This window comes from Streptomyces sp. NPDC111606 (assembly GCF_055656945.1).
The window spans coordinates 1,184,918-1,241,857 of record NZ_JBVKBY010000001.1 but is presented as its reverse complement, the minus strand read 5'-3'; the positions used below and the strand labels follow the sequence as shown (position 1 = coordinate 1,241,857).

47 protein-coding genes and 1 pseudogene (2 of these 48 only partly in view) are annotated in these 56,940 nt (G+C 71.1%); 19 read left to right on the top strand and 29 right to left on the bottom strand.

The window, feature by feature from the left end:
- Window positions 1-487, bottom strand: the start of a protein-coding gene (locus tag ACZ7M7_RS05645) for a mechanosensitive ion channel family protein (RefSeq protein WP_383624836.1). The gene continues 608 nt to the left of window position 1, outside the view; only the first 487 of its 1,095 coding nucleotides appear in the window; its start codon is at window positions 485-487; its stop codon lies off the left edge, out of view.
- A gap of 317 nt (window positions 488-804) precedes the next feature.
- On the opposite strand from ACZ7M7_RS05645, the gene ACZ7M7_RS05640 reads away from it, so the two are divergent.
- Window positions 805-1,341 (top strand): HNH endonuclease, encoded by a 537-nt coding sequence (locus ACZ7M7_RS05640; RefSeq protein WP_031476758.1) that lies wholly within the window; start codon window positions 805-807, stop codon window positions 1,339-1,341.
- A 102-nt stretch (window positions 1,342-1,443) separates the two neighbouring features.
- Here the strand turns inward: ACZ7M7_RS05640 and ACZ7M7_RS05635 are convergent, their stop codons facing one another.
- From ACZ7M7_RS05635 to ACZ7M7_RS05625, 3 genes are read right to left on the bottom strand one after another with little or no spacing between them, the layout of a single operon-like run.
- A complete protein-coding gene (locus ACZ7M7_RS05635) occupies window positions 1,444-2,802 on the bottom strand; it encodes an FtsX-like permease family protein (RefSeq protein WP_472113070.1) in 1,359 nt (452 codons plus the stop codon).
- Window positions 2,799-3,497, bottom strand: coding sequence for an ABC transporter ATP-binding protein (locus ACZ7M7_RS05630; protein WP_472113067.1), 699 nt, complete (start codon window positions 3,495-3,497; stop codon window positions 2,799-2,801). The genes ACZ7M7_RS05635 and ACZ7M7_RS05630 overlap by 4 nt, the downstream gene beginning before the upstream one ends.
- A complete protein-coding gene (locus tag ACZ7M7_RS05625) occupies window positions 3,494-4,027 on the bottom strand; it encodes a PadR family transcriptional regulator (RefSeq protein WP_427840967.1) in 534 nt (177 codons plus the stop codon). Before ACZ7M7_RS05625 ends, ACZ7M7_RS05630 begins: the two co-directional genes overlap by 4 nt.
- 248 nt (window positions 4,028-4,275) lie before the next feature.
- Here ACZ7M7_RS05625 and ACZ7M7_RS05620 point away from each other — a divergent pair, with 248 nt between their 5' ends.
- The 3 genes from ACZ7M7_RS05620 (at window position 4,276) to ACZ7M7_RS05610 (ending at window position 7,002) form a co-directional block, all read left to right on the top strand.
- Complete coding sequence (locus tag ACZ7M7_RS05620) at window positions 4,276-4,503, top strand: hypothetical protein (protein ID WP_383614355.1); 228 nt, start codon at window positions 4,276-4,278, stop codon at window positions 4,501-4,503.
- Complete coding sequence (gene malQ, locus ACZ7M7_RS05615) at window positions 4,504-6,639, top strand: 4-alpha-glucanotransferase (RefSeq protein ID WP_472113064.1); 2,136 nt, start codon at window positions 4,504-4,506, stop codon at window positions 6,637-6,639.
- A 105-nt stretch (window positions 6,640-6,744) separates the two neighbouring features.
- A complete protein-coding gene (locus ACZ7M7_RS05610; protein WP_031476771.1) occupies window positions 6,745-7,002 on the top strand; it encodes a hypothetical protein in 258 nt (85 codons plus the stop codon).
- Window positions 7,003-7,142: 140 nt separating this feature from the next.
- On the opposite strand, the gene ACZ7M7_RS05605 is transcribed toward ACZ7M7_RS05610, so the two are convergent.
- On the bottom strand, window positions 7,143-7,730 hold the full coding sequence (locus tag ACZ7M7_RS05605; protein ID WP_472113061.1) for a TetR/AcrR family transcriptional regulator: 588 nt from the start codon (window positions 7,728-7,730) through the stop codon (window positions 7,143-7,145).
- A 127-nt stretch (window positions 7,731-7,857) separates the two neighbouring features.
- Between ACZ7M7_RS05605 and ACZ7M7_RS05600 the strand changes: the two genes are divergently transcribed.
- The 3 genes from ACZ7M7_RS05600 to ACZ7M7_RS05590 all read left to right on the top strand — a co-directional run bounded on the left by ACZ7M7_RS05600 (window position 7,858) and on the right by ACZ7M7_RS05590 (window position 11,302).
- Window positions 7,858-9,327: an FAD-dependent monooxygenase gene (locus ACZ7M7_RS05600; RefSeq protein ID WP_472113058.1), complete on the top strand. Its 1,470-nt coding sequence runs from the start codon at window positions 7,858-7,860 to the stop codon at window positions 9,325-9,327.
- A gap of 125 nt (window positions 9,328-9,452) precedes the next feature.
- A complete protein-coding gene (locus ACZ7M7_RS05595; protein ID WP_472113055.1) occupies window positions 9,453-10,385 on the top strand; it encodes a DMT family transporter in 933 nt (310 codons plus the stop codon).
- A gap of 14 nt (window positions 10,386-10,399) precedes the next feature.
- Window positions 10,400-11,302: a LysR family transcriptional regulator gene (locus ACZ7M7_RS05590; RefSeq protein WP_472113052.1), complete on the top strand. Its 903-nt coding sequence runs from the start codon at window positions 10,400-10,402 to the stop codon at window positions 11,300-11,302.
- A gap of 67 nt (window positions 11,303-11,369) precedes the next feature.
- Here the strand turns inward: ACZ7M7_RS05590 and pepN (ACZ7M7_RS05585) are convergent, their stop codons facing one another.
- Window positions 11,370-13,946 (bottom strand): aminopeptidase N, encoded by a 2,577-nt coding sequence (pepN, locus tag ACZ7M7_RS05585; RefSeq protein ID WP_383614156.1) that lies wholly within the window; start codon window positions 13,944-13,946, stop codon window positions 11,370-11,372.
- A 112-nt stretch (window positions 13,947-14,058) separates the two neighbouring features.
- Between pepN (ACZ7M7_RS05585) and ACZ7M7_RS05580 the strand changes: the two genes are divergently transcribed.
- Complete coding sequence (locus tag ACZ7M7_RS05580) at window positions 14,059-14,532, top strand: DUF1203 domain-containing protein (RefSeq protein ID WP_472113048.1); 474 nt, start codon at window positions 14,059-14,061, stop codon at window positions 14,530-14,532.
- 74 nt (window positions 14,533-14,606) lie between these two features.
- Here the strand turns inward: ACZ7M7_RS05580 and ACZ7M7_RS05575 are convergent, their stop codons facing one another.
- The gene (locus tag ACZ7M7_RS05575; RefSeq protein ID WP_383614150.1) at window positions 14,607-15,623 is read right to left on the bottom strand and encodes an aspartate-semialdehyde dehydrogenase; all 1,017 of its coding nucleotides are present in this window, start codon (window positions 15,621-15,623) and stop codon (window positions 14,607-14,609) included.
- 341 nt (window positions 15,624-15,964) lie between these two features.
- On the opposite strand from ACZ7M7_RS05575, the gene ACZ7M7_RS05570 reads away from it, so the two are divergent.
- Both ACZ7M7_RS05570 and ACZ7M7_RS05565 read left to right on the top strand, forming a co-directional pair.
- Window positions 15,965-16,513 (top strand): RNA polymerase sigma factor, encoded by a 549-nt coding sequence (locus tag ACZ7M7_RS05570; RefSeq protein ID WP_383624813.1) that lies wholly within the window; start codon window positions 15,965-15,967, stop codon window positions 16,511-16,513.
- A 1-nt stretch (window position 16,514) separates the two neighbouring features.
- On the top strand, window positions 16,515-17,291 hold the full coding sequence (locus ACZ7M7_RS05565; protein WP_472113044.1) for a hypothetical protein: 777 nt from the start codon (window positions 16,515-16,517) through the stop codon (window positions 17,289-17,291).
- Window positions 17,292-17,358: 67 nt separating this feature from the next.
- Here ACZ7M7_RS05565 and ACZ7M7_RS05560 read toward each other — a convergent pair whose 3' ends face one another.
- Window positions 17,359-20,640, bottom strand: a complete 3,282-nt coding sequence (locus ACZ7M7_RS05560) for a S8 family serine peptidase (protein ID WP_472113042.1) — start codon at window positions 20,638-20,640, stop codon at window positions 17,359-17,361.
- A gap of 244 nt (window positions 20,641-20,884) precedes the next feature.
- On the opposite strand from ACZ7M7_RS05560, the pseudogene ACZ7M7_RS05555 reads away from it, so the two are divergent.
- The 3 genes and pseudogenes from ACZ7M7_RS05555 to ACZ7M7_RS05545 form a co-directional block, all read left to right on the top strand.
- Window positions 20,885-21,180 (top strand): annotated as a pseudogene (locus tag ACZ7M7_RS05555) (NUDIX domain-containing protein); the annotation flags it as partial.
- A 260-nt stretch (window positions 21,181-21,440) separates the two neighbouring features.
- Window positions 21,441-23,231 (top strand): TIGR03767 family metallophosphoesterase, encoded by a 1,791-nt coding sequence (locus tag ACZ7M7_RS05550; protein ID WP_472113039.1) that lies wholly within the window; start codon window positions 21,441-21,443, stop codon window positions 23,229-23,231.
- A gap of 136 nt (window positions 23,232-23,367) precedes the next feature.
- A complete protein-coding gene (locus ACZ7M7_RS05545; protein WP_472113035.1) occupies window positions 23,368-24,573 on the top strand; it encodes a serine hydrolase domain-containing protein in 1,206 nt (401 codons plus the stop codon).
- Window positions 24,574-24,653: 80 nt separating this feature from the next.
- Here the strand turns inward: ACZ7M7_RS05545 and ACZ7M7_RS05540 are convergent, their stop codons facing one another.
- Both ACZ7M7_RS05540 and pepN (ACZ7M7_RS05535) read right to left on the bottom strand, forming a co-directional pair.
- Window positions 24,654-25,712, bottom strand: a complete 1,059-nt coding sequence (locus ACZ7M7_RS05540) for a hypothetical protein (RefSeq protein ID WP_472113032.1) — start codon at window positions 25,710-25,712, stop codon at window positions 24,654-24,656.
- A gap of 207 nt (window positions 25,713-25,919) precedes the next feature.
- Window positions 25,920-28,520, bottom strand: a complete 2,601-nt coding sequence (pepN, locus tag ACZ7M7_RS05535) for an aminopeptidase N (RefSeq protein WP_472113029.1) — start codon at window positions 28,518-28,520, stop codon at window positions 25,920-25,922.
- A gap of 147 nt (window positions 28,521-28,667) precedes the next feature.
- On the opposite strand from pepN (ACZ7M7_RS05535), the gene ACZ7M7_RS05530 reads away from it, so the two are divergent.
- Complete coding sequence (locus tag ACZ7M7_RS05530) at window positions 28,668-29,306, top strand: mycothiol-dependent nitroreductase Rv2466c family protein (protein ID WP_472113026.1); 639 nt, start codon at window positions 28,668-28,670, stop codon at window positions 29,304-29,306.
- 13 nt (window positions 29,307-29,319) lie between these two features.
- Here ACZ7M7_RS05530 and ACZ7M7_RS05525 read toward each other — a convergent pair whose 3' ends face one another.
- The 10 genes from ACZ7M7_RS05525 to ACZ7M7_RS05480 form a co-directional block, all read right to left on the bottom strand.
- A complete protein-coding gene (locus tag ACZ7M7_RS05525; protein WP_383613340.1) occupies window positions 29,320-29,547 on the bottom strand; it encodes a hypothetical protein in 228 nt (75 codons plus the stop codon).
- The gene (locus ACZ7M7_RS05520; RefSeq protein ID WP_472113022.1) at window positions 29,547-30,602 is read right to left on the bottom strand and encodes a glycerophosphodiester phosphodiesterase family protein; all 1,056 of its coding nucleotides are present in this window, start codon (window positions 30,600-30,602) and stop codon (window positions 29,547-29,549) included. The genes ACZ7M7_RS05525 and ACZ7M7_RS05520 overlap by 1 nt, the downstream gene beginning before the upstream one ends.
- A gap of 26 nt (window positions 30,603-30,628) precedes the next feature.
- Window positions 30,629-32,056, bottom strand: coding sequence for an FGGY family carbohydrate kinase (locus ACZ7M7_RS05515; RefSeq protein ID WP_472113019.1), 1,428 nt, complete (start codon window positions 32,054-32,056; stop codon window positions 30,629-30,631).
- A 163-nt stretch (window positions 32,057-32,219) separates the two neighbouring features.
- Entirely contained in the window at window positions 32,220-33,248 is a 1,029-nt protein-coding gene (locus tag ACZ7M7_RS05510; protein ID WP_472113015.1) for a 2-hydroxyacid dehydrogenase, read from the bottom strand.
- Entirely contained in the window at window positions 33,245-34,327 is a 1,083-nt protein-coding gene (locus ACZ7M7_RS05505; protein WP_472113012.1) for an ABC transporter ATP-binding protein, read from the bottom strand. Before ACZ7M7_RS05505 ends, ACZ7M7_RS05510 begins: the two co-directional genes overlap by 4 nt.
- Window positions 34,305-35,078 (bottom strand): DeoR/GlpR family DNA-binding transcription regulator, encoded by a 774-nt coding sequence (locus tag ACZ7M7_RS05500; protein WP_472113946.1) that lies wholly within the window; start codon window positions 35,076-35,078, stop codon window positions 34,305-34,307. Before ACZ7M7_RS05500 ends, ACZ7M7_RS05505 begins: the two co-directional genes overlap by 23 nt.
- Before the next feature lie 50 nt (window positions 35,079-35,128).
- On the bottom strand, window positions 35,129-36,214 hold the full coding sequence (locus ACZ7M7_RS05495; protein ID WP_472113009.1) for an ABC transporter ATP-binding protein: 1,086 nt from the start codon (window positions 36,212-36,214) through the stop codon (window positions 35,129-35,131).
- Window positions 36,211-37,041 (bottom strand): carbohydrate ABC transporter permease, encoded by an 831-nt coding sequence (locus tag ACZ7M7_RS05490; protein ID WP_472113006.1) that lies wholly within the window; start codon window positions 37,039-37,041, stop codon window positions 36,211-36,213. The genes ACZ7M7_RS05495 and ACZ7M7_RS05490 overlap by 4 nt, the downstream gene beginning before the upstream one ends.
- Window positions 37,038-37,919, bottom strand: coding sequence for a carbohydrate ABC transporter permease (locus ACZ7M7_RS05485; protein WP_383613317.1), 882 nt, complete (start codon window positions 37,917-37,919; stop codon window positions 37,038-37,040). Before ACZ7M7_RS05485 ends, ACZ7M7_RS05490 begins: the two co-directional genes overlap by 4 nt.
- A gap of 3 nt (window positions 37,920-37,922) precedes the next feature.
- Window positions 37,923-39,344 (bottom strand): ABC transporter substrate-binding protein, encoded by a 1,422-nt coding sequence (locus tag ACZ7M7_RS05480; protein ID WP_472113003.1) that lies wholly within the window; start codon window positions 39,342-39,344, stop codon window positions 37,923-37,925.
- Between the two features lie 168 nt (window positions 39,345-39,512).
- Here ACZ7M7_RS05480 and ACZ7M7_RS05475 point away from each other — a divergent pair, with 168 nt between their 5' ends.
- The 3 genes from ACZ7M7_RS05475 to ACZ7M7_RS05465 all read left to right on the top strand — a co-directional run bounded on the left by ACZ7M7_RS05475 (window position 39,513) and on the right by ACZ7M7_RS05465 (window position 42,481).
- Window positions 39,513-40,997, top strand: coding sequence for an FGGY-family carbohydrate kinase (locus ACZ7M7_RS05475; RefSeq protein WP_472113000.1), 1,485 nt, complete (start codon window positions 39,513-39,515; stop codon window positions 40,995-40,997).
- A 68-nt stretch (window positions 40,998-41,065) separates the two neighbouring features.
- Window positions 41,066-41,689 carry a histidine phosphatase family protein gene (locus ACZ7M7_RS05470; RefSeq protein ID WP_472112997.1) on the top strand — a complete coding sequence of 208 codons (624 nt, stop codon included), beginning with the start codon at window positions 41,066-41,068 and terminating at the stop codon, window positions 41,687-41,689.
- A gap of 12 nt (window positions 41,690-41,701) precedes the next feature.
- On the top strand, window positions 41,702-42,481 hold the full coding sequence (locus ACZ7M7_RS05465) for an SAM-dependent methyltransferase (protein ID WP_472112994.1): 780 nt from the start codon (window positions 41,702-41,704) through the stop codon (window positions 42,479-42,481).
- A gap of 205 nt (window positions 42,482-42,686) precedes the next feature.
- Here the strand turns inward: ACZ7M7_RS05465 and ACZ7M7_RS05460 are convergent, their stop codons facing one another.
- From ACZ7M7_RS05460 to ACZ7M7_RS05430, 7 genes are all read right to left on the bottom strand, one after another.
- Entirely contained in the window at window positions 42,687-44,081 is a 1,395-nt protein-coding gene (locus tag ACZ7M7_RS05460) for an amino acid permease (protein ID WP_472112991.1), read from the bottom strand.
- A gap of 121 nt (window positions 44,082-44,202) precedes the next feature.
- The gene (locus ACZ7M7_RS05455) at window positions 44,203-45,096 is read right to left on the bottom strand and encodes a TauD/TfdA dioxygenase family protein (protein WP_472112988.1); all 894 of its coding nucleotides are present in this window, start codon (window positions 45,094-45,096) and stop codon (window positions 44,203-44,205) included.
- 11 nt (window positions 45,097-45,107) lie between these two features.
- The gene (locus ACZ7M7_RS05450) at window positions 45,108-46,460 is read right to left on the bottom strand and encodes an LLM class flavin-dependent oxidoreductase (RefSeq protein ID WP_472112985.1); all 1,353 of its coding nucleotides are present in this window, start codon (window positions 46,458-46,460) and stop codon (window positions 45,108-45,110) included.
- A 159-nt stretch (window positions 46,461-46,619) separates the two neighbouring features.
- The gene (locus ACZ7M7_RS05445; RefSeq protein ID WP_472112983.1) at window positions 46,620-47,351 is read right to left on the bottom strand and encodes an ABC transporter ATP-binding protein; all 732 of its coding nucleotides are present in this window, start codon (window positions 47,349-47,351) and stop codon (window positions 46,620-46,622) included.
- A complete protein-coding gene (locus tag ACZ7M7_RS05440) occupies window positions 47,327-48,169 on the bottom strand; it encodes an ABC transporter permease (RefSeq protein ID WP_381649086.1) in 843 nt (280 codons plus the stop codon). The genes ACZ7M7_RS05445 and ACZ7M7_RS05440 overlap by 25 nt, the downstream gene beginning before the upstream one ends.
- A 5-nt stretch (window positions 48,170-48,174) precedes the next feature.
- Entirely contained in the window at window positions 48,175-49,242 is a 1,068-nt protein-coding gene (locus ACZ7M7_RS05435; RefSeq protein WP_472112981.1) for an ABC transporter substrate-binding protein, read from the bottom strand.
- Window positions 49,243-49,452: 210 nt separating this feature from the next.
- On the bottom strand, window positions 49,453-50,697 hold the full coding sequence (locus ACZ7M7_RS05430; protein ID WP_472112978.1) for an ROK family protein: 1,245 nt from the start codon (window positions 50,695-50,697) through the stop codon (window positions 49,453-49,455).
- A gap of 408 nt (window positions 50,698-51,105) precedes the next feature.
- Here ACZ7M7_RS05430 and ACZ7M7_RS05425 point away from each other — a divergent pair, with 408 nt between their 5' ends.
- Window positions 51,106-51,687 carry a biotin transporter BioY gene (locus tag ACZ7M7_RS05425; RefSeq protein WP_383624761.1) on the top strand — a complete coding sequence of 194 codons (582 nt, stop codon included), beginning with the start codon at window positions 51,106-51,108 and terminating at the stop codon, window positions 51,685-51,687.
- Window positions 51,688-51,824: 137 nt separating this feature from the next.
- On the opposite strand, the gene ACZ7M7_RS05420 is transcribed toward ACZ7M7_RS05425, so the two are convergent.
- A complete protein-coding gene (locus ACZ7M7_RS05420; protein ID WP_472112976.1) occupies window positions 51,825-52,553 on the bottom strand; it encodes a hypothetical protein in 729 nt (242 codons plus the stop codon).
- Window positions 52,554-52,794: 241 nt separating this feature from the next.
- On the opposite strand from ACZ7M7_RS05420, the gene ACZ7M7_RS05415 reads away from it, so the two are divergent.
- Complete coding sequence (locus ACZ7M7_RS05415) at window positions 52,795-55,920, top strand: serine/threonine-protein kinase (protein ID WP_472113943.1); 3,126 nt, start codon at window positions 52,795-52,797, stop codon at window positions 55,918-55,920.
- A 102-nt stretch (window positions 55,921-56,022) separates the two neighbouring features.
- On the opposite strand, the gene ACZ7M7_RS05410 is transcribed toward ACZ7M7_RS05415, so the two are convergent.
- On the bottom strand, window positions 56,023-56,940 hold the 3' portion of the coding sequence (locus ACZ7M7_RS05410; protein WP_472112974.1) for an amino acid permease. It continues 567 nt past the right edge of the window; only the last 918 of its 1,485 coding nucleotides appear in the window; its start codon lies beyond the right edge, outside the window; its stop codon occupies window positions 56,023-56,025.

Genomic DNA, 56,940 nt, shown 5'->3' with positions numbered 1-56,940 from the left:
CGGTGACCAGGTTGCGGGCACCGAAACCGATCGCGACGCCCGCGACACCGGCGGAGGCCAGCAGCGGGGCGAGATTGATCTCGAAGGCGGACAGGACCATCAGGGCGGCCGTGCCCATGATCACAAAGCTGGCCACCGAACGCAGCACCGAGCCGATCGCCTGCGAGCGCTGACGGCGGCGCTCGACATTGACGAGCAGCCCGCCGAGGGCCGTGCCGTCCACCGCCTGGGCGGTGCGGTTCATCCGGTCGATGAGCTTGGTGATCGCCCTCCGGATCACCACTCTCAGCACCGCCGCGATGGCCAGGATCAGCAGGACCCTGAGGCCTATCGCGAGCCAGGTCGACCAGTTCTGCTCGACCCAGGTCGCGGCCTGGGTCGCACTCTCGTGAGCGTCCTTGATCGTGGGAACCGCCGGGGTGGTCGTCCCCGAGGGCGTTGGCGACGGCGTAGGACCGGCGGCCAGTAGGACGGCGGACAGGGACACGGCAGGTACCTCCAGTGCAGCGGCCCGCCCCGTCGGTAGATGGTCAAGGTCACGAAAGGGTCACCGGCGGGGCAGACCCACCACACTAACGGGGCATCGTGTGTGGATCGTCGCCATGTTCGAGGGAGGAATCGTGCCCACGTGGGGATGAACTGGTGGGATGAACCGTTCATCGCCCAGGGGATGAATCAGATGTGGTCGAAAACACTCTCAGCCCGTTACCGGGACATGGTGGCGCTTTCACCAGGCGAGAGGGGAGACTGACTACAGATCGTCCCGGCGCGAGCCACGCGCCGCCGACGCCCAAGGAGGCATCCGTGCCGCATGTCCTGGTCCTCAACGCGTCGTACGAGCCGCTCGGCGTCGTACCGCTCCGCCGCGCGCTCGTCCTCGTCCTCGAGAACAAGGCCGTATGCCTCGAGGAGTCCGGCGCCTTCATGCACAGCGCAACCGTCACAGTCCCCGCACCCAGCGTGGTCCGGCTCAAGCGATTCGTCCGGGTTCCCTATCGGGGGCCCGTTCCTCTTACCCGCAGGGCGCTCTTCGCGCGCGACGGGGGCCGGTGCATGTACTGCGGTGGCGTCGCAACCAGCGTCGACCATGTCATTCCGCGCAGCCGCGGGGGCAAGCACGTCTGGGACAACGTGGTGGCGTCCTGCCGCCGCTGCAACCACGTGAAAGCCGACCGACATCTGTTCGAGATCGGCTGGCGGCTGCGCCACAAACCCGCTCCACCCACCGGTCTCGCCTGGCGCATCATCGGCACCGGGCATAGGGACCCGCGCTGGCTGCCGTACTTGCAACCGTACGGCGCCGAGGACGCCATGGCCCGGATCGACGGCATCTCCGCCTGACGACCCGGGCCTTCGCATACCTGGCGTGCGGCGGCAGGCGTCCGGCCCCGAGGGTCCCCCGTGCCCCCGGGGCCGTCCGTTCACGCGGCCGTACGGCCGTTCTCACACGTACCGCAGCTCCGCCGGCCGCACCGTGCGCCGCAACAACGGCAGGGACGTGGCCGCGGCCAGCAGGCAGGCGGCATAGACGGCGACCGGCACCAGGACGGGCACCAGCGGTACGCCCCCGGCGGCCTCGTCGAGCATCCCGGCCCAGCCCAGGTGGATCGCCGTGCCGCCCGCGCCCGCGAGCAGCATCGCCGGTGCCAGCGGCAGCGCGGTCTCCAGGAGCAGCGCCCGGCCGAGCACGCTCTGCGGTACGCCCGCCGCGGCCTGCGCGGCCAGTCCCCGGCGCCGGGTGGCCAGCGACTCGGCGGTGCCCACGGCCAGGCCCGACAGGGTCAGTACCAGCGCGACGAGGATCGCGGCGCCGGAGAGGTCGAGGCCGGTGGTGTAGTAGGAGCCGTTCTCGGCGAGGTCGTCGCTGCTGTTCACCAGCTGGATCAGCACCTCGCGGATGCCGGCGAAGGCCGTGCCGACGACCGTCACCAGCAGCACCGCCGCATGGGTACGGGCCGCCGCCCACGGGTCGTCACGCAGCCGCTCCGCCGCGATCAGCAGCGCCGGGCGCTGGGCGCGGGCGGCGAGCGCGGCGCCCAGCCGCCGGGACGACCAGCCCGCCAGCCACACGGCCGAGACGCCGGTCAGCAGGCTCACGGCGAACACCGTCAGCGGGACGAGAGCGTGGTCGAGGGTGTTGCCGTAGACCGTGGCCAGGCCCGTGAGCAGGGCCGTCGCCGCCAGCAACCCGGTCAGTACCAGGAAGGTCCGCCCCGGACCCCGCGCCGGCCGCACCCGCCGCACCCGGCCCAGCGGCGAGGCCGCCACACGCCGTAGCGACAGCGCGCTCACGGCGGCGCCCAGCAGCGGGACGGTCACGGCGACCGGGGCGATGCCGAGCCACGCCAAGGGCTCGGGGGCCTGCCACAGGCGCAGCAGGAGCAGGACGCAGAAGACCGTGGCCACGGCCGAGCCGGCCAGACAGGCCAGCCCCGCCTCCAGCGCCGCGATCCGCCGCACCTGGGCGGGCGTGGCCCCCGCGAGCCGCAGCGCGGCCAGGCGTCGGTCGCGGTGCACCGCACCCACGCGGGCGCACTGCCCGAGGAACCCGAGCACCGGCACCAGCAGCATCAGCAGCGCGACGATCACGCCCTGCCGGTCGCTGGGGTGATCGAGGAGCCCGGATCCGAAGGACACCGAGTACTGCCCGTCCATCGCGGTGAGCGTGGCGACCGCCAGCCCGATCCCGGTCGCACCTCCCGACCCCACCGCCGTCAGCATGACCCGCCACCACTCCCGCCGGTCGGACCCCCGGGTGAGCAGCCAGGCCAGCCGGAGGTCGGCGCTCAGGCGGGTTCTCATGCCGCCACCTCCAGCGGTGTCACGGTGCCGTCGGCCAGCCGCACCTCGCGGTCCGCGTACGCCGCCACCTGGGCGTCGTGCGTGATCAGCAGCACCGCCGTGCCCGACTCGCGGGCCGTGTGGGTCAGGGCCGTCATCACCTGCTCGCTCGCAAGCGAGTCCAGCGCCCCGGTCGGCTCGTCCGCGAAGACGAACCTCGGGCCGGTGACCAGGGCCCGCGCCAGGGACGCCCGCTGGGCCTGGCCGCCGCTCATCTCGCCGGGCCGCAGCTCCTCCTGCCCGCGCACCCCGAACCGCTCCAGCCACTCACCGGCCGTCGCCTGCGCCTCCTGCCGACGGGCACCCGCGAGCAGCAGCGGCAGCGCGACATTGTCCAGGGCCGTCAGCTCGGGGATCAGCTGTCCGAACTGGAAGACCACGCCGAACTCCGTACGCCGCAGCTCGCTCAGCCGCTGCTCGGACAACCGGTCCAGCCGCTCCCCGTCGTACGTCACCGAGCCGGTGTCCGGGCGGACGATGCCGGACAGGCAGTGCAGGAGCGTCGACTTTCCACTGCCGCTGGCGCCGGTGACGGCGAGGATCTCGCCGGCCCGCAGCTCGACGGACGCACCGCGCAGGGCCTGCGTCCTGCCGTGCGCCTTGACGAGGTCACGGGCCGCAAGAAGCGGCACCGGGCTTCCCCCTGGGTTGCTCATACTGCGTCGACCTCCGCGGTCAGAGTGGTGAGCCGGGCCGCCGTGGTCGTCATCCAACGGAGGTCGGCGTCGAGGTGGTTGAGGGCGTAGTCCGCCGAGAGCACGGTCGCGAGATCGGTGCCCGGCGCGGTCTTGACCGCCGTGAGCTGCCGCATCCGCTCCATGTGGGCGGCACGCTGGGCGCGCAGATAGGCCTCGGGGTCGCCGCCGGACAGGATCGACACGACGACCTTGGCGAAGATCTCGTTCGTCACGAACGGCGCGGGCGGCGCGATCTCCCCGGCCCACTGGGCCAGTTCGAGCGCGCCGTCGTCCGTCGCGCGGTACATGGTGCGCTCCGGGCCGCCGTCCGAGTCGGTGCCGTCGACCTCGGCGAGTCCATCGCGGACCAGCCGCTGCAAGGTCGTGTAGACCTGCCCGTAGGCCAGCGGGCGGGCCTGCGGGAAACGTTCGTCGTGGCGTCGCTTGAGGTCGTAGCCATGGCTCGGCCCCGTGGCGAGCAGCCCCAGCAGGATGTGGCGGGTGCTCATGCGCATCATTATGTACTGAGTACATGTACTGAGTGAATAGTGATCAGCAAGAAAGCCCGGAAAACCGCAGGAGCGGAACAGGATGTGCGGAACAGAATGTGATGAGAGGCACGTTGTTCCTCTGTGTACGTCTGTCACCGCGCCCGCTGGGTAGGGACGGCGGTAACCCGCACGCCGTACTCGAAGAGGAGGCCCCCGTGGCCACAGCATCGGCCCTTTCCAAACCCGAGGCGCCCAGCGAGACCGAGATGTACGAAGGCGTCTTCACCGAACCCGAGATGTACGCCTGTGTCTTCAGCTCCGAGGGCGCCTGCACCGAGACCCCGCTCACCAGCGAACCACCCCTGCCCGACGCCGAGCCCCTCACCAGCGAACCGCCGCTCGCGGACGCTGCACCGCTGACGAGTGAGGCGGCGACCTGGGACATGGGTATGGACATCGGTATGGACATGGACATGTACTCCACGAGGCCGTAGATGACAGGACAGCGGTCGGCCGAAGCCCCGGCCGAGGGCCCTGAGGACCTCCCCTCCGACGACCTGTCGCGGCTCGCCGAGCTGCACGGCGTCGCCACCTCCTACCAGCCGTCCGCCGACCGCACGGTCACGGCCTCCGCCACCGCACTCACTCTCGCCCTGGCCGCCCTCGACGTCGACGCGAGCACGCCCACGTCCGTCGGTGCCGCACTGGCCGCGCGGGAGCGTGAGCTGCGCGAGCGGCTGCTGCCGCCGACGGTGGTGTGCCGGCCCGGCGCCGAGCCCCTGGCGCCGGGCGCGCTGCCGTCCGGCACCCGGCTGCACATCGAGACCGAACAGGGCGACACCCGCGCCGCAGTCGACCGGCTGCCGCCCGCCGGTCAACTCCCGCCCGGCGTCCACCGATTGACCGTGACCACTCCTGACGGCCGTACGGCGACGAGCCACCTGGTCGTGGCCCCGTCCCGGCTGCCCACGCCCACCGCACGGTCGTACGGTTTTCTCGTCCAGCTCTACTCCCTCCTGTCCCGTCACTCCTGGGGCATGGGCGACCTCGGTGACCTCGGCGAGCTGGCCGCCTGGGCCGGCCGGGCGCTCGGCGCCGGATTCGTGCAGGTCAACCCGTTGCACGCGGCCGTACCCGGAGCCCCGACCGACCCTTCGCCCTACCGCCCGTCCTCCCGCCGCTTTCCCGACCCGGTGCATCTGCGGGTCGAGGACGTGCCCGAGTTCGCCCATGTCGAGGACCGCGAGCGTGTGCGGGCCCTGCTGGAGCGGGCCGCGCGGCTGCGGGAAGCGGTGCTGGAGAAGGGGGAGTTGATCGACCGGGACGCCGTGTGGGAGGCGAAGCGGGAGGCGCTGGAACTGGTGCGTGAGGTGCCGCTCGGGCCCGGGCGGCAGGCCGCCTACGTCGACTTCCTCGCACAGGAGGGACAGGCGCTGGAGGACCACGCCACGTGGTGCGCACTGGCCGAGGTGCACGGCTCGGACTGGCGGCGGTGGCCGGCGGGACTGCGGGATCCGCGCTCGCCCGACACCGCCCGCGCGCGGGGCGAGTTGATGGACCGGGTCGACTTCCACTGCCGGCTCGCCTGGCTCACCGACACCCAGCTGACCGCCACCCAGCGGATCGCGCGGGAGGCGGGCATGCCGGTCGGGGTCGTGCACGACCTCGCGGTCGGGGTGCATCCCGAGGGCGCGGACGCCTGGGCGCAGCAGGAGTACTTCGCGGCCGGGATGTCGGTGGGCGCCCCGCCGGACGCCTTCAACGCCCGCGGCCAGGACTGGGGGCTGCCGCCCTGGCGGCCGGACCGGCTGGCCGAGTCGGGGTACGAGCCGTACCGCCGGCTGCTCAGAGCGCTCTTCCGCTACGCGGGCGCGTTGCGGATCGACCACGTCATGGGGCTGTTCCGGCTCTGGTGGGTGCCGCAGGGGCATGCGCCGACGGCAGGGACGTACGTCCGCCACGACGCCGAGGCCATGCTCGCGATCCTGGTGCTGGAGGCCTCCCGGGCCGGAGCGGTGGTGATCGGGGAGGACCTCGGCACGGTCGAGCCCGGTGTGCGGGAGGCGCTGCGTTCGCGGGGTGTGCTCGGCACCTCGGTGCTGTGGTTCGAGCGGGACTGGGGCGGCGACGGCCGCCCCCTGCCGCCGGAGTCCTGGCGCTCCGACTGCCTCGCCACCGCCACCACGCACGACCTGCCGTCCACCGCGGCCCGCCTCACCGGCGAACACGTCGAACTCCGCGACAGCCTCGGCCTGTTGACCCGCCCCGTGGAGCAGGAGCGCGCGGAGGCCGCCGCCGACACCGGCGAGTGGCTGGAGCTGCTGTCCCGGCTCGGGCTGATGCGCGGCACGCACGGCGGGCACTGCGCGTCGGAGGAGGAGGCCGAGATCCAGGCCGTCCATCGCTTCCTGCTGCGCACCCCGGCCCGCATGGTCGGCATCTGGCTCCCCGACGGCGTGGGCGACCGCCGCCCGCAGAACCTGCCGGGCACGTGGGACCAGTACCCGAACTGGCGGCTGCCGGTCGCGGACGCGCAGGGAAAGGCGATGACGCTGGAGGAACTGGCGGCGTCGCCGAGGATGCGGGCGTTGCTGGAGGTGCTGCGGGGAGACGCCCGCCGGCACGGCTGACCGGCGCGCTCGGGCCCTGCGGCGGGCGGCGTCCGCGGGGCCGGGTGCTCCTTACGGCACCCCCCGGACGCGCGGGCCCCGGCGGCGTTCGGTACTTTTGGCCCCGTGGACAAGAAGAACGCCCTGCGCGCCGGCGCCCTGGCTGCCGGTACGACGCTGATGATGCTGCTCATGTCGTCCCCCGCGCTCGCGCTCACGCGTGACGACGGCGACGACCCCGGTCAGGGCCTGAGCGTCATGGAGACGCTGGGCCAGTTCGTCCTTGCCCCGATCGTGCTGTTCGCGGTCATCGCGGGACTCGTGATGGTCCTGGACCGCTCCACGGACCGTCAGCCGAAGGCGAAGGCCAAGGCGAAGGCCTGATCCGCGCGGTCCCGACCGCCCCCCGCTTCCGTCGAGGGCGCCGGCCCCGTCGTACGTACGCGCATCCGCCGTACGTGGACGAGGCCGGCGCCCTCGGTGTGTTCTGCGGTGCTCTCCGGGCGGCCCGTGGCGGGTGACTCTCACGCCGGGTACGGCGCGGTCAGATACCGCTGCACCGTGGGCGCGAGCCAGGCCACGATCTCCTCGGGGGCCAGCGCCACGGCGGGCGGGAACCGCAGGACGTAGCGCGTGAGCGCCAGCCCGAGCAACTGCGACGACGCCAGCGCGGCCCGCGCCGGGGCCTGCTCGGGATCGGGGCACACCCGACGGGCCACCGGCAGCAGCTGGTCCGCGAAGATGCCCTGCATGCGCTGCGCCCCGGCCTCGTTGGTCGCGCCGACCCGGAGCAGGGCCGTGAGCACCTCGTTCTCCTCCCACATGGCCAGGAAGTGGCTCACGAGGGCCCGGCCGACGTCGTCGCGGGACAGCGACGCCGGTTCCGGCAGCTTCAGATCGATGGCCACGGCCGCCGCGAAGAGCCCCTCCTTGTTGCCGTAATAGCGCATCACCATCGACGGGTCGATGTTCGCGTGCTTGGCGATCGCGCGGATGGTGGCGCGCTCGTAGCCGTCCGCCGCGAAGCGCTCGCGGGCCGCGTCGAGGATCGCCGTGCGCGTGGCGTCGGAGCGGCGAGGGGTGGTGCCTCCGGGGCTGCTGCTCTGCGTCATGCCAACAATCGTATGCCAACGCCTGTAGGCCAACAAGTGTTGACAGGGTCGGAGGGCGGTTCTACGGTTGCCAACAAGCGTTGACCAACATGCGTTGGCCAACAAACGTTGGCATCGGGAGGCTCCCATGACCGCCAAGAACGGCACCGGCACCGGCTCCACTCACCCCGTCCTCGTCGTCGGCTCCGGCCCCACCGGTCTCCTCCTCGCGGGAGACCTCGCCGCCGCCGGGGTCCGCGTCACCCTCGTCGAGCGGCGCCCGCACAGGATCAGCAACCTCTCCCGCGCCTTCGGTGTGCACGCCCGCACCCTGGAGCAGCTCGACGCCCGCGGCCTCGCCGACGAGCTGATCGCCACCGGCAGCACCATCACCGAGCTGCGACTGTTCCGTCGCCTCTCGCTCGACCTGGGCACGCTGCCGTCGCGCTTCCCGTTCCTGCTCATCACCCCGCAGTACGAGGTGGAGCGGCTGCTGGAGCGGCGGGCGCGCGAGCTCGGGGTCGAGTTCCTCTTCGAGAGCGAGGTCGTGGGGCTGCGACAGGACGACGACGGGGTCGACCTCGATGTGCGCGGTCCGGACGGGGCGGTCGTCACGCACCGCGCGGCCTACGTCGTCGGCGCGGACGGCCACCGCAGCGCCGTACGTCAGGCGATCGGCCTGCCCTTCCCCGGCGTCTCGGTCATCAAGTCCCTGTTCCTGGCGGACGTCCGGCTCGCCGAGCAGCCCGCGAGCGTGCTCACCGTCGACGGCGCGGGTGACTCCTTCGCGATGATCGCGTCCTTCGGCGACGGCTGGTACCGCGTCATGGGCTGGAACCGCCGCCATGAGGTCCCCGACGACGCCCCGCTCGAGCTCGCCGAGGTCAAGGAGGTCACCCGCCGTGCCCTCGGCACCGACTACGGCATGCACGACGCGCGCTGGCTCTCCCGCTTCCACAGTGACGAACGGCAGGCGCCGCAGTACCGGCTCGGGCGGGTCTTCCTCGCCGGCGACGCCGCGCACGTCCACTCACCGGCCGGCGGTCAGGGCATGAACACCGGCCTGCAGGACGCGGCCAACCTCGGGTGGAAGCTCGCCGCGGTCGTCAGCGGCCGACAGCCCGCGACCCTGCTGGACACCTACCAGGCCGAACGTCACCCCGTCGGCAAGGCGGTACTGCGCAGCAGTGGCGGGCTGGTCCGGCTGGCTCGGGCGCAGAGCCCGGCCCTGCGCGCCGTCCGCGCCGTGTTCTCCGCCTTCGTCAACGCCGCCCGGCCTGCCCAGGTGAAGGCCCTGGCCCAGATCTCGGGCATCGGGTACAAGTACGCCGCCGCGCGCGGCTCCCACCGCCTGGTCGGCACCCGCGTCCCGGATGCGGCTCTGGGAAGTGGCCGCCTGTACGAGGCTCTGCGGGGCGGGCGGTTCGTGCTGGTCCTCCCGTCGGCCGGGGAGGCGCCCGAGGTGCAGAGCGGCCGCAAGGACCGGCTCGCCGTGGAGCGTTGGGCGAGCGACCGCCGTACGGCCATGCTCGTGCGGCCCGACGGATACGTGGCGTGGGCGGCGGACGCCACCGACGCGCGGGCGGTCGAGGTGGCGGTCGCCGAGCACGTCGGGTGAGCGAAATCCCTCCCGGAACCTTTCAGTTCTCCTGAAAGGAATGCTCGAAAAGTTTCGATGGACGCGACAGATGGTGCGCTGCGACGGTGGACCCGTCACCGTCGCCGCCCATCGAAAGGACCTCTGTGCCCGCCGTCCTGAACCGGACCGCCCGTACGACATCCCCCTCCATCGCCCCGACCCCGAGGACGGCCGCCGCCCTCGGGGTCGCTCTCGCCGCTCTCGCCACGGTCGTCTGGTCCGGCAGCTTCGTCACCTCACGGGCGCTGCACGACAGCGTGCCGCCGGTGCAGCACGCGTTCTGGCGGTGGCTGGTGGCGCTGGTCGCGGTGGCTCCGTTCGGTGCCCGGCAGGCCTGGCGGCAGCGGGAGCTGATCCGCAGGCACCTCGGCTTCGTGCTCCTCGCCTCGCTGCTCGGCGTCACCACCTACAACACTCTGGTCAACCAGGCCGGCGTGACCACTCCCGCCGCCAACATGGGCATGATCATGGCCGCCTCGCCGGTGCTGATGGCGCTGTTCGAACGGGCCGCGGGGGTACGGCTGGGCGCGCGCCGGGTGGTCGGGCTGCTGGTGGCCTGCGCGGGCGTCCTGCTGCTGATCGGCAGTGGTGCGGGCGGGACAGGGTTCGCGGCCGGGGATCTGTGGATGGTGGCGGCGGCCTGCTGCTTCGGGTCGTACAGCGGCCTGTTGCGGCGGCGGCCGGCCGAACTGGGCGGTGCGGCCTTCCTGTTCACGACGTTCCTGGTGGGTACGGTCCTGCTGGTGCCCGCGCAGGGGGTGAGCCTGGCGGTGCAGGGCGGGTTCGAGCCCACCGCCGGGACGGTCCTGCCGATCCTCTACGTGGGGGTCGCCTCCTCCGCCGTCGCCTTCTTCGCCTGGAACCGGGCGATCGCGCTCGTCGGCCCGAGCCGTGCCGGGGTCGTCTACTACCTCCAGCCGGTGTGCGTGGCCCTGCTGTCCTGGGTGGTCCTCGGCGAGGCGACCGGCTGGACGCAGATGGTGTGCATGGGGCTGATCCTCGGCGGAGTCGTCCTGGGGGCGGCGTCGCGGCGGTGACATAGGTTGCCGCCATGGTCGAGTGGGACATCCGCAAGCTGCAGATCCTGCGGACGCTTCGGGAGCGGGGCACAGTGACGGCGACCGCCGAGGCGCTGCGGATGACGCCGTCGGCGGTGTCGCAGCAGCTGACGAATCTCGCCCGGCAGGTCGGGGTGCCGTTGCTGGAGGCGCAGGGGCGGCGGGTGCGGCTGACGGACGCGGCCCGGCTGGTGCTGCGGCACGCCGAGGCCGTGTTCGAGCAATTGGAGCGGGCGGACGCCGAGTTGGCGGCGTATGTGCACGGTGAGGTCGGGGAGGTGCGGGTGGGCGCCTTCTCCACGGCCGTGCCGGCACTGGTCGTACCGGCGGTGCGGGCGTTGCGTCAGACGCATCCCGGAGTGACCGTACGAGTGCGCGAGGCCGAGGCGCAGGAGGCGTACGAGCTGCTGGCCGGCGGGGAGGTGGACCTCGCCCTGTCCCTCGCGGCGCAGGCACCGACGGTGGGCGACCCGCGCTTCACCCGGGTGACGCTGCTCGTGGACCCACTGGACGTCGCCCTGCCCCCGGGCCACCGGCTGGCGCAGGCCGAGCAGGTGCGGCTCGCCGATCTCGCCGCGGAGGAGTGGATCTTCGGCGGCAGCGGGCCGTGGTCGGACATCACGCGCGGGGCGTGCGAGGCCGCCGGGTTCAGCGCCCGGCAGGGGCACTCGGCCGCCGGGTGGACGGCGATCCTGGCGATGGTCGAGGCGGGAATGGGGGTGGCGCTGGTGCCGCGGATGGCCGCGGTGGCCAGGGGCGGGGTCGTGATGCGGGAGGTGGGGGAGCAGCGGCCGGTGCGGCACGTGGTGGCCGCGGTGCGCAGGGGGAGCGAGGCGGGGGCCGCGGTGGGGAGGGTGCTGTCAGCTCTGGAGGCCGCTGCCGCGGGGCTCGGCTGAGGGCGGGACGACCGGGGGCGCCCGGTGGTGTACCGGGCGCCCCCTAAGAACGGTCGTACGACGTCGGTTACAGCTCCGCCGCCGCGTCCGCAGCCTGCGCCTTCAGCGCGCGCTCAACACCCGACCGGGACTCGGAGATCAGGCGTCGCAGGGCCGCGTTCGGCTCGGCCGAGGTCAGCCAGGCGTCCGTCTTGCGAAGGGTGTCCTCGGAGACCTGGATCGTCGGGTAGAGGCCGACGGCGATCTGCTGGGCCATCTCGTGGGAGCGGGCGTCCCAGATGTCCTTGACCACCTCGAAGAACGTGTCCCCGTAGGGAGCCAGCAGCTCGCGCTGGTCGGTCTGGACGAAGCCGACGATGACCGCTTCCTGCAGGGAGTTCGGCAGCTTGTCGGAGTCGATGACCGACGACCAGGCCTCGGCCTTGGCCTCCGCGGTCGGCCGGGCGGCGCGGGCCGTGACGGCGTGGCGCTCGCCTGCGGCCGTCTTGTCCCGCTCGTACTCGCCCGCGATCTCCGCCTCGTCGAAGCGGCCCACGGCCGCCAGACGCTGGACGAACGCCCAGCGCAGCTCCGTGTCGACGGCCAGCCCCTCGATCGTCTGGGAACCGTCCAGCAGGCCCTCCAGCAGGTCGAGCTGCTCCGGCGTACGGGCCGTCGCCGCGAACGCCCGTGCCCACGCCAGCTGGTGGTCGCTGCCCGCCTCGGCGGCGCGCAGATGGGCCAGCGTGGCGTCCGTCCAGCGGGTCAGCAGGGCCTCGCGGGTGCCCGGGGCGGCGTACAGCTCGATCGCCAGCTTCACCTGGCGCTGCAGCGACTGCACGACACCGATGTCGGACTCCTTGCCGATGCCCGACAGGACCAGCGAGAGGTAGTCGCGGGTGGCGAGCTCGGCGTCGCGCGTCATGTCCCAGGAGGACGCCCAGCACAGAGCCCGGGGGAGGGAGGCGTCGAAGTCGCCGAGGTGGTCCGTCACGAACGCGAGGGACTCCTCGTCCAGGCGGACCTTCGCGTACGACAGGTCGTCGTCGTTGAGGAGGACGACATCCGGGCGGCGCGTGCCCGACAGCTGCGGTACGGCGGTGAGTTCGCCGTCCACGTCCAGCTCGAGGCGCTCGTCGCGCACCAGCTTGCCGGTGCCGGCATCCAGGTTGTACAGGCCCACCGCGATGCGGTGCGGGCGCAGGGTCGGCTCGCCCTTGGCGCCGGCCGGCAGCGCCGGGGCCTCCTGGCGGATCGCGAAGGACGTGATCACACCGTCGGCGTCCGTCTCGATCTCGGGCCGCAGGACGTTGATGCCCGCCGTCTGCAGCCACTGCTTCGACCAGGTCTTCAGGTCACGGCCGGAGGTCTCCTCCAGGGCGCCCAGCAGGTCGGACAGACGCGTGTTGCCGAACGCGTGCCGCTTGAAGTACGCCTGCACGCCGCGGAAGAACTCGTCCTGGCCGACATACGCCACGAGCTGCTTGAGGACCGAGGCGCCCTTGGCGTAGGTGATGCCGTCGAAGTTGACGAGCACGTCGTCCAGGTCGCGGATCTCCGCCATGATCGGGTGCGTCGACGGCAGCTGGTCCTGGCGGTACGCCCACGTCTTCATCTGGTTCGCGAACGTCGTCCACGCCTGCGGCCAGCGCGACTCGGTGTGGTGCGCCTGGCAGGCGATGGAGGTGTAGGTGGCGAACGACTCGTTCAGCCACAGGTCGTTCCACCACTCCATGGTGACCAGGTCGCCGAACCACATGTGGGCCAGCTCGTGCAGGATGGTCTCCGCACGCCCCTCGTACGCCGCGCCCGTCACCTTGGACCGGAAGACGTACTGGTCGCGGATGGTCACCGCGCCCGCGTTCTCCATCGCGCCCGCGTTGAACTCCGGCACGAAGAGCTGGTCGTACTTCTCGAACGGGTACGCGTAGTCGAACTTCTCCTGGAACCAGTCGAAGCCCTGCCGGGTCACCTCGAAGATCGCGTCCGAATCGAGGTACTCGGCGAGCGAGGGCCGGCAGTAGATGCCGAGCGGGACGGACTGGCCGTCCTTCTCGTAGACGCTGTGCACGGAGTGGTACGGGCCGACGATGAGCGCCGTGATGTAGGTCGAGATACGCGGCGTCGGCTCGAAGGACCAGACGCTGTCCTGGGGCTCCGGAGTGGGCGAGTTGGAGATCACCGTCCAGCCCTCGGGGGCCTTCACGGTGAACTGGAAGGTGGCCTTCAGGTCGGGCTGCTCGAAGGACGCGAAGACGCGGCGGGCGTCCGGGACCTCGAACTGGGTGTACAGGTACGCCTGCTGGTCGACCGGGTCGACGAACCGGTGCAGGCCCTCGCCGGTGTTGGTGTACGCGCAGTCGGCGACGACCCGCAGGACGTTGCGGCCCGCCAGCAGGCCGGGCAGCGCGATGCGGGAGTCCTCGAAGACCTCGCTCGCGTCGAGCGCGTCGCCGTTGAGGGTCACCTCGTGGACGGCCGGGGCCACGAGGTCGATGAAGGAGTCGGCGCCGTTCTCCGCGACATCGAAGCGCACCGTGGTCACGGACCTGTAGGTACCGCCCTCCTGCGCGCCGGAGAGGTCGAGATCGATCTCGTACGAGTCAACGGTCAGCAGCTTCGCCCGCTGCTGCGCCTCTTCGCGAGTCAGGTTTGTGCCAGGCACGCGGTCATCTCCTCGATATGTGTGGGTTCGGTCATCCTTCCATGGGACCTGCACGGAGCGCGATGTCCGTTTACCGCCGGTGGGCGGGACGTACGCGCGTGACGCTGGAGGCATGACGACCCATCTGGCACACCCCATCGATCCGACGGCCCTGAAGGAGCTTCGCTCTGCTGACGACGCGGGACGCCGGACGGTTCCCGTGACCGATGAGGAGGGCGGGGCGCCCCTGCGCTGCTGCCTGCGCCGCAGCGCCCCCGGCGAGCGCATCGCCCTCGTCTCGTACGCCCCGCAGCGGCGCCGGGCGGCCGAGACCGGGGTCGATCCCGGGGCCTACGACGAGCAGGGGCCGGTGTTCATCCACGCCGAGGAGTGCGGGGGCCCGGACGGGGACGCGCTGCCCTTCGCAGGCGCCCACCGGACCGTCCGCCGCTACTCGGGGGACGGGCGGATCCTCGGGGGGCGGCTGGTGGAGCCGGGAGACTTCGAGAGGGCGTTCGCGGAGGCGTTCGCCGACCCGGGTGTGGCGTTCGTCCATGTGCGGGCCGTGGAGTACGGGTGCTTCCTCTACGAGGTGCGCAGGGGATAGATACCGGAATCAGCACAACGAGAGGGGCGCCCACCGTCCACCGGCGGGCGCCCCTCTCGACGTGGGTCCGGGCGTCAGCCCTTCAGCTCCGCCGCCACCAGCTCCGCGATCTGCACCGCGTTCAGCGCGGCGCCCTTGCGGAGGTTGTCGTTGGAGAGGAAGAGGGCGAGGCCGTGCTCGACCGTCTCGTCGGCACGGATGCGGCCGACGTACGACGGGTCCTGGCCGGCCGCCTGCAGCGGGTTCGGGACGTCGGAGAGGGCCACGCCGGGGGCGCCGGCCAGCAGCTCCTTGGCGCGCTCCACGCTGATCGGGCGGGCGAAGCGTGCGTTGACCTGGAGGGAGTGGCCGGAGAAGACCGGGACGCGCACGCAGGTGCCGGAGACCTTCAGCTCCGGGACCTCGAGGATCTTGCGGGACTCGTGACGGAGCTTCTGCTCCTCGTCGGTCTCGTGCAGACCGTCGTCGACGATCGAGCCGGCCATCGGCAGGACGTTGTACGCGATCGGCGCGACGTACTTGTGCGGCTCGGGGAACTCCGCCGCGGAGCCGTCGTGGGTCAGCTTGGGCGCGTCGTCCCCGACCTTCTTGACCTGCTCGAACAGCTCGTCGACGCCGGCGAGACCCGAGCCCGACACCGCCTGGTACGTGGCGACGACCAGCGCCTCCAGGCCGGCCTCGGCGTGCAGCGGCTTCAGCACCGGCATCGCGGCCATCGTCGTGCAGTTCGGGTTGGCGATGATGCCCTTGGGGCGGTCGGTGATCGCGTGCGGGTTCACCTCGGAGACGACCAGCGGGACCTCGGGGTCGCGGCGCCAGGCCGAGGAGTTGTCGATCACGACGGCGCCCTGCGAGGCGACCTTCGGGGCGAGGGCCTTCGAGGTCGAGCCGCCCGCCGAGAACAGGACGATGTCCAGGCCGGTGTAGTCGGCCGTCGACGCGTCCTCCACGGTCACGCCGTCGAGCTGCGAGCCGGCCGAGCGGGCCGAGGCGAACAGGCGCAGCTCGGTGACCGGGAAGTCGCGCTCCTTGAGGATCCTGCGCATGACCGTGCCGACCTGACCGGTGGCTCCGACGATTCCGACCCTCACGGCGACTCCTTCTACGTGGCTTGTCTGTGACTGCTGCATGGCCGAGGCGTTTCCATCATGCGGTCAGCCTCGGTCCGCCTGTCCAATTGTTTGGCATGGATGACCGGCCAATGGGACGCGACGGGCACCGGGTGCGGCACCGCTTCTACGGCTCACACCCATGCTGAGCTGGAGAAATTCGCCCTACGGCCGCCCGGCGCCGCAAGCTCGCCTGCCCACCGGCGACCGGGCTACGCGGCGGTGTGACGTACAACTCCGTCCGGCGCCGAAAAATTGCCGGGCATCCGGCCGAACGTTTTGCCGCACCACGGCGTCACAGTCACCACACGGGGAGGGGAGGGGTGGCTGTGCTGCGCAGAAGGGCCCGCCGCGACCAGGGGGGCGGTGCCGTCCGGGACGTACCGGACGATCCGCTGGACGCGGCCCAGGAGCGCCGGGTGCGGGCAGTGCTCGCCCTGGGCGGAGTGCCGCAGACGGACCTGCCGGACGGGGTGCAGCAGGTCCGTCTGCGGCTGCTGGAGCGGGCCGCCAGTGGCCGCGAGGCGCCGCGGGACGTGTCGGCGTGGGCGGCGGTCGTCGCCTCCAACCTCGCCATGGACTGGCACCGGGCCAAGAAGCGCCAGGAGCGGCTCGGGGAGCGGCTCGCCTCCCTGCGCCAGCTCGAACACCCCTCCGGCGAGGACACCAGCCTGCTCTCCCTCGCCGTCGCCCGGGGCCTGGACGAACTGCCCGACAACCAGCGCCAGGTCCTGGTCCTGCGGTTCTACGGCGACCTTCCGGTCCGCGACATCGCCGAGGAGCTCGGCATCCCGGAGGGCACGGTCAAGAGCAGGCTGCACACGGCGGTACGGGCTCTGCGCGCCCGCCTGCACGAGGACGAGGTGGTGTGACGTGACCGCCGAGAACGAAGACCGTACCGGCCGCGACGGCTACGACGACGGGCGCGGCGGCGTCGACGCGCTGATGGCCGCGATCACCGGCGAGCCGCTCACCGACGAGGCCCGCGCGGACGCCGCCTTCATGGCGGAGCACCGGACCGCGGCGGCCGATGTGGCGCTGCTGCGCGAGCAGCTGGGGATCATCGGGCACGCGCTCAGCGAGCCGATGCCCGCGTCACCGGCGCCCGAGCCGGCCCCGGAACCCGCCCCCGTACGACAGCCCTCCCGCACCCGGCGCCGCATGTTCACCGTCGCCCTCGGCAGCCTCGCCGTGGCGGCCGCCGCGTCCGTGCTGGTCGGCATGGGCTGGCTGCTGACACAGGCCGGCGGCGGCGACAGCATGTCTTCGGGGGCGGACTCCGGCAGCGCCGCGAAGGAAGACGCCTCCGCTGCCGCCGACCTCGCCTTCGGCAGCCCCCGCTACCTCGCCTGTTCCCGCCTGGTGGCCGAGGGGAGGGCCACCTCCGTCGAACAGCTCGCCGGTACCGGCTCGATCCGCGTCACCCTGCACATGACCCGCTACTACAAGCCGGACAAGGGCGAGCAGGAGCTGGCCTTCGTGGTCGACGAGAACCTCGTCCCGGGCCTGCGCGAGGGCGACCAGGTGCTCATCGGCATCCCGCAGGGCGCCCGCCAACCCGACTTCTGGGCCGTGGGCGAGAAGAACATCGCCCCCGAACGGGCCTGGATCACCGGCTCGCTGGCCGAGTCGCGGGGGCTCACCTGCTGACGGCGAAGGGCGGGCGCCCGTAACCGGACGCCCGCCCTCACCGCCGTACGGCAGCCGTACTACGCCACTACGGCGTGACCTTCTCGATCTTCACGTTGCCCAGGCCCGCGACCGTGCCACGGGCGTTGAGCAGCTGCACCTGGCCGAAGAACTCACGGCCCTCCGGCGCGGGCGCCAGCGCCGTGACGCTGCCGGCGACCGTGGCCGTGGCACCCGTACCGAGCTTCACCGGCGAGTCGTCCACCGTGACGGTGCCGAGCGCGGGGGAGAAGAACACGTCCAGGTAGTCGTACGCCGTCGAGCCCGCCGGCACCGAGTAGCCGATGACCTCGATGCTGTACTTCCCGGCGGCCGGCTTCGCGATCGAGACCGCCTCCTCCGAGTCGCCGTCGGCGGAGCTGCCGACCTCGGTGCCGGCCGCGTCGTAGACGGCCAGGTCGAGGTCGGCGGCGGCGTCGGAGACGTTGCCGATGGAGACGTCGAGCGAGGTCGCGCCCTCGGGCACCTCGACCGTGGTGGTCTGCGTGGCACCCTCGGCGATGGTCGGACGGGCCGCCTTCGACGAGCCGAGCGGGCCGCCGGCCAGCTTGCCGTCGATCGCGGCGTAGTTGTTGGTCACCTTCCAGGAGGCGGCGGCCGGGGTGCCGACCTTGGCCTCGGGCACGGTCACGGTCTCCGGGTCGAAGGCCGCGCCGAGGACGGTGACGTCCAGCTTGAACGGGTTGTCGAGCAGCGGCGACGTACGGCGCGACTCGACCTCGATCTCCCAGACGCCGGGCTGCGGGTCGGCGTAGGAACGCACGTCCGGCTTGCAGCCGTTGCCGTCGAGGTAGTTGTTGTAGCAGTACGGGGTGCCGGTGGTGTCCGACGGGACGCCGTACGGGTGGATGGCGATGAACCGGGTCTGGCTCTTGTCCTTGAGCCCGCCGATCGCGACCTCCAGCGACTTCGCGCCCTCGGGGACGGTCACGAAGTACGACTTGTTGCTGTTGCGCTGGGTCGTACCGGACGCGGAGTACGTGTACTTCAGCGGCGCCGAGACCACGACCGTGTTGAGGACCAGCTTGTCGATGCCCTCGGTGCGCGGGTCGTCGACCTCCAGGATCGCACTCTTGATGCCCGCCGAGGAGGGCTTCGCGGAGACCTTGACGGTGACCGGCTTGTTCAGGCCGAGGCTGATCTCGTCGGAGCCGACGATCTTGAAGGTGCCTCCGGCGTTGTTCTCGAAGTGCAGCTCGTGCCGGATCGCCTTGTCCGCGCCGGACGTACGGGTGATCGTGACGTCGTACGTCTTCTTCTGCCCGGCCTTGAGGCCGCCCTCACGGTCGTAGACGCCCGTGCCGAAGCCCGGGGTCTTCAGGAACTGGTCGATCGCGGTGTCGACCGGCGCCTTCACCGTGTACTCGTGGGCGGTCGCGCCGTCACGGATGGAGTCCCAGGCGTCCGGGACGTTGATGAGGCCGGCCCCCTCCTCGTACGCCTGAACACTCTTGATGTGGTCGGCGGTCGAGGTGAGCGCGGTGCGAAGCTTCGCGGGCGTCAGATCGATGCCCTTCTGCTTGGCGGCGCTCAGCAGCAGCGCGGACGCGCCCGCGGCCTGCGGGGACGCCATCGAGGTGCCCTGGAGCATGCCGTAGCCGGCCGGGAGGGTGTAGCCCGCCTCGGCGACCGGGGCGCCCGGCAGCCACGTCTGGATGGTGTTGATCGCGGCACCCGGCGCCGACAGCGTCGGGGTGAAGCCGCCGTCCTCACGCGGACCGCGCGAGGAGAACGGCATCATCGCGTACTCCTTCTCCACGACCGAGCCGTAGTTGGCGGCCCAGGTCTCCCTGGAGACGGTCGCGCCGACCGAGATGACCTTGGCGGCCAGGGCCGGGTCACCGATGGTGTTCGCGCCGGGGCCGGAGTTGCCGGCCGAGATCACGAGCTGGACGCCGTAGGTGTCGATCAGGCGCGTGTACAGCTCGGCGCGGGCGTTGTTGCCGTCGTTCAGCGCCGGCAGACCGCCGATGGACATGTTGACGATGTCGACGCCACGGTTGACGACGAGGTCGATCATGCCCTCGGTGAGCGCGACGTTGGTGCAGCCGCCGGTCCAGGTGCAGGCACGGGACGCGACGAGCTTGGCGCCGGGCGCCTGGCCGTTCATCTTCCCGCCGAACAGGCCGTTCGCGGCGGTGATGCCGGCGACGTGGGTGCCGTGCTCGGACTCGATGACGCCGATGTTGACGAAGTCGCGCTTCTGGCCGACCCAGTCGCCGCCCAGCGGGTCCATCGGCACGTCCTTGCGGATCTGCACGACGAACGGCTGCCGCTCGGCGACATCGGTGGCCGGGTTGTCGGTGCCGAAGTACCCGATCTGGAAGCCGTCCTTGTACGGCTTCATCGGGGTGTCGTCACCGAAGTCGTTGTTGTTGTTCAGGTCGACCCGGACCGTGCCGTTCGCGGCGTCGTAGAGCACGCCCCACGAGTCGGTCTTGTCGCCGTCACGGTTGGCGTCGCCCGCCGCGTCGCCGCCGGTGGTGTACGACTCCAGGAAGGTGCTGACCTGGTAGGAACCGGCAGGCGCGGTCCAGGTCTTGCCGCCGTAGCTGAACGTGGGCCCGGAGACGGAGGTCACCATCGGGCGCCAGGTGCGGTCGTTGTCGACCAGCGGGTCGGTGGCGGTGACCCAGTCGACGATCTTGCGCTCGCCGGTGGTGGTCTTCTGCAGCGCCGGGTGGGCGAGGTCCACACCGCTGTCGAGGATGCCGATCGTGATGCCGCGGCCGTCCGCCTTCGGGTTCTTCTTCACGAAGTCGACGGAGCCCGTCTCGAAGGACGGGTTGTACGGGTTCTCGGCCGGGGTGCTCTTGGAGGGAGCGGCGTACGAGGTACTGCCGGCCGTCGACTTCTTCGTGTCGACGGCGGGGTCGTCCAGGGGTATCTCCTCGCGCAGGTCGATGCCGTGCACCGAGGAGAGCTTCGTCGCGGCGGCGATGGCCGAGTCGGCCTTGCCGGTGGGGACGGTGGCCCGGACGTACCCGAGCTTGTCGTAGGTGCGGCCCACAGAGCCGACCGCGTCCAGCTGCTCGGCGACCTTCTCGGTCTGACCGGGCGCGGTCGCGATCATCATCGTGACGTTCTTGTCGCCGTCGGACTTCGCCTCGGCGAGCAGGTCGGCGTCGTCCGAACCGAGCTTGTCGTGCGCGGACTTGACACTCGGGTCCGCGGCGGGCGCGGGGTCCGCGGCGACGGCCATGGGTATCGGCCCTGCTGCGGACAGCGCGGCGACGAGACCTGCGGCCACGGCTATGCGGGCCGCACGTCTCGCGCCCGGCTTCGGTTCGCGCTGGGGGGTGAGGGTCATCGGCATCCCTTGCAGATAAGGAGCATGGGTCGTCCGGTATGTGAACCCGGACGACCGCACAGCCTTACGCAAGGGAAGGATGTTTGGGAAGAGTTGACCCAATCGAAATGGAGGTATGGGGGAAACCCGCTGTTCATTCGAGGCGAGAGGGGCTTAAGGGGGCAAGTCGCCTGCAAGGTGCAAGTCGCCCACAAGCCGAATAATCGCCTGCCGATCCGGGCCCCCGGCCCTCTAATGTCCCTACGTGCCGGAGAAGTTGAGGGTGGCGGCCTACGCCATTTGCGTGCGTGACGGACAACTCCTCCTCGCCCGGTCCCCGGCGGCGGCTTCGAATGGGTGCTGCCCGGCGGTGGCATGGAACACGGCGAGGATCCCTACGACACGGTCGTGCGGGAGGTGGAGGAGGAGACCGGCTACCTCGTCGAGCCGACCGGCCTGCTCGGCCTCGACTCCTCCCACCGCGTCTTCCCGGCCCGCTTCGGCCGCAGCGTCGACCACCACGGCGTCCGCCTCGTCCACGAGGCCCGCGTCACCGGCGGCGGGACGCATCCGGGCCGCGGGCAAATAGCTTCACTACCCCGAAAGATGAACACGGAGTGACCGCGTCCCGGCCGTTCGAGGAGCGGCCGTGAACGCGGAGGGTGCCCCAAGATCCACGTACGGTGATCGGCGCTGCGCGTTGCCGCCCTGTTCATGCGCAGGTCATTCCCGGTGCCAACGATCCACAGTGAGCGGGATGTTCGCTTCGGCGAGTGCCCCGCGACCACTGCCGACGCGTTCGCACTCGGGGAGATCGCGCCATGTCGCGCATACGCTCTGTCGCCAGCTCCGCGCTGGGGGTCCACCGCCGTACTCTGCTCGCCGCCACCGGTGCGGTGACCCTCTCCGCGGGGGTCGGTTACACCCTGCGGCCCACCGACAGCCAGGCCGCCACCACCGCCGGCCCCGCGAGCGCGCAGGGCGCCGGTGCGGGCAACGCCGCGGCCGAGGCCCCGGTCGGCGCCTCCCGCAAGCTGCCGGTCGCGCTCGCGCCGTACACGCGAGGCACCACCCTTGCGAACGTCGCCACCCCGCGCGGCACCTCCGGGTACCGCCGGCTCGGTGACGGCCCCGGCTGGCGCCGCGTCGTCCGTGACGACCTGGCCGCGCCCAAGGCGGACCGCGCGAAGCGGCGTACGGCGCTCGCCGCCTTCGTGCAGCTCACCGACCTGCACCTGATCGACGCCCAGCACCCGCTGCGGCTGGAGTACCTGCGCTCGACGGACGTGCACGCCTGGCGGCCGCAGGAGGCACTGACCGTGCCCGGCGCGGTGGCGCTGGTCGAGCGGCTCAACGCCCTGCGGGGCGCCCCCGTCACCGGCGCCCCGCTCCACTTCGCGATGACCACCGGCGACAACACGGACAACAACTGCAGGTCCGAGCTGGAGTGGTTCCTCACGGTGATGAGCGGCGGCCGCGTCACCCCGAACACCGGTGACCCGCGGCAGTACGAGGGCGTCCAGAACAGCGGCCTCAAGCTGTACTGGCAGGCCGACGACAGCGTCCGCGACGCCGACAAGCAGGTCGGCTTCCCGCACATCGAGGGCTTCCTCGCCGCCGCGATCCGCGAGACGCGCAGCCCCGGCCTGAACATCCCCTGGTACTCGACGGTCGGCAACCACGACGCGATGCCGCTCGGCACGTACGCCTCGCACAGCGACTCCTACCTGACCGACCTGGCCGTCGGCGGCAAGAAGCTGATGAACGTCTCCGCCGCGGACGCCAAGAAGCTCCAGGACTCCCTCAAGCAGGACAAGGACCCGCGGGGCACCGTCTTCAAGGACTTCCTCAAGGCGCACGCCCGCTCGATGCGCTCGGTCACGCCGGACGAGAAGCGGGCGCCGTTCACGCCGAAGGACTATGTGCGGGCCCACCTGGACCCGGCCTTCCGCGGCCTCGGCCCCGTCGGCCACGGCTACTCCACGGCCAACCTGGACGCGGGCACCCAGTACTACAGCTTCCGCATCGCCGACGACGTCATCGGCATCAGCCTCGACACCACCGACCCGGGCGGCCACTACGAAGGGTCCATCGGGGCGGCCCAGTCCAACTGGCTGGACCGGACGCTGCGGGAGAACAAGGACTCGTACGCGATCATCTTCAGCCACCACACCAGCAAGACGATGGGCAACCTCCGCCGCGACCCGGCCCGCCCGAACGAGCGGCGCGTGGGCGGCGCCGAGCTGGTCCAGGTGCTGGGCGGTCACCGCAATGTCCTGGCCTGGGTGAACGGCCACATCCACAAGAACGTCATCACCCCGCACCCGGCCTCCGGCGGCCGCTCCTTCTGGGAGATCTCCACCGCCTCGCACGTCGACTTCCCCCAACTCGCCCGGATCATAGAGGTGGTGGACAACAAGGACGGCACGATCTCGCTGTTCACCACCCTGATCGAGTCCTCGGCCCCGCACGCCACCGACTTCACGGAACTCTCCCAGACGGGCCTGGCCGCCCTCTATCGCGAGCTGTCCCTCAACGCCCCCGGCGCGCGCTCGACGCTGGCGGGTGAGCGCGGGGACCGCAACACGGAACTGGTCCTGAAGAAGGCCTGAACCGGTTCCGAGGAAGGCCTGAGCCGCACAACGGCCGAAAGGCGCTCAACTGCCGCCCCGTCCTCAACCTTCGCCGCACCCGCCCGGTCTCTCCCCCCGACCACGCTCGCAGTGAGCGGACAGATGGGGGAGAGACATGAGCGTACGTACGACCCGCATGGCCCTCGTGGCGGCGACGGCGGTGACGCTGTCCGTGGCCCTGGCGGTCCCCGCGGTGGCGGCCGCGCCCGCCGGAGAGGGGCACGGCCCGACCCGCAAGGCCGTGCAGGCCGCCGTCGACGCCGGTGTGCCCGGCGTGACGGTGACCGCGAAGGACGGCCGCGGCACCTGGTCGGCCACGGCGGGCGTCGGCAACCTCAAGACGGGCAAGCCGCGTTCGGCGGACGACCGCTACCGGGTCGGCAGCATCACCAAGACCTTCGTCGCCACGGTGCTGCTCCAGCTGGAGGCGGAGGGCACGCTGTCGCTGGACGACACCGTGGAGGAGTGGCTGCCGGGCGTCGTGCGGGGCAACGGCCATGACGGCAGCCGGGTCACCCTGCGCCAGCTCCTCAACCACACCAGCGGCATCTACAACTACACGGCGGACGAGGACTTCGGCCGTGCGTACTTCCTCAAGGACGGCTTCTTCGAGCACCGCTACGACACCAAGAAGCCCGCGGAACTGGTCGCGCTCGCCATGACCCACAAGCCGGACTTCGAGCCGGGGACGTCCTGGAACTACTCCAACACCAACTTCGTACTCGCCGGCATGGTGATCGAGAAGGCCACGGGCCGCCCCTACGGCGCGGAGGTCCGCGACCGCATCATCAAGCCCCTGCACCTGACCGCCACGTCCGTCCCCGGCACCCGGGTGAGCGTCCCGGGGCCCAGTAGCCGCGCCTACTCCAAGCTGGCGGAGACGGCGACGGGCCCGACGTACGACGTCACGAAGATCAACCCGTCGCTCGCCCACGCGGCCGGCGAGATGATCTCCAACTCGGCCGACCTCAACCGCTTCTACTCGGCCCTCCTGCGCGGCAAGCTCCTGCCGCGCGAGCAGCTGGCCGAGATGACCACGACGATCCCCGTCGACGAGGCCAACGGCTACGGCCTCGGCCTGATGAAGACCAAGCTGACCTGCGGCGTCACGGTCTGGGGCCACGGCGGCGGCATCCATGGCTCGATATCCGAGGGGGTCACGACCCGCGACGGCCGCCACGCCCTCGCCTTCAACTTCAACGGCGACTGGTCGGGGGACACAGCGGCGGTGGTCGAGGCCGAGTTCTGCGGAAAGGGCAAGGAGGAGGGAGAGGGCACGGCGGCCGGGCGTACCGGGACGCGCGGCCCCGACCTCAGCTGACGACATGAGGAGGGGCCGCCGGGCTCCCCGGCCCCGCGGCCCCTCCTCTCCCCTCCTGGTGCTGCCTTCCCGGTCCGTCACTACCGGGGCAGCACCACGACATACGCGGCCGGCTCACGGTCGACCGCGGCCATCAGTGCCGTACGGATCACCGCCGCCTGCTGTTCCATCGACTCCCGCAGCTTCTTCGGGGTGATGTGGACGACCGTGATGCCGAGGCGCTCCAGATGCTCGCGCTTGCGGGCGTACTCGGACCAGAGGGCGTCGTCGTCCTGCCGGTCGCCCTGGCGCGGGGCCCGGGTGTCGAGTTCGACCGCCACCGAGTGCTCCGGCCAGTACGCGTCGAGGCCGCCGAGGTGGGGGCCGCCCGGCAGGCGCAGGTCGACGTTCCAGACGGGGTCGGGGAGGGCGTGGTCGCGGACCATCTCGTACAGGCGGTCCTCCGCGATCGCGCGGCCCTCGGCGAGCAGGGAGTCCACCGCGTCCACGACGTGCGGGCGTGACAGCAGCTTCGCCTGGTTCAGCTCCCGGACCACCGAGGCCGGTTCGCAGTGGCCGCCCCGGACGGCTTCGGTCAGCAGCCGGCGTACGGCGCCCGCGTCCGTCAGTTCGGCCACCGCGTCGGCCAGGGCGCGCGGCACCGGGGCGACCGGGAGGCCCGTCACCTGCTGGGGCGTGGGGAGCGCGGGGGTGCGCAGGATGCGGGCGCAGCCGGTGGAGCGCAGTCGGCGCATCCGCGGGACCAGGACGTCGATCGTGTCCAGCGCGGTGAGCGGCGGCGTGGCGGAGAAGCCGTGCAGGGTCAGCGCCGCGAGGCCCGTGATCACCGCCTCGGGGTGGCCGGGGGCGGTGTGCTCCTCGCCCGCGTTCGGCTGGGACGGCACACCCGGGGTCCGCTCCCGTGCCGCGTACATCAGCACCGCGTGCAGGCGCTCCTCGCTGGTCGGCCGGCCGGGGTGGAGCAGGAAGACGCCGGGGAGGATCTGCCGCCAGGGGCCGCCCGGGCGGCACTGCTCGTTCATCTCGGCGTTCGCGACGCCGTGCGACTTCAGCTGTGCGGCCGTCATGACACGGCGGTGTACGTCGGAGAGGTGACGAAGGGGGCGGGGGGAGAGCGGGGGGACCGGGGTGTTGTTCATGACCCGGAGGTTCCCGCGTCGGATCAGCGCTTTAACCGCTGTTACACGCCCGTCGACAAATACGGACAACATGGCACTAAAGGACGCGTGTTCGGATGCCGAGTAGGCACGGAAAACCCCTGGTCCGTTCGGGTGGGACCAGGGGTTACGGCTGCTATTGCCTGAATTCCGTAACGGTCACGGACGGCCGTGATCGTTGGCCAAAGGTCATCCGGCGGTTGACGCGCCGGCGGCCGCCGCGTCACACGCCTGGCCCCGCAGCCCCCGCGCCAGATCGTCCCGCGCCTCCAGCACCAGCCGCCGCAGCGCCGGCGCCGCGTCCTCGTGGGCCGCGAGCCACGCGTCGGTCGCGTCCAGCGTGGCCCGCGACTGCTGGAGCGCCGGGAACAGGCCCCGGACCACGTCCATGCCGATCTGGATGGACCGCTCCGTCCACACCCGCTCGATCGCCGCGAAGTACTTCCCGGCGTACGGCGCGAGCAGCTCCCGCTGGGACGGCTGGGCGAAGCCGGAGATGGTCGCCTCGACCAGGGCGTTGGACAGCGCGTCCGACTCGACGACCTGCGCCCACGCCTGCGCCTTCACCGCCTCCGACGGCCGGGCGGCGAGACAGCGGACCTGGTGGCGCCTGCCGGACGCCGTGTCGTCGCGGGCCAGTTCGGCAGCCAGCACCGACTCGTCCGCCGCCCCATGTGCGGCCAGCGGCTCCAGGAACGCCCAGCGCAGCTCCTGGTCGACATCCAGCCCGTCGATCTTCTCCGTGCCCTCCAGCAGACCCCGCAGCAACCCCAGGTCCTCCGGCCCCGACGCCACCGACGCGAGGAACCGCGCCCACGCCAACTGCTGCTCGCTGCCCGGCGCGGCGGCCCGCAGCTCCCGCAACGCGCCCTCGGCCAGCAGCCGTTCACCGGTCCCGCGCCACTCGGGCGCCCCGTAGTTCACCAGCGACGAGTTCGCCCACGCATGCAGCATCTGCAGCACGCCGATGTCGGACTCGCGCCCCGCGAACCGCAGCACCAGCGCCACGAAGTCCCGCGCCGGCAACAGCGCGTCCCGCGTCATGTTCCACAACGCCGACCAGCACAGGGCACGGGCGAGCGGGTCGGTCAACGCACCCAGGTGCTCCCGCAGGGTGGCCAGGGACGTCTCGTCGAAGCGGGTCTTGCAGTACGTCAGGTCGTCGTCGTTGACCAGCACCAGCTCCGGCGCCTCCGCACCCGCGAGCTCCGCCACGACCGTGCGCGGACCGTAGACGTCCACCTCGGCCTGCGCGTACCGCTCCAGCGCCCCGTCCGAGCCCCGCCGGTACAGGCCCACCGCCACCCGGTGCGGGCGCAGTTCGGGGTGCGACTCGGCCGCCTCCTGCACCACCGCCAGCTCGTCGACCCGGCCCGCGGCGTCCAGCAGCACCTGCGGGGTCAGCGAGTTCACGCCCGCCGTCTGCAGCCAGGAGCGCGCCCAGACGCCCATGTCCCGGCCGCTGGTCTCCTCCAGCACCGACAGCAGATCACCGAGCCGCGTGTTGCCGTACGCATGCCGCTTGAAGTAGCGCCGCGCACCCTCCAGGAACGCGTCCTGGCCGACGTACGCGACGAGTTGCTTCAGGACCGAGGCCCCCTTCGCGTACGTGATGCCGTCGAAGTTGAGCTTCGCGTCCTGCAGGTCGCGGATGTCCGCGGTGATCGGGTGCGTGGACGGCAGCTGGTCGGCGCGGTACGCCCACGCCTTGCGGCGGTTGGCGAAGGTGATCCAGGCGTCCTTGAAGCGGGTCGCGCCGACGTTCGCGAACGTGCCCATGAAGTCCGCGAAGGACTCCTTGAGCCACAGGTCGTCCCACCACTCCATGGTGACCAGGTCGCCGAACCACATGTGCGCCATCTCGTGCAGGACGACGTTCGCCCGGCCCTCGTACGACGCCCGCGTCACCTTGCCGCGGAAGATGAACTCCTCCCGGAAGGTCACCATCCCCGGGTTCTCCATCGCGCCGAGGTTGTACTCGGGCACGAACGCCTGGTCGTACTTCCCGAAGGGGTACGGGTAGTCGAAGTGGTCGTGGAAGAAGTCCAGGCCCTGCTTGGTGACCAGGAAGACGTCGTCGGCGTCGAAGTACGGGGCGAGGCCCTTGCGGCACATCGCGCCGAGCGGGATCCGGAGCGTCGTGCCGTCGGCGAACGTGCGGGAGTACGAGTCCGTGACGTAGTGGTACGGGCCGGCCACCACACAGGTGATGTACGTCGAGATCGGCTTGGTCTCCGCGAACCGCCAGGTGCCGTCGGTGAGTTCACCGGCCCCGTTGCTCCACACCGTCCACCCCTCGGGCGCCCGCACCTCGAAGCGGAACGGCGCCTTGAGGTCGGGCTGCTCGAAGTTCGCGAACACGCGGCGGGAGTCGGCCGGCTCGTACTGCGTGTAGAGGTAGACCTCGCCGTCCTCCGGGTCGACGAAGCGGTGCATGCCCTCACCGGTGCGGGAGTAGGCGCACTGTGCGTCGACGACGAGCTCGTTGTCCGCGGCGAGGTCCTCCAGGACGATCCGCGAGCCGTCGAAGACCTCGCTCGGGTCCAGGTCCCTGCCGTTGAGGGAGACGGCCGTCACGCTCGGCGCGATCAGGTCCGCGAAGCTGGTGGCGCCTGGCTCGGCGCACCGGAAGCGGATCGTGGTGACCGAGCGGAAGGTGCGCGGCGCCCCGCCGTCGGGGTCCCCCTCGTCGAGGGCCGAACGCACGTCGAGGGACACGTCGTACCCGTCGACGGCCAGCAGGGCGGCCCGCTCCCGGGCCTCGTCGCGGGACAGATTCTCACCGGGCACGAGCGGCACTCCCTCACGTGGTGTTCAGTATGCGGACAGCCTGATCCTGCCATGCGCCCCTGATCCACGGCACCGGGGAATGGCGGGGCGAGCAGCGGTGTTGCCCGAGAGGTTCGGCTGAGACCTGCTTGCCTCATGAGGAGAGACATGTCGGAGAAGACCCCCGTCGACTTCTGGTTCGACCCGCTGTGCCCCTGGGCCTGGATGACCTCGCGTTGGGTGCTGGAGGTGGAGAAGGTCCGTGACATCGAGGTCCGCTGGCATGTGATGAGCCTGGCCGTTCTCAACGAGAACAAGCTGGACGACCTGCCCGAGCAGTACCGCGAGCTGCTGGAGACCAAGGCGTGGGGTCCCGTCCGGGTCGTCATCGCCGCGCAGGAGGAGCACGGCGCCGAGGTGCTCGGCGACCTCTACACCGCGCTCGGCACCCGCATCCACAACCAGGAGGAGGGCCCCGGCAAGGAGACCGTGGCCGCCGCCCTGAAGGACGTCGGCCTGCCCGAGTCCCTCCTGGAGCACTGGGACGGCACCCCCTACGAGCCGCAGCTGCGCGCCTCCCACAAGGAGGGCATCGACAAGGTCGGCCAGGAGGTCGGCACCCCCGTCATCGCCGTTCCCGGCGCCGACGGCGAGCAGATCGCCTTCTTCGGCCCCGTCGTCACCCCCGCCCCCAAGGGCGAGGACGCCGCCAGGCTCTGGGACGGCACCCTCGCCGTGGCCTCCGTGCCGGGCTTCTACGAGATCAAGCGGACGCGGACGAAGGGGCCGGACTTCAGCAACCTGTAAGGCTCACCCCGGCTCACCCCGGTTCCGTGACGGCGGCCTGGATCTTCAGTTCCTCCGGGAGCAGGCCGCCGTCGCTCTGCCTGTGCCAGGGCTGGTACCAACGGCAGCCCTCGGCCGTGCAGCGCCACAGGTCGGCGGTGAAGCCGTGCTTCTCCTTGATCGCCGCCCGCTCCCGGTCGTCGAGCTTCCTGAACACCTGCATGCTGCGACAGGTACGGCAGTTCTTGTCCCGGAAAAACATCAGCCCCTCCTAGCCATCACCGCCAGATCGGGGAAGTCGGTCACGACCGCGTCGACCCCCAGCCCGTAGTACAGCGCGTACTCGGCGAACGCGTCCCCGAAATCGTTCGGTCCGCCACCGCGCCGGAAGTGCGCCGGCAAGAACTGATTCTCCGCGCGGAAGGTGTACGGCCCGATCCGCAGCCCCGCCGCATGCGCGTCCGAGACGAGCGACGTACCGGCGACCGACGACTTGTCCGGCCCGATCCACTGCGCGTACTCGGCGATCCGCGCCAGCCCCGCCGCGCTCATCATGTCCTTGTACGTCGTCGGATCACCGGCCGAGACCAGGTCGTACGGCCCACCCGTGGTCCCCAGCGCCTGCCACAGCGGCACCCGCAGCCGCTCCGCCGCGATCCGCTTCAGACTCGTCGGCTCGAAGGACTGCACCACGCACTCGCGCGGGCCGAGCCGGTTGCGACGGATCACGTACGCGAGCTTCGGCTCCAGCGGCAGGCCGATGGAGCGGAAGTACGTCGGATGCTTGGTCTCCGGGAAGACGGCGATCGTACGGCCGTAGGCCCTCGACAGCCTGCGCGCCAGATCCACCACCTCCTGGAAGGTGAGGACCTCCTCCCGGCCGTCGAACACGGTGTTGCGGTTGCGGACCAGCGGCAGCCGCTCCACCGCCCGCAGCCTCTTCAGCTCCGCCAGCGTGAAGTCCTCCGTGAACCAGCCGGTCACCGACCGCCCGTCCACTGTCCTCGTCGTACGGCGGTCCGTGAACTCCGGGTGCGACGCCACGTCCGTCGTCTGCGAGATCTCGTTCTCGTGCCGGACGACCAGGACGTGGTCCTTCGTCGGCACGAGGTCCGGTTCGATCCAGTCGGCGCCGGTCTGCACGGCGTACGTGTAGGAGGCCGCCGTGTGTTCGGGGCGCCAGCCGGCCGCGCCGCGATGGCCGATGACGACCGGCCGCGTCGAAGGGCGGGGGCCGGCGGCCGCCGGTGCGGGTACGGCCACGGCCGCCGTGGTGCCGGCGGCCGCGAGCAGCAGGGATCTACGTCTCGGATGCATGCAACTCCCTTTCGTCGTACGGCTCTTCAGGTACGTCGTGCCCGGTCGCGCGCCTCGGTCAGCCGGGCCAGATGGTCCTCGTACGCCCTCGCGTAGTACGCCGCCCGCTCTCCGTCTGGCTCGACGACCGCCGTCGGCCGCGTCCACGCCTCCGCGTCCAGCGCCACCCCGTACCGCTCGGCCGCCGCCAGCACGGCACCCCGCGCGCCCACCTCGCCCTCGACGACCCGCAGCGGGCGCCCGAGGACGTCGGCGAGCAGCCGCATCCAGGCCGGGCTGCGCGTACCGCCGCCGCACACGGCCAGCGTCCCCGTGAGGCCCGCCGCCTGCAGACAGTGCCGGGCCGCGTAGCCGATGCCCTCGCAGGTCGCCCGGACGAGGTCGGCGCGGGTCGACTCCAGGGAGACGCCGGTCAGTTCGGCGCGCAGACGTGGTTCGACGAAGGGCGCGCGTTCGCCCGAGGGCGCGAAGTACGGCAGCACCCGCACTCCGTGCGCCCCCGGCGGGGTCTCGGCCAGCAGCCCGTCGACCTCCTCGTGCCGGACGCCCGTCGTCGACAGCACCCAGTCCAGCGCGGCCGTACCGACCATCGCGGGCATCGCGCGCAGCCAGTGGCCCGGGCGGTCGGTGTTGATGAACAGGCCGGCCGGCTCACCGGTCAGGTCCAGGTCGGTGCTGGCGACCAGGCTGGCCAGACAGGTGCCGACGATGAGGAGACCGTCGCCGGGGGACGTCACGCCCGCGCCGAGCGCGCAGGCGGGCAGGTCGTAAGGGCCGTTCGCGATCCGGGTCCCGGCCGGGAGGCCCTCGCCGCGCGTCCGTGCGGTCGCGACCGGATCGCTGACGGGGGCGAGGAGGCCGCGGCGGTGGGTCAGGCCGAGGAGTTCGACGACCCGGTTGTCGTACGTCCGTGTCCGCGGGTCCAGGAACGGCATCGAGGCGTCCGACACATCAGTCGTCGGCCCCGCCCCCGTCAGTCGCTGGAACACCATGTCCTTGCAGTACAGGGCGACGGCCGCGGCATCCAGAGCCTTCGGCTCGTGACTGTCCAGCCAGGCCAGCAGCGGCCCCGGAGACCCCGGGAACATCGCGCCCCCCGTGCGCCGGAACACCGTCTCGAACGTCCCGTCCGCCAGCCAGCGGTCGACCAGTTCGTGCGCCCGGCCGTCCATCCACGAGGCGGCGGGCCGCACGGGGTGTCCGTCCGCGTCCACCAGCCATACGCCGTCGCCCTGGCCGGTCAGCCCGGCCAGCTCGATCTCCTCCGGCACCTGTTCGGTGACCTCGCCGAGGACGGCCACGACCGCCCCGTACACCTCCTCCATGTCCTGCTCGACGAACCCGCCCCGCAGGGCGAGGTCCACCGGGCGGGTGGCGACGGCCAGTTCACGGCCCGCCGAGTCGAACGCGGCAGCCTTCACCGTGGACGTGCCCACATCGATACCGACGTACATTCCAACCCACCTCTTTGGCTCGGTCGGCCGTGCAGTGCCTTTGTGCAGCTGGCGTGCCGAATGGTTGGTTCGGTCGCCTTCGGGGCGCCTCACGGCCGGTGTCGTCGGACCAGTGAGGTTGGTGGGCCCGCACCCGGAGCCGGGGCTCCCGGCGCACCCCACCTCAAGTCAGGCAGTGCGCGAGTGGCTCCCCGCGTGCCCAGCGGCCCACTTCCCCGGCGGCGATACGGGCCGCCTTCTCCGCGACCGCGCGGGACGCGCCGCCCAGGTGGGGGGTCAGGACGACGCGGTCGGCGAGGGCGTGCAGGCGGGAGTCCGAGGGGAGCGGCTCCCGCTCGTAGGTGTCGAGGGCCGCCGTGGACAGGCGCCCGCTCTCCAGGGCGTCGCACAGCGCGTCCTCGTCCAGCAACGGCCCCCGTGCCGCGTTCACGACCACCGCGCCCTGCGGCAGCAGGGCGAGTTCGCGGGCGCCGATCAGGCCGCGCGTCTCGGCCGTGAGGCGGGCGTGCAGGCTGATCACCTGTGAGGTCCGCAGGAGTTCGTCCAGGGAGGCGACGCGCAGGCCGTGGATCTCGCCGTGGACGTAGGGGTCGTGGACCATGACCCGCGCACCGAACGCGCCCAGCACGCGTGCCACCCGGCTGCCCACCGCCCCGTAGCCGACCAGGCCGACCGGCAGGTCCTCCAGCTCCAGGCCGCTGTGCTCGTAGGTGTAGTAGGTCGCCCCCTCCCAACTGCCCTGCCGGGCAAGGAGGTCGTGGGCCTGCGGGATGCGGCGCAGGGCCGCCAGCATCAGGCCGACCGTGAACTCGGCGGTGGCGGCGGCGTTGCGGCCGGGCGCGTAGCAGACCCGGACGTCGTGCCGCTTGGCCGCGTCCAGGTTCACGTTCACCGGGCCGCCCCGGCAGACGACGACCAGACGCAGGCCGGGGCAGGCGTCGAGGACGCGTTCCGTGACCGGCCCCATCTGGGTGACCAGCACCTGCGCCCCGGCGAGCGCCTCGATCAGCGCGTCCTCGGCGTCGCTCGCCTCCGTCACCTCCGCCACCGGGCCGAAGGGCTCCAGCGGCCAGCCGAGGGTCAGTTCGGCCACTTCGCAGCTGAGTTCAGGGTCCAGCGCCGCTCTGATCAACGACGGCAGGATGAAGTGGTCGCCCGCGGCCACCACGCGCACGCTGTTCCCGTTGGTCATCGCAGGGAGTCTCCTGTCTCGGCGTCGAAGACATGGGTGAGGTGAGGGTCGGCGGCGACGTGGACGCGGTCGTCGTGGGCGAGGCGGACCTCGGGGTCGGTGAGGACGACCAGGGGGTTGTCGACGCCGTCGAGGGTGAGCGTCGCGATGCCCGACTCCAGGAGCGGTTCGTGGGCCACGACGCGGGCGGGCAGGCCGTCGTCCTCGCCGGTCAGGGTCAGGTCCTCGGGGCGGATGCCGACCGTCACCTCCCGGCCCTCGGCCACCGGCACCGGCAGCGCGATCCGTACCGTTTCGGAGAGGCGGGCGTGGGCGTCGGTGTCCGCGGTGCCGGGGAGGAGGTTGATCGCGGGTTCCCCGACGAAGTCCGCAACGAAGACGTTGGCGGGGCTGTCGTAGATCTCGTACGGGGTGCCGAGCTGCTGGATGACGCCGTCCTTCATCACGGCGATCCGGTCGGCGAGGGACAGGGCCTCTTCCTGGTCGTGGGTGACCAGGATGGTCGTATGGCCCAGGTCGCGCTGGATGCGCTTGAGTTCGCGGCGGGTCGTGTCGCGCTGGGCGGCGTCGAGGTGGGACAGGGGCTCGTCGAGGAGCAGGACGTCGGGTTCGCGGATCAGGGCCCGGGCCAGGGACACGCGTTGCTTCTGGCCGCTGGAGAGGCCGGCGGGGTGGGCGTCGAGGATGGCGGTGAGGTCGACGCGTTCGGCGATCTCCTTGACCTTGCGGTCGACGTCGGCCCGGTCCGCCCGTCTGCGTGCCCTGAGGCCGAACGCGAGGTTCTGCGCCACCGTCAGCGGCGGGTAGAGGGCGTAGTTCTCGAACGCGACCCCGATGTTGCGCTGCTGGGCCGGCCGCGCGGTCACGGACGCCCCGCCGACCAGGATGTCCCCGCCGGTCACCGTCTCCAGCCCGGCGATCATGCGCAGGGTGGTGGACTTGCCGCAGCCCGACGGGCCCAGGAGGCCGAGCAGTTCCCCGGAACGCAGGGCGAGGTCGATGCCGCGCACGGCGTCCACCGCGGGGCGGCCCCGTGCGCGGTAGGTCTTGCGCAGGTCACGTAGCTCCAGCTCGGTCATCGCTGCCCTTCGTCGCGCATACCTCGTAACGGACCTTGTGCTCGTCCAGGTCCCGCAGCGCCTCCGCCGACGCCCCGTCGTCCACGAGGAGCAGGTCGAAGCGGGAGAGGGGGACCACCCGGTGCAGGGCGACGCGGGCGAGCTTGGTGTGGTCGATCAGCAGGATGTTGCGGGCGGCCGCGTCGAGCATGGCCCGCTTCACCGACACGATGTGCTGCTCCTGGTGGTAGGCGTAACCCCCGCGCACGGCCGACGTCGACGCGAAGCAGACGTCCACGCGCAGCTGCTCGATCGCCTCGACGCAGGACACGCCGAGGAAGGACGAGTGCAGCGGGTCGTAGTCGCCGCCCAGGGCCATGAGGTGGATGCCGCGCTGGTCGGAGAGGAGGTTGATGGCCTCCAGGAAGTTGGTGACGACCGTCAGCGGGGTCACCTCCCCGAGCCGCAGCCTGCGGGCTATCTCCAGGGTGGAGGTGGAGTCGTCCAGCATGATCGCCATGCCGGGCTCGATCAGCTTCAGCGCACGGTCGGCCACGGCGGCCTTCTGCGCGCGCATGGTCTTCAGCCGGTACTGGACGTTGGACTCGAAGACACCGGACGGCTGCGCGGTCACCCCACCCCTCGACTTCCGTACGATTCCCTGCCGTTCGAGCTCGTCGAGGTCCCGGTGGATCGTCATCAGGCTCACGCCGAACCGCTCGGCCAGCTCGGCGGCCGTCGCCGAGCCGTCCGCGAGGACTTGCTCGGCCATGGCGGCCTGGCGGGCGGCGGGGCCCTGCGGACCGCTGCTGTGGTTGCTGCTCAACGTGTCTCGATCCGTCGTCCTGGACGCTCCGGCCGGTCGGCCTCGAACAGCAACAGGTTCTCAGGCCGGACCGACAGCCGGACCGGATCGTCGGGTCGAAGGCCGGCCGCGTCGCCGCGCGGGGCGACCAGCGACACGTGCTGCTCGCCGAGCCGGACGGTGACCTCGACGGACCGGCCGAGCACCTCGGTGACGTAGACGGTGCCGGTGAGCTCGTGTCCCCGGCCGTTCAGCTCGATGTCCCGTGGACGCACGCCGACCAGTACCTCGGTGCCGGGGGCGGCGTCGGCCCGCATCGGCAGCTCGACCTTGCCGTCCGCCGAGCGGAAGCTCCCGTCGGGCGCGAGGGCTCCCGGCAGCAGGTTGATGCGGGGCCGCCCGAAGGCGCGGGCGACCTCCGTGTCGTGGGGCCGGTACCAGATCTCCTCCCGCGTCCCCGTCTGCACGATCCGCCCGCCCCGGATGACCCCGATCCGGTCGCCGAGCGCCAGCGCCTCGACGGAGTCGTGGGTGACGTAGAGGGTGGTCGTGCGCCGCACCGCCCCGATCGCCTTCAGCTCGGCCCGCATCTGCTGGCGCAGCTTGGCGTCGAGGTGGGACAGCGGCTCGTCCAGGAGGAAGGCCCGGGCCGGGCGGACCAGGACACGGCCGAGGGCGACGCGCTGCCGCTGGCCGTTGGAGAGCCGGCCGACCGGGCGGTCCAACAGGGCCGAAATGCCCAGGAGTTCGGCCACCTCGCCGATCCGTTCCCGGGCCTGCGCAGCGGGGAGGCGGTGCCGGGGGGAGCGGAGCGGCGAGGCGAGATTGTCGTAGGCCGACTTGTGCGGGTAGAGGGCGTAGCTCTCGAAGCACATCGCCACGCCACGGTCGTAGGGCTCGATGCCGCGCATGTCCTTGCCGTCGAGTTCGACCGTGCCGGCGTCGGGCGTCTCCAGCCCGGCGACGGTCTTCAGGGTCGTGGTCTTGCCGGCGCCGGACGGGCCGAGCAGGCAGAAGAACTCGCCCTCGGACACGTCCAGTTCCAGCCCGTCCAGCGCTGTGACCTTGCCGAACGTCTTGCGGATCTCCCGCAGGCGGATCATGACTTCACCGCCCCGAACGACAGCCCCCGCACCAGGTACCGCTGGATGGTGAGGGCCAGCAGCAGCGGCGGTATGACGGACACGAGCGCGGCGGCGGCCGTGAGGTTGTACTTGGGCCGGTCCCCGCCCAGGAACGACAGCGCGCCCACGGTCACGGTCTGCGCCTCGTTGGAGGTCAGGATCAGCGGGAAGACGAAGTTGTTCCACGCGAAGATGAAGGCGAGCAGGGACACGGCGGCCACTCCCGGCTTCACCAGCGGAAGGGCCACCTTCACGAACGCCTGCTTGCGTGTGTAGCCGTCCAGCAGCGCCGCCTGCTCCAGTTCGGGCGTGAGGTCGGCGAAGTACGACCGCATGATCCACACGATCAGCGGCAGCGTGACCAGTTGAAGTACCCACACCATGCCGACGTACGTGTCGAACAGCCCGAGCTTCTGGTACAGCACGAACAGCGGGATGATCACGGTGAGTTCGGGTGCGAACCGGAACGACAGCAGCGTGAACATCAGGTTCTCCGAGCCCTTGAAACGCCAGCGCGCCGAGGCGTACGCGGCCGGCAGCCCGACCAGGAGCGACAGCGCGACCGCTCCCACCGACACCACCAGGCTGTTGACGAAGAACCGCACGAACGGGATGCCCTCGCTGTCGCCGAGGACCGTGCGGTAGCCGTCGAGGGTGGGGGAGAACGAGAAGTAGGTGGAGAAGAGCTGGTTCGTGGGCTTCAGCGACAGGATCACCATCCAGGCGATCGGGAACAGTGCGAAGACGAAGTAGAGGATGAGGGCGGTGTCGGCCAGCCACCCCAACAGGCGTTTCTTGACGGTCATTTCACCTCCGCGGCCTTCCGCTGGATCTTCCCCAGGTGCTTCACCAGCACCATCGCGGCGAGATACACCACGGCCCACAGCACGATCGTGTAGCTGATCCCGAACGAGTACCGCTGGAAGCGGATCGCCTCCAGGTAGGCCCGGATCTGGAGCACGACGGTCGAGTCGCCCGGCCCGCCCTCCGTGAGGGCGTAGATGATGTCGAACACCTTCAGCGAGTCCATGAACCGGAAGATCACCGCCACCAGGACGTACGGCCACAGCATCGGCAGTGTCAGCCGCCGGAAGGTGTACCACCAGCCCGCCCCGTCGACGGCCGCGGCCTCGAAGGGAGAGGTCGGCAGCGAACGCAGGCCGGCCAGGGCGAGGATCGCCACGAACGGGGTGTAGACCCAGACGTCCACGGCGATCGACGACAGCAGCGCGCCGGTCGGCGTGTCCGTCCACTGGACGCCGCCGAGCCCGAAGGGTCTCAGCAGGTAGTTGATCACTCCCACCGAAGGCTGGAGCATCAGCTTCCAGATGATTGCCGCGATCACCGGCGCGATCATCAGCGGCAGGATGAGGATCTTCTCCAGCACCCGTCCGACCAGCGACGACCGGTGCAGCAGCAGGGCGACGGCGACCCCGAGGACCGTCTCGACGGCGGCTGCCCCCACCGCGTACAGCACCGTCACCCACGCCGAGTTCCAGAAGGCCTCCTGCGTGAAGACGGTCTCGTAGTTCTCGAACCGCACCATGTCCGGCTGGGGCTTGCTCGCCGAGAAGTCGAACAGGGTGTAGTAGAGGCCGAGCCCGAAGGGGTAGAGGATTCCGCAGGTCAGCAGCAGGGCGGGGACGATCAGGAGGTACGGGCGCAGGGCGAGCCGCCATCCCATCGGCTAGCCCACCTTGTCGGCGAGGTCGCCCGCCAGCCCGTCGAGCACCGACTTGGCACCGCCGCCGCCGTAGATCTCCTGGAGCGCGGCGGCCCAGCTGGTGGTCGCGTCGAAGAACTGCGCCTGCGGGGTGAACTGGATCTTCGTCTGGTCGACGACGGTCTCGAAGGTCTCGATGAAGCCCGGCAGGTGCCGCATCTTGTCCTTGTAGGCGCTGTCGTCGGCGATCGACTTGCGCACCGGGTCGATGTGGTTGTGCGTGATCGCGCTCTTGTGCAGGTGCTCCTTGCCGGTCGCCCACTGCAGGAACAGCCAACTGGCGCTCTTCTTCTTGCTCTTGGCGTTCATGCCGAGCGACCAGATCCACATGTTGGTGGCCAGCGACCCGTCCGGTCCCTTCGGGCCGGGGTGGAAGGCGATCTTCCCGGAGGCCGGGCTCGCCCCCTCGACCGCCTGGAAGTAGGCGGCCGTGTCCGCGTCGAACAGCATCCCGGCCTTCTTCGCACCGAGGTCGCTGGAGCACTGGTACCAGGTGTACGACGTCCAGGACGGCGGCCCGCCCTGCTTGACCATGCCGGCCCAGTCCTCGGTGAACGCGACGGCCTGCGGGGTGTTCATGGCCGGTGTGAGCTTCCCGCCCTGGACTGTGAAGTCCTTGAGCCCGTTGCGGGCGTACATCGTCATGAAGCCCGGGTGGATGGTGGCCCAGCTCCGGGACCCGCGGACGGCGATGCCGTACATGCCGTCGAAGCCCGCGCCCGGCGCCTTCTGCTTGATGGCCCCGGCGATGTCGCGCAGTTCGTCGAAGGTTTCGGCGGGCTTGAGGCCGAGCTTCTTGAAGACGTCCGTGTTGTAGGCGACGACGTTGGTCTCCCAGCCCCACGGCAGCGCGTACTGTCCGCCCTGCCCGAGCGGCGCGCCCGCCTTCAGGGACCACTGGTCGGCCTGGAGGAGGTTCGGGAAGAAGTCGGCCTGGTCCCATTCGGCGCCGGTCGCCGAGGAGTTGCGCATCCAGGGGCCGAGGTCCTCCAGCCAGCCGGGCGGCCCGTACTGCCACACCATGTACGCGCCGAGCATGAAGACGTCGTACGAGGCCCGGCCGCTGGACAGGTCGACGGTGAGCTTGTCGAAGTAGTTGTCCTCGGGGAAGACGTCGTACTCGACCTTGATGCCGGTCTTCGCCGTGAAGGACTTCAGGTCGGCGATGAGCGCGTCCGTGTACGGGTGCTTGTTGAGCAGCGCCTTGACGGTCGTGCCCTTCTCCCGCTTCCAGTCGAAGGAGCCGGTGACGTCCTCCGCCGCCGAGCCGTCGCTCTTGTTGTCGTCACCGCCGAACCCGGCCCCGCAGGCCGCGAGCAGCGGGGTCGCTGCGGCCGCGGCGGTCAGGGCGAGGAAGCGCCGGCGGTCGTGCACGTGCATGTCCATCCGTGACCTCCACGTGGGGTTGGGCCATCCGGGTGCAGGGGTTAACACGGCGAGTCGACTCGTTAACAGAGGGTGGAACGGCGGAAGTTGGGCGTCAATCCCTCGCGCAAGGGAAAATCTCAGGGCAGAGTGTGAAGTTCACGGATCGAGATGTGCGGGAGGTCCGGTATGGCACACGAACAGCCCCGTATGACGCATGATCAGGACGACGCATGGCTCGGGATCGACCTCGGCACCCAGAGCGTGAGGGTCCTGCTGGTCACCGGGGACGGCACCGTGCTCGGCAGCGGCTCGGCGCCCCTCGGCGGGCGGCGGGAGGGGGTGCGGCATGAGCAGGATCCGGGGGAGTGGTGGGACGCGGTGTGTACGGCGTCTCGGGCCGCGCTCGGTGCCCTGCGGGGGGTACGGATCGGCGGGCTCGCGGTGTGCGGGACGTCCGGCACCGTGCTCCTGACGGACGGGGCGGGGCGGCCGAAGAGCCCCGCGCTGATGTACGACGACGGACGGGCGACGGTTCAGGCGGCGCGGGCGCGGATGACGGGGCTCCAGGTGCAGGACACCTGGGCGCTGCCGAAGGCGCTGTGGCTGACCGAGACGTACGGCCAGGGGCGGGTCACCCATCAGCCGGACCTCATGGTCTCCCTGCTCACCGGCGAACTGCCGCCGGCCGACTCCAGCCACGCCCTGAAGACGGGCTACGACCTGGAGCGGGACGCCTGGCCGGCCATGCTGGCCCGGCTGGGCCTGCCCGACGCGGTGATCCCGGACGTCGTACGCCCCGGCACCCTCCTCGGCGAGGTCTCCCCGACCGCATCCGAGGCCACCGGCATCCCCGCCGGCACCCCCGTCATCGCGGGGATGACCGACGGCTGCGCGGCCCAGATCGCCTCCGCCGCCCTGCGCCCCGGCTCCTGGAACTCGGTGCTCGGCACCACGCTGGTCCTCAAGGGCGCGTCCCCGACCCTGGTCCGGGACCCCACCGGCGTGGTCTACAACCACCGTGCCCCGGACGGCAGTTGGCTGCCCGGCGGCGCCTCCAGCGTGGGCGCGGGCGTGCTCACGGCGGCGTTCGCGGGCGCCGACCCGGCGGCCATGGACACGCTGGCCGCCTCCTACGAGCCGTCCGGCGCGATCACCTACCCCCTCGTGTCACCCGGCGAGCGGTTCCCGTTCCTGGCCCCGAAGGCCGTCGCGATCGTCCTGGGCGAACCCGAGTCGGACGCCGACCTGTGGGCCGGGCTCCTGCAGGGCATCGCCTTCACGGAACGCCTGTGCCTGGACTATCTGCACCACCTCGGCGCACCCCTCGACGGCCCCCTCACCTTCACGGGCGGCGCCGCCCGCAGCCCGTACTGGAACCAGCTGCGCGCCGACATCCTGGGCCGCCCGGCCTGCGTACCGCAGCAGACGGAACCGGCCCTGGGGATGGCGGCGCTGGCGGCGTACGGAGCGGGCGCGGCGCCCGGTCTGGCGGAGGCCGCGGAGGGCATGGTCCGCATCGGCACGACCGTCGAACCCCGCCCCGGCCGCGCCGCCCGCTTCGCCGCGCCGTACGCGCGCCTGATCGACGAACTGACCGCCCGGGGCTGGCTCCCGCCCCCGGTCCAGGCGCACGCACTCGCGCGCCTGGACGCGGATACTTCGGCCTCATGAGCACGGGCACGGACACGGGCGCAGGCAAGGACAGAGGCAAGGGAACGGGCATGGGTGTGGAGCCGGTCATGAGTACGACGCTGTTGCTGGTCCGGCACGGACAGACGATCTGGCATGCCGAGAACCGCTACGCCGGGATCAGCGACGTGCCCCTCACCGACACGGGGCGCGCCCAGGCCGCGGCCCTCGGCCGCTGGGCCGCCGCCCACCCGGTCGACGCGATCTGGACCTCGCCCCTGTCCCGCGCCGTGGTCACCGCCGACCCCGCCTGCCGGGCCCTCGGCATCACCCCGCACCGCGAACCCGGCCTGCGTGAATGCGACTTCGGCGTGCTGGAGGGCCGTACGCTCGCGCAGTTCGCGGCCGAGGATCCCGAGGCGGCGGAGGCCTTCCGCACCGACCCGGTGGCCCACCCCTTCCCGGACGCCGAGAACCCCGTCGCCGCCGCCGAGCGCGGTGCCGCCGCCCTGCGCCGCATCGCCGCCGCCCACCCCGGCGGACGCGTCCTCGTCGTCGCCCACAACACCCTCTTCCGACTGGCGCTGTGCACGCTGCTGTCCATCCCGGCCGGGGAGTACCGCAGAGTGTTCCCGAAGTTGCGCAACGTGGCGATCAGCGAACTCCACATGAAAACCGACGGTTCTGCGGCACTTCTCTCCCTCAATGTGCCGTGCGAGCCTGACGTGTCGTAGGACCATGTGCCCATGACGGAGATCGACACCTCGGTACCGCACTCGGCCAGGATCTGGAACTACTGGCTGGGCGGCAAGGACAACTACCCCGTGGACGAGGCGGCCGGCGACGCCTACACCGCCGTGTACCCCGGCATCGTCACCATCGCCCGCAGCAGCCGCGCCTTCCTGGGCCGCAGCATCCGGTACCTGGTCACGGAGGCGGGGGTACGCCAGTTCCTCGACGTCGGCACGGGCCTGCCCACCGTCGACAACACCCACGAGGTCGCCCAGAGCCTCGCCCCCGAGTCGAAGATCGTCTACGTCGACAACGACCCGCTGGTTCTGGCCCACGCCCGCGCCCTGCTCACCTCGACGCCCGAGGGCGTGACGGCGTACGAGGACCTGAGCCTGTACGAGCCGGAGAAGATCCTCGAGGCGGCGTCCCGCACCCTCGACCTCTCCCGCCCCACGGCCCTGATCCTCAGCGGCATCCTCGGCCACGTCACCGACTACGAGCAGGCCCGCGGCATCGTCCGCGGCCTCCTGGCGGGGCTGCCCTCCGGCAGCTACCTCTCCCTCAACGAGGGCTCCCGGGGCACCGACCCGGCCTACGAGCAGGCCCAGGACGCCTACAACGAGACCGGCGCCGTCCCGTACTTCCTGCGCCCGGTCGACCAGATCACCGCGTACTTCGAGGGCTTGGACCTGGTTGAGCCCGGCATCGTCTCCGTCCCGCTCTGGCACCCGGACCCGTCCGACGAGGAGCCGCAGCCGATCGGCCAGCACGGCGGACTGGGCCGCAAGCCCTGACGCCCTCCGGCGGCACGGGAAAGCCCCCGCGAGTCAGGTCCTCGCGGGGGCTTCCTTCATTCCGCCTGCATCGTGAAGGGTGAGAAGACGATCACGAGGCAGGGCGCCTTGTTGCAAGTAGCTTGCAACAACAAGCTAACAGCAAAAAGCCCCCGTGTGGATGACACGGGGGCCTTGATGCCGTCGGACTGCCGTCCGGGATGCGTCAGCTCTTGGCGCGGGCCTTCTGCCAGGCGAACCCGACGACCGCCAGCAACAGCGTCATGCCGCCCGTCGAGTACAGCTGCACGCGTGTGTCCGGCTCCCGGGCCATGAGGACGAAGATGGCCGCCATGCCGGCCAGCGCGACCCAGGTCAGGACCGGGAACGCCCACATCCGCACGACCAGCTTCTCCGGCGTTTCGCGCTCGAGCCGGCGGCGCAGCCGCAGCTGGGAGACGGCGATGAAGATCCAGACGACCAGGATGACCGCGCCGATCATGTTCAGCAGCCAGGGGAAGACGTCGTCCGGCCGCCAGTAGCTCAGCACCACGCACACGAAGCCGAACACCGAGGACGCGAGGACCGCGACGCGCGGGACGCCGCCCGACACCCGGCCCAGGGTCTTGGGTCCCTGGCCGCGCTGGACGAGCGAGTACGCGATGCGCGAGGAGCCATAGATGTTGGCGTTCATGGCGCTCAGCAGGGCGACCAGGACCACGACGTTCATCAGCTGACCGGCGCCGGGGATGCCGAGGTGGTCGAGGGTGGCGACGTACGGGCCCTTCTCGACGACCTCCTTTGAGTCCCAGGGGACGAGGGTCACGACGACCGCCATGGAGCCGATGTAGAAGAGGGCGATCCGCCACATCGCCGTGCGGACCGCGCTCGCGACGCCGCTGACCGGGTTCTCCGACTCCGCCGCGGCGATGGTGACCGTCTCCATGCCGCCGTAGGCGAAGACTGATGCCAATAGGCCGATGATCAAGCCCTCGGTACCGTTCGGGAGGAATCCGCCCTCACCGGTGAGGTGCGCGGTGCCCGGCGCGTCCGTGCCCGGCAGGACGCCCGCGATCGCCAGCCCGCCCAGCACCAGGAACAGCGCGATCGCGCCGACCTTCAGGGCCGCGAACCAGAACTCGAACTCGCCGAAGTTCTTCACGGCGGCGAGGTTCGCACCGCAGAAGACGACCATGAAGAGGGCCACCCAGGCCCACTCCGGAGTGTGCGGAAGCCAGGTCGTGACGATCTTCGCGGCGCCGATGCCCTCCAGGCCGACGGCCGTGCAGAGCAGCACCCAGAACGACCAGCCGGCCGTGAAGCCGGCCCACGGGCCGATCGCCCGCTCGGCGTGCGCGGAGAACGAGCCGGAGGAGGGATACGCGGCCGACATCTCGCCGAGCATCCGCATCACCAGCATCACGAGGAGGCCGGAGAGGACGTACGCGATGACGATCGAGGGGCCGGCGGCGGCGATACCGGCGCCGGACCCGACGAACAGGCCCGCGCCGATGACACCGCCGAGGGCGATCATCGACAGGTGGCGCTGCTTGAGGCCGTGATTCAGTCCGGGGGAGACGTCGTCCGCCTGCGGGGGCGTCTCCGTGGTGCTGTTGGGCATGGGCGCGGCTCGTCCAATGCAGAAGGAGGGCAAAAACGCCCACAGTCTGGGCAGCCTCTCCGTTCAGGAGGAGAGACTGCCCACTATGCGGACACTTACCGCACCTACTGTGACGCCCCGGCTACGCAGCGACGGGTGTGTAGTGCGACGCGTCCCCCTCGATCGAGTAGCTCTCCTTGCCCTCGATGCCTGCGGGCACGTCACCGGCGACGGTCACCCGGTGCAGGCGGCGCGGCAGCCCGTCGTAGTTGGCGACGGCGTAGTGCTGGGTGATGCGGTTGTCGAAGACGACCAGCTGGTTCTCGGACCAGCGGTGGCGAAGGATGTTCTCCGGCCGGGTGACGTACGCCTGGAGCAGGTCGAGGATCCTGCGGGACTCGCCCGGCGAGAGGCCCACGATCCGCTGCGCGAACCCGCCGATGAACAGGCCGCGCTCACCCGACAGCGGATGGACGCGGACGACCGGGTGGACCGTGCGGTACTTGATCGACGTGAACTCGGCGCGGTTGGCGGCCTGCTGCTCGTCGACGTCCTCGTCCGGCACGGCGTAGTCGTAGTCGTTGGTGTGCTCCGCCCACAGGGAGTCGGCCAGCTTCCGCAGTGGCTCGGGCAGCTGCCGGTAGGCGGCCGCCGAGCTGGCGATCAGGGTCTCGCCGCCGTACGGCGGGATCGTGATGCTGCGCAGGGTGGTGGCCTGCGGCGGGTTGAGGACGAAGGTGACGTCGGTGTGCCAGTGGTTGGCGGCACGGCCGCGCTCGCTGTCGACGGGCAGCACGTTCGGGGTGCCGGCGACGGAGGAGACCGTCGGGTGGGCGGTGGTGACGTCGCCGAAGTGACGGACGAAGGACTGGTGGGTCTCGTCGTCGAGGTTCACGTCGTCGAAGACGAGTGCCTTGTGGGCGGTGAGGGCCTCGCGCAGGGCGGCGACCGTCTCCTGGCCGAGGGGCCGGGAGATGTCCACGCCAAAGACGCGGGCGCCGATGTTGGCGGTGACCTTCTGGATCTCGATGGACATGTGCGGTCCTTTCAGACGAGGGCGGGGGTGCCGGTTGCGGGGGCACTGACGTACTGGTTGGCGGGGCGCGGGAGGCCGTAGCGCTCGCGCAGGGTGCGGCGCGGGCCGTACTCCGTGCGGAGCAGACCGCGGGCGCGGAGGATCGGGACGACGTGGTCGACGAAGGTGTCGAGGCCGGAGGGCAGGACCGGCGGCATGATGTTGAAGCCGTCGGCGGCGCCCTGCGTGAACCAGGTCTCGATGGCGTCGGCGACCTGCTCGGGCGTACCGGCGAACGTCAGGTGCCCACGGCCGCCGCCGAGGCGCCCGATCAGCTGGCGCACGGTGAGCCGCTCGCGCCGGGCCAGCTCGACGACGAGCGTGTAGCGGCTCTTGGCGCCCTCGATGGCGTCCTCGGGCGGCAGATCGGCGGGGAGTTCGGAGTCCAGCTCCAGGACACCGGACGGCAGTTGCAGCAGGCTCTCCAGCCGGCCCACCCCGTGCGCGTACACGATGTGGTCCTCCAGGACCTGCTCGGCCGCCCGAGCCTCGGCCTCCGTCGAGCCGATCACCGGGACGATGCCGGGCAGCACCTTGATGTGCTCGGGGTCGCGGCCGGCCGCCGCCGTACGTGCCTTGAGGTCGGCGTAGAAGACCCGCGCGTCCTCGAACGTCTGCTGCGCGGTGAACACGGCCTCCGCGTACCGGGCGGCGAAGCCCTTGCCGTCCTCGCTCGAACCGGCCTGCACGAGCAGCGGATAGCCCTGCGGGCTGCGCGGGACGTTGAGGGCGCCCTCGACGCTGAAGTACGTCCCCTGGTGCCGGGGCGGATGGATCTTGGCGTCGTCGCCCCACACGCCGGCCGCCTTGTCGGCGACGATCGCGTCGTCCTCCCAGCTGTCCCAGAGCTTCAGGGCGACGTCCAGGAACTCGGCGGCGCGGCCGTACCGCTCAGCGTGCGCGGGCTCCGCGTCCAGCCCGAAGTTACGGGCGGCCTCCGCTCCCGCCGTGGTGACGATGTTCCAGCCCGCCCGGCCGCCGCTGATGATGTCGAGCGAGGCGAACTTGCGGGCCAGGTTGTAGGGGGAGTTGTAGGAGGTGGAGGCGGTGGCGATCAGCCCGATGTGCTCGGTGGCCGTCGCCAGCGCGGTGAGCAGCGTGAGCGGTTCCAGGGCGCCGGCGGGGCGCTGGGCGAGGTTGTTCCACAGCTGGGGGCCGTCGGCGAGGAACAGGGAGTCGAAGGTGCCGCGTTCGGCGACACGGGCCAGGGTGACGTAGTGGGCCAGATCCACGTGCGCGTACGGGTCGCTCTCGGGGAGCCGCCAGGAGGCCTCGTGGTGGCCGGTGTTCATGAGGAAGGCGTTGAGGTGGAGTTGCCGGGGCATGCAGTGTCCTTCGTTCTGGACAGTCGGGGATTGCCTTACGAGCGCCGGTCCAGGCAATCCAGCCCGTCCGGCGTTTGAGGACGAGGCCCGTTCAGGGCCGAAGCGGGGGTCCGGGGGCGGCAGCCCCCGGAAGGCGGTCACGGGCAGCCGACGGTCACGTCAGTGGTCCTCCGTCACGCCGAGCGCGACCAACAAGCGCTCCCGGTACTCCCCGAGCAACGGATCCCGGTACGACCGCGGATGCGGCCGGTCGATCGCGAGGTCGAGCCCGATACGCCCCCGCTCCAGCACCAGCACCCGGTCCGCGAGCACGATCGCCTCGGCCACGTCATGCGTGACCAACAGCACCGAGGGCCGATGCCGCTCCCACAGCTCCCTGAGCAGGGCATGCATCTTGATCCGGGTCAGCGCGTCCAACGCCCCGAACGGCTCGTCGGCCAGCAGGAGTTCGGGCTCGCGGACGAGTGAGCGGGCCAGTGCCGCGCGCTGCTGCTCGCCGCCGGACAGCTCGTTGGGCCAGGCGCCCTCCCGGCCTTCCAGCCCGACCTCGGCGAGGGCCTCGCGGCCCTTCTGCTCCGCCTCCCGGCCGTCGAGCCCGAGGAGGACGTTGGCGAGGATGCGCCGCCAGGGCAGCAGCCGGGAGTCCTGGAAGACGACCGACACCCGGTCCGGGGCGGTGAGCTGTCCGCTGCCGGTGACCTCGTGGTCGAGACCGGCGACCGCCCGCAGCAGGGTGCTCTTGCCGGAGCCGCTGTGCCCCAGCAGGGCCACGAACTGGCCGGCGGGGATGTCCAGGTCGATGCCGTCGAGGACGACACGCTCGTCGAACGAGCGGGTCAGCGACCGGAGTTGGACGGCGGGACGGGTCAGCTGCTCAGTGTGCGGCGCCACGACAGCACCCTCCGTTCGATGAGGCGGACCGTGCTGTCCGAGGCGAGGCCGAAGATGCCGTAGACGACCAGGCCGACGAGGATGACGTCCGACTGGCCGTAGTTCGTGGCCTGGAACATCATGTAGCCGAGGCCGCTGGTGGCGTTGATCTGCTCCAGGACCACCAGGCCCAGCCAGGAGCCGGTCACGCCGAGCCGGAGTCCCACGAAGAACCCGGGCAGCGCGCCGGGGATGACGATCTCCCGGATGAAGCGCAGCTTCGACAGGCCCTGCACCTCGGCGAGCTCGACGAACCGGTTGTCGATGCCGGACAGGGCGGCATGCGTGTTGAGGTAGATCGGGATGTAGACGACGATGGCGATGATCGCGATCTTGAAGGTCTCGCCGATGCCCAGCCAGAGGATGAACAGCGGGATCAGACCGAGGGTCGGGATGGCCCGGTTGAGGTTGACCGTGCCGTCGATCAGCGCCTCTCCGGTGCGGGTGAGCCCGGAGGCCAGGGCCAGCACGACGCCGGCGGTCAGACCGATCGCGAAGCCGGACGCGGCCCGCTGCAACGAGGTGAGGATGTCGGTGATCAGGGTCCCGTCGCTCCACAGCTGGGCGCCGGTCTCCACCACCGTCCAGGGTGCGGGAATCGCGGCGGGGTCGAGCGCCTCGGCTGCGGACGCGACGGCCCACAGGACGAGCACCAGCAGGGGCCCGGTGAGCCGGGCGGCGGGAAGGCGTTTGCCGGGGGCGAGCCCGCGGCGGCGTTTGCGGGGCCGTTCGTCGGCGACGACGACGTCGGCGGCCTTGTGCAAGGTGGTCGTGGTCATGGCGGTCACTTCCGGTACTCGGCCGGTACGGACTTCGCGGCGATGCCCTCGAAGCGGTGGTCGAAGAGCTCGCTGACGTCGAACTTCTTCACGAACCCGCCCTCGGCGAGCAGATCCGCGGTCTCCTGCTCCCAGTTGATGGCCTCGTCCCAGCTCGGCGGGTACAAGGGCTTGTTGGCGAGCTCGGTGATGGCCTCGGCCTGGGGGAGGGTCAGGTTCTGCGTCTTGACGTAGAACTCCCGGTTCCAGGCGTCGGGGTGCTCGTACGCCCACACCTGGCCCTTGGCCCAGTACGGGATGTACGCGGCGATCGCCGCGGCCTTCGCGGGGTCGTTCAGCACCGAGACCGGCGCCCACAGCAGGTTGAGCAGGTCGACGACGTCGGTGCTGATGATGCGGGCGCCCTTGGCCTCGTACTGCGCCAGGTAGGCGGGCGCCTGGGTGTTGCCGAGCGGGGCGATGTCGACCTGCCCGGACTGCAGGGCCGTGAGGAACTGGTTGCTGGTCAGCGGGACCAGCTCCACGTCGTCGTACTTCAGCCCGGCCTTCTTCAGCGCGCGCAGCAGGACGACGCCCTGGGCCTGGCCCTGTGAGAAGGCGAGCCGCTTGCCCTTGAAGTCGTCGACCGACCGGATGTCGCTGCCGGGCTTGGTGGCGAAGAGGTAGTTGGGCCTACGGGTGATGTTGATCGCCACGATCTTCGCGTCGAAGCCCTGGTAGTACGCCTGGATCGGCGGGATGCCCGCATTGTTGGCGAGATCCAGGGACTTGGCGCGGAAGGCGTTGATGACATCGGGCCCGGCACCGATGTTCAGCCAGTTGCTGACCTTGAAGGGCGGATCACCCAACTTGGCCAGTCTGAACTGGAGTTGCTGGGTGTTCTGGTACGAGGCGATCTTCAGGCTCGTACCGGCGGGCACGTTCTTGGCCAGCGGAGCGGTCGAGGCGCCCTCGCCGGCGGCGGCCGCGCTGCCGTCCGCGCAGCCGCTGAGTCCGGCGACGCCGGCCGCGGCGCCGAGCAGGGAGGTGAGGAAGAGCCGTCGGTCGACACCCGGCACAGGAGAAGAAGACATGGGAGGACTCCGTGAGTGAGAAAAAAGGGCAAGAAGGCATGCGGAATTCCGGGCAGGAGAAGCCGGAGAAAGGGAATTCACGCAGGAGGAAATGAGCGCTTCACACGCGGCAACGTGTCAGCAACAGTGGGTGCGACAGCTCACGAACGGGCTCATGAGCAGGATGTTCCTGGTCATCGGTGGTCCCTGTCAATATTCCGAGTTTCTGAATTAAATAGCCTCAGGTGACGCGGCCAACGGATCCCGGTAGAGCACGTCCAGCGCCACCGATCCGCCCGCCACGGCAAGGACGGAATCCGCGAAACTTGTCGGCAGGACCGCGGCCGCCCGCTCCGTCCCGGCCGCTTTGCGCAGCGCGCCGAGACAGTCCTCCCGGCTCAGGACGCCGATCTCGGTGACGACGACGGTCTCCGGGTTGAGCACGTCCTGCAGCAGCCCCACCGCCCGGCCGGTCATCCGCGCCCGGTCGGTCAACAGCCGTACCGCCACCGGGTCCCCGTCCGCCGCCGCGTGCACGACATGCATCGGGTTCGCCCCGTCGGTGACGCCCGCGGCTCGCGCCCGCCGGCACAACGTCCGCTCGCTCAGCTCGACCTGGAGGCAGCCGACCCGCCCGCAGTCGCAGGTCTCCGTGCCGCCCGGCACCGGCAGATGGGCGATGGCGCCGGCCTGGGAGCGGGGACCGTGGTGCACCTCGTCGTTGGTGGCGAAGGCCGCGTCGACCACATTGCCGACGAACAGATGCAGCACGCTCCGGCTGCCGCGCGCCCGCCCGAAGAGGCGCTCCGCGTTCACCAACGCCCGTGCGTGCCCGTCCACATGGACCGGGAGCCCGGTGTGCGCGCCGAGGACCTCCCGCACCGGCACCTCGCGCCAGCCCAGCATCGGGTGCTCGACGACGGTCCCGGAGTCCCGGTCCACCCAGCCGCCCGCGGCGAAGCCGACGCCGAGCGGCAGGCTGCCCGGCGCCGCGTCCAGCAGCGCGGCGAGCCCGTCGGCGGCGCGGGCCAGGACGGCGTACGGATCCGTGGCCCCCGAGTGCTTCAACTCCCGTTCGACGACGACCCGTCCACGCAGATCGAGCAGCGCCACGGTGGTGTACGGCACCGCCACATGCACCCCGCCCACCACGAACCGCGAGTGGTCCAGGTCGATGGGTACGTGCGGCCGGCCGACGCCCTTGGACCGCCGGGGCGCGGCGGCCTCCCGGACGAACCCGAGCTCGGTGAGGCGGGCGCAGTGGTCGGTCACCGAGGCCGGTGACAGGCCGGTCAGCCGGGCGATGGTGCTGCGTGCCACCGGCCCGTGCTCGAGGATGGACCGGAGGATGACGCTGGCGCTGGTACGGCGCCGGTCACTGTCGGAGACACGGGGGATCGGAGACGAATTCGAGGTCGAGGTCGAAGTCGAAGTCGAGCTTGGAGTCGAAAGGGTGGGGGCCGCGATACGGGGCATGGGGAACTTCCTCGGGAGCCGGTCCGACACTGCGCCGTCTGATGCGGGCGAGTCGAACCGACGGCCGACTCACCCCGTACGGCGACAGGCGGCCGCGCCCACGCGTCGCAGGTCGACGTGGCGACGCGACGAGAAGTTCCGGGACTGGGCGACCATGCGCTCGAAGCTAGCAAAACGGCCCACCGCTGCCCAGACGGCGACCGACGGGCGAGACGGCCGACCGGCCTGTGAGCTGGGCGTCCTCGACTCAGTGACCGGCATCACCTCGTACCCGGTGTAACCCCCATCCTTTGTCCGGAGCCCACCAACCCCGTGATCCGCCCTTTGTCGACCACTGACGGTGATGGGCATGCACACGCTGGGATAGCGTCACAGCGTCCCGTACCACCCTCACCTCGCGGAGTCCCCATGAGCACCGCTGCCGCCGCCCCCGCCCGCACCGGACAGGTCCTCGCCGACCTGCTCCCGGCCTCCCGCGTCCGCGACATCGCGCTCGTCGTCGGCGGTGCCGCGCTCACCGGCCTCGCGGCCCAGATCGCCGTGCCCGTGCCCGGTTCCCCGGTGCCGGTGACCGGCCAGACCCTCGCGGTGCTGCTGGTCGGCACGGCCCTCGGTGCCGGTCGCGGCTTCCTCTCCCTCGCGCTGTACGCGCTGGCGGGCATCGCGGGCGTGCCGTGGTTCGCGGAGGGCACCTCCGGCGCCGCGGCCCCGTCCTTCGGCTACATCCTCGGCATGATCCTCGCGTCCACCGTCGTCGGCGCCCTGGCCCGCCGCGGCGCCGACCGCACCGCCCTGCGCACCGCGGGCGCCATGCTGCTGGGCGAGGCGATCATCTACGCCGTCGGCGTCCCCTACCTGGCCCTCGCCACCGGCATGTCGGCGACCGCCGCGATCGCGGCCGGCCTCACCCCGTTCCTGATCGGCGACGCCCTCAAGGCGGCCCTCGCGATGGGCGCGCTGCCCACCGCCTGGAAGTTCGCCAACCGCTGACGCCGCGGTCCTCGCGGAAGCGGAAGAGGCTCGCCGGGTAAGTACCGCACCCGGCGAGCCTCTTCATGTTCCTGCGTGTTTCTGCGTGCTTCTGCGTCGGACAGGGCCCGTTCCCGCGTCGGACAGGGCCCGCCGGCTCAGCCCTCCTGCGACCGCCGCGGGCGGCGCAGTTGAGACCACCACAGCCCGGCCGCGCCCGCCGCGATCAGCGTCGCGCCGGCCGCGCCCAGCGGCAGGACGTCCCGGCCGAGGCCGGTCTTTGGCAGCTCGTCGGCACCCGGTGCGACCGGCTTGTTGTCGGTACCGAGCAGCAGGGGGGTGGCCGGAGCGTCCGGTGACGGGTTCGTCGTACCGAACGGCACCGGGCCCTGCTGCCAGTACGTCTTCTTGCCGTCACCGGTCTGGACGGGGAGGCAGATATTGCCCTCCTGGCCCAGGTCGTACGTCGCGTCCACGGCATACGACTTCGACTCACCGGCGGGGAGATTGTCGACGGGGCAGGCGAAACCGCTGTTCGAGCCCTCCGGAAGATTGTTCTTCTCGATTGCCGAGCAGCCCTCGACATTCTTGACCGTCAGGCCGTCGAACCCGACGACCAGAAGCTGGATCTTTCCGCTGTCCTTGGTCCCTTCGTTCTTGACGGTGGCAGTGATCTCGGTTTCCTGCGAACTGTTGTTCACCGAGATTTTCTCGGGCAGTTCGGTGGTGAGCTTCACTCCCGCCGGTGCCTCGTCGATGACCTTTCCCCCCTTGCTGCTCCCGGGTCCCTGGTCGTCCGCACTGGCAGTGAAGGAAAGGATCATCACTGCCGAGAAAGATGTCGCGACCAGCGATCCCGCGATGGCCGTCGTGCGACGAGAACTCATGTTCGTCCCCCTTGCCTGCGCCTGAATTCGCAGTACTTGAAGAGCTACCACAAGATTTCTCCGCACTATGCTGGTACGGCCTGAAGTGTGACCATTGTGTTTCAATGGCGGATGTCTGATGCGGCATCGAGGGGGGTGCAGTGGATTGCCGGGGAATATGGGAAATACGAGGAGCGGTGGGGTTCCAGGTTTACTGGTGACGGGGCGCTATCGACTGGTCGAGAGCATCGGTCAGGGGGGAATGGGGCGCGTGTGGCGAGCGGTCGACGAAATACTCGATCGTCTGGTCGCCGTCAAGGAAATGCGCATCGACGGCCTCGACCCGGAGGACACACGCACACGCCGTGAACGCACCCTGCGTGAGGCGAGGGCGACGGCAAGGATCGACCACCCCAACGTCGTACGGGTCTACGACGTGGTCGACGAGGGCGAACGCCTGTGGATCGTCATGGAGTTGGTGGCCGGCCGCTCCCTGGAACGCATCATGGCGGAGGAGGGCCCGCTGGGCCCGTGCGAGACGGCCCGGATCGGCATCGGCCTGCTCGCGGCTCTGCGCCAGGTCCATGACCGCGGGGTGCTGCACCGGGACATCAAGCCGGGCAACGTCCTGGTGGAGACGGAGGTGGCGCGCGGGCGGGGCCGGGTGGTCCTGACCGACTTCGGCATCGCGGCGATCCAGGACGCGAAGGCGCTCACCATGGTCGGCATGCTGGTCGGCTCGCCCGACTACATGGCCCCCGAGCGCATCTCCGGCCGCCCCCAGGGCCCACCGTCCGACATCTGGTCCCTGGGCGCCACCCTGTGCGCCGCCCTCGCCGGCCGCTCCCCCTTCTCCCGCGACACGACCCTCGCGACCCTGCACGCGGTCCTGTACGAGGAGCCCGAACTCCCGCCCACGGCAGGCCCCTTGCGCAACGTCCTCGCCGCCCTCCTGGACAAGGACCCGACCCTCCGCCCCGGCCTGGACACCCTGGAAACGGCCCTGGAGCCGGTCGCGTTCCCTGCGCCCACACCGACGATGCCGGTGATGGGGCCCGCACCGGTCACGGGTGCGCCGGGGGGAGGGGAGCCCGAGACCCTGGCGGGCCCTGGGCGATCGAGCGCGGAGACTGCTGGTGGGCCCGGGGGGCTGGAGACGGGGGCTGCCGCCGGGGCCGGGCGGTCTGAGGCGGGAACCGCCGGTGGGCCTGGGCGGTCGGACGCGGGGGCTGCCGGCCGCGGGGGGTTGGACGCGGGGGCTGCCGCTGACGCCGGGCGTTCGGACGCGGAGACTGCCTCCGGCCCTGGGCGATCGAGCGCGGGGGCTGCTGCCGGCCCCGGGGGGTTGGACGCGGGGGCTGCCGCCGATGCCGGGCGTTCGGACGCGGAGACTGCCTCCGGCCCCGGGCAATCGAGCGCGGAGGCTGCTTCTGGCCCGGCGCGATCGCGTGCGGGGGCTGCTCCTGGCCCTGGCGGGTTGGAGATGGGGGCTGCCGCCGATGCCGGGCGTTCGGACGCGGAGACTGCCTCCGGCCCCGGGCAATCGAGCGCGGAGGCTGCTTCTGGCCCTGGCGGGTTGGAGATGGGCGCTGCCGCCGATGCCGGGCGGTTGGACGCGGAGAGCACGGCCGATCCTGGCGCGTTGGGCACGGGGGCTGCCGCCGGCTCTGCAGTGTGGGGCGAGGGGCCCACGGGGCCCACGCCCGGTGCGGCACCCGAACCGGCCCCGCCGAGCACGTCCGTGCCGGAAGCCGGCCCGGCGGTCGGCAAAGGGCCCGAACCGGTGTCTCGTCCCGAGCGGGACGCAGCGCATGGGCCTGGAGCAGTACGTGGCCCTGGCCTCGTACGGGGCCCTGACTCCGCACGCGGCTCTGATTCCGTACGGGACCCTGCCCCTGAAGGTGGCCCAGATTCCGTACGAGGCTCTGATCCTGTACGCGGTTCCGACTCCGCACGTGGCTCTGGTTCCGTCCGCGGCTCTGATCCCGCACGGGTCTCCGAGGCCGTCCACGACGCCGACCCCGCACGGGTCTCCGACCCCGCACGGCCCTCTGACGCCGCACGCGTCCCTGATCCCGCACGGGTCTCCGAGGCCGTCCACGGCGCCGACTCCGCGCGAGGTACTGCCCCTGCACGAAGCCCCGCCCCCGAGCAGCACAGCGGCCCCGAACCCATACCCGGCCCGCACCCTGGACCTGCCCGCCCCGAGTCTCAACCCGAGCCCGAACGGGGAGCGGCCCCGGACCCCGCGGCAGCCACCCCGCGGCACCCCGCATCGGCATCGGTGACTCCCCGCCTCCCCTGGAACCCGAAGCCCCCAGGGGAATCGCCCACCCCCGCCTACCTGGAGGCCCCCCGCGTCCCGGCCCCGCCCGATCCCCGCCGGCCGGACGACGTACGCGACGCCATCCCGCCACCACCGAACCCCACCCGGGTGCCCGCACCCGAAGCGGCCCCCTCTGCCCCCTCCACCGTCACCCCGCCCCCGGCGACGGAGCCTCCTCGCGCCCCCAACGCCTCCACCGAGCTCGCCTCCCAGGGAAGTTCAGAGGTGCGCTCACCCACCCCGGCCGGTGATTCCGGCAGCGTCGCGCCCCGCCGCAACGGTGTCTCACTGGTGCGCTCCGAAGCGGTGACCGAGAGGCGGCCGGCGCCGGAGCCCGCGCCCGGCGGTACGGGCCCACGCAGCGCCAGGCCTCCCACCCCTCCCTCCATGCCGCCCGGTGAACTCCCCGGCCCCGCCGTCCCGGCCGAACGCCGACGCGGGCGGCATCGCCGTACGACTCTCGTCGCCGCCCTCGCAAGCGTCGCCGCCGGCGCCGTCGTAGCGGTCGTCCTGGTGGCCAACTCCGGTTCGCCCGAGGACGACAAGGCAAGCTCCTCCCCGTCGCCGCTCGCCTCTGCCGCGTCGTCCCCGGGCGCCGGCCCCTCGTCCACGGTGGAGGGCACGTCCAGGCCGCAGAGCCTGCCGCCCGGCTCGCGCCGTGAGGCGGGCGGGTTCGCGTGGGTGCCGCCCGAGGGCTGGCAGCGGGACGTCAAGACCGGGTCGGAGGTGCACTACACGTCACCGGACGCCAGACAGGAACTCGCCGCCAAGTCGTCCCTGGCCCGCGACGACCTGATGGACTCCTGGCAGAAGTCGGAGCAGAACGCCCAACAGGGCCGGGACTACAACAAGATCCGCCTGGAGCGGACGACGTTCCGCGGACACCCGGCGGTGATCTGGGAGTACACCTTCACGCTCGACGATCTCCCTTGGCACGCCCGCCTGCTGGGCTTCACGGTCGAGGGGAAGTCGTACCAGATCAACACGTGGTACCAGCCGGACATGGAAGAGCAGGCCCTGAAGACCTACGAGAAGGTGAGGGACAGCTTCACCGTGCTGTGAGCACAAAAGCCGAGGGGCCCTCGAAACGCGCAAGCGTCCCAAGGGCCCCTCGACCTCGTTCTCAGCCCAGTACTCAGCCTCAGGCCGAGCGGTGGGCAAGGATCAGCCGGTCTTGACCTCGTCGCGCGGCGCATCCGACGAGGCTGCGGCCTCGACACCCGCCGCCGGGCGGTCTCCGCCGCGGACCTTCTGCTTGATGAAGGCGACAGCCAGCACGAGAGCGGCCACGAGCAGCGACAGCAGCACGGTCTTGCGACCGTCGTGCTCGGTGTCGGTGAGCATGTAGCCGAGGATGAACACGATCAGCGCGGCCGTGGCCCAGGTCAGGTACGGGTACAGCCACATCTTCACGACCAGCTTCTCCGGCGCCTCGGCCTTGATGATCTTCCGCATGCGCAGCTGCGAGAAGCAGATGGCCAGCCAGACGAACAGGGCGACCGCACCGGAGGAGTTGACCAGGAAGAGGAAGACGGAGTCCGGGAACTTGTAGTTGAAGAATACGGCCACGAACCCGAACGCGACGGACGCGAGGATCGCCGTACGCGGCACACCGTTGCCGGTGGTGCGGGCGAAGGCCTTCGGCGCGTCCCCGCGCTGGCCGAGGGAGAAGGCCATGCGGGAGGCGGTGTAGAGGCCGGAGTTGAGGCAGGACAGCACCGAGGTCAGCACGATGAAGTTCATGATCTGACCGGCGTGCGGGATGCCGAGGGAGTTGAGCGCGGCGACGTACGAGCCGTCGTCGGCGATGGACTTGCTGTCCCAGGGCAGCAGGGCCACGACGACGAAGATCGAGCCGAGGTAGAAGACGGCGACACGCCAGATGATGCTGTTGGTGGCCTTGGTGACGGCCTGCTGCGGGTTCTCGGACTCACCGGCGGCGAGGGTGGCGATCTCGCTGCCCATGAAGGAGAAGACGACGAGCAGCACACCGGTGAGGATGGCACCGGGCCCGTTCGGCAGGAATCCGCCGTGCTCGGTGAGGTTGCTCAGCCCGGCTTGCTCGCTGTCGACGCCGGGCAG

Coding starts and splice junctions, on each gene's coding strand:
- ACZ7M7_RS05635 (WP_472113070.1), bottom strand. CDS start 2,802: ATGAGAACCCGCCTGAGCGCCGACCTCCGGCTGGCCTGGCTGCTCACC.
- ACZ7M7_RS05630 (WP_472113067.1), bottom strand. CDS start 3,497: ATGAGCAACCCAGGGGGAAGCCCGGTGCCGCTTCTTGCGGCCCGTGAC.
- ACZ7M7_RS05625 (WP_427840967.1), bottom strand. CDS start 4,027: ATGAGCACCCGCCACATCCTGCTGGGGCTGCTCGCCACGGGGCCGAGC.
- ACZ7M7_RS05620 (WP_383614355.1), top strand. CDS start 4,276: ATGTACGAAGGCGTCTTCACCGAACCCGAGATGTACGCCTGTGTCTTC.
- malQ (WP_472113064.1), top strand. CDS start 4,504: ATGACAGGACAGCGGTCGGCCGAAGCCCCGGCCGAGGGCCCTGAGGAC.
- ACZ7M7_RS05605 (WP_472113061.1), bottom strand. CDS start 7,730: ATGACGCAGAGCAGCAGCCCCGGAGGCACCACCCCTCGCCGCTCCGAC.
- ACZ7M7_RS05600 (WP_472113058.1), top strand. CDS start 7,858: ATGACCGCCAAGAACGGCACCGGCACCGGCTCCACTCACCCCGTCCTC.
- ACZ7M7_RS05590 (WP_472113052.1), top strand. CDS start 10,400: ATGGTCGAGTGGGACATCCGCAAGCTGCAGATCCTGCGGACGCTTCGG.
- ACZ7M7_RS05580 (WP_472113048.1), top strand. CDS start 14,059: ATGACGACCCATCTGGCACACCCCATCGATCCGACGGCCCTGAAGGAG.
- ACZ7M7_RS05560 (WP_472113042.1), bottom strand. CDS start 20,640: ATGACCCTCACCCCCCAGCGCGAACCGAAGCCGGGCGCGAGACGTGCG.
- ACZ7M7_RS05550 (WP_472113039.1), top strand. CDS start 21,441: ATGTCGCGCATACGCTCTGTCGCCAGCTCCGCGCTGGGGGTCCACCGC.
- ACZ7M7_RS05545 (WP_472113035.1), top strand. CDS start 23,368: ATGAGCGTACGTACGACCCGCATGGCCCTCGTGGCGGCGACGGCGGTG.
- ACZ7M7_RS05540 (WP_472113032.1), bottom strand. CDS start 25,712: ATGAACAACACCCCGGTCCCCCCGCTCTCCCCCCGCCCCCTTCGTCAC.
- ACZ7M7_RS05530 (WP_472113026.1), top strand. CDS start 28,668: ATGTCGGAGAAGACCCCCGTCGACTTCTGGTTCGACCCGCTGTGCCCC.
- ACZ7M7_RS05525 (WP_383613340.1), bottom strand. CDS start 29,547: ATGTTTTTCCGGGACAAGAACTGCCGTACCTGTCGCAGCATGCAGGTG.
- ACZ7M7_RS05520 (WP_472113022.1), bottom strand. CDS start 30,602: ATGCATCCGAGACGTAGATCCCTGCTGCTCGCGGCCGCCGGCACCACG.
- ACZ7M7_RS05515 (WP_472113019.1), bottom strand. CDS start 32,056: ATGTACGTCGGTATCGATGTGGGCACGTCCACGGTGAAGGCTGCCGCG.
- ACZ7M7_RS05510 (WP_472113015.1), bottom strand. CDS start 33,248: ATGACCAACGGGAACAGCGTGCGCGTGGTGGCCGCGGGCGACCACTTC.
- ACZ7M7_RS05505 (WP_472113012.1), bottom strand. CDS start 34,327: ATGACCGAGCTGGAGCTACGTGACCTGCGCAAGACCTACCGCGCACGG.
- ACZ7M7_RS05500 (WP_472113946.1), bottom strand. CDS start 35,078: ATGGCCGAGCAAGTCCTCGCGGACGGCTCGGCGACGGCCGCCGAGCTG.
- ACZ7M7_RS05495 (WP_472113009.1), bottom strand. CDS start 36,214: ATGATCCGCCTGCGGGAGATCCGCAAGACGTTCGGCAAGGTCACAGCG.
- ACZ7M7_RS05490 (WP_472113006.1), bottom strand. CDS start 37,041: ATGACCGTCAAGAAACGCCTGTTGGGGTGGCTGGCCGACACCGCCCTC.
- ACZ7M7_RS05485 (WP_383613317.1), bottom strand. CDS start 37,919: ATGGGATGGCGGCTCGCCCTGCGCCCGTACCTCCTGATCGTCCCCGCC.
- ACZ7M7_RS05480 (WP_472113003.1), bottom strand. CDS start 39,344: ATGGACATGCACGTGCACGACCGCCGGCGCTTCCTCGCCCTGACCGCC.
- ACZ7M7_RS05475 (WP_472113000.1), top strand. CDS start 39,513: ATGGCACACGAACAGCCCCGTATGACGCATGATCAGGACGACGCATGG.
- ACZ7M7_RS05470 (WP_472112997.1), top strand. CDS start 41,066: ATGAGTACGACGCTGTTGCTGGTCCGGCACGGACAGACGATCTGGCAT.
- ACZ7M7_RS05465 (WP_472112994.1), top strand. CDS start 41,702: ATGACGGAGATCGACACCTCGGTACCGCACTCGGCCAGGATCTGGAAC.
- ACZ7M7_RS05460 (WP_472112991.1), bottom strand. CDS start 44,081: ATGCCCAACAGCACCACGGAGACGCCCCCGCAGGCGGACGACGTCTCC.
- ACZ7M7_RS05455 (WP_472112988.1), bottom strand. CDS start 45,096: ATGTCCATCGAGATCCAGAAGGTCACCGCCAACATCGGCGCCCGCGTC.
- ACZ7M7_RS05450 (WP_472112985.1), bottom strand. CDS start 46,460: ATGCCCCGGCAACTCCACCTCAACGCCTTCCTCATGAACACCGGCCAC.
- ACZ7M7_RS05440 (WP_381649086.1), bottom strand. CDS start 48,169: ATGACCACGACCACCTTGCACAAGGCCGCCGACGTCGTCGTCGCCGAC.
- ACZ7M7_RS05435 (WP_472112981.1), bottom strand. CDS start 49,242: ATGTCTTCTTCTCCTGTGCCGGGTGTCGACCGACGGCTCTTCCTCACC.
- ACZ7M7_RS05430 (WP_472112978.1), bottom strand. CDS start 50,697: ATGCCCCGTATCGCGGCCCCCACCCTTTCGACTCCAAGCTCGACTTCG.
- ACZ7M7_RS05425 (WP_383624761.1), top strand. CDS start 51,106: ATGAGCACCGCTGCCGCCGCCCCCGCCCGCACCGGACAGGTCCTCGCC.
- ACZ7M7_RS05420 (WP_472112976.1), bottom strand. CDS start 52,553: ATGAGTTCTCGTCGCACGACGGCCATCGCGGGATCGCTGGTCGCGACA.
- ACZ7M7_RS05415 (WP_472113943.1), top strand. CDS start 52,795: ATGGGGCGCGTGTGGCGAGCGGTCGACGAAATACTCGATCGTCTGGTC.